This is a genomic window from Thermoanaerobaculia bacterium, assembly GCA_035593605.1.
GTDB lineage: Bacteria > Acidobacteriota > Thermoanaerobaculia > UBA2201 > DAOSWS01 > DAOSWS01.
Genome location: DAOSWS010000019.1, coordinates 1 through 57,671, shown reverse-complemented (window position 1 = coordinate 57,671; position 57,671 = coordinate 1). Strand labels below are relative to the sequence as shown.

Below are 57,671 nucleotides of genomic sequence, written 5' to 3'. Positions count from 1 at the left end.
ATCAAAGCCTTTTTGCGATTTGTTCCCGGCGAAAGCGGCATGCGTCTCCGCCTGTCGCAGATCCAGGAGCAACAGGGCCGATACCTGGACGCCGCAGAGACTGTTTATCCGATCCTCGAGAACCTTCCCAACCCGGAATCCCATCGATTTCGATGCGCAAGGCTTTTTCGCATGGGAGGGAGCTGTGATCGGGCGATTCCGCTCTTTGAATCTCTTATGGAAAGCTCGATTGACCCTTCCGATGTTCGGATGGAGCTCGGACGCTGTTATGTGGAAGCGGGACGGTGGGATGAAGCCCAGGCCCTCTTCTCCACCGTTCAGGCATCCCGGCCTGAAGATATCCTGGCCCAGCTTTACCTGATTCATCTCAAATACTTAAGCGGTTACTTGATCGAGTCCCTGACCATGCTTCAAGCTCTGGAAAGGACCGATCTCACCGAGGAAGCCAGTGATTTTCTTCTCAGTCAGAAGGCTGACATTTACACCTACCTCGGAAACTGGGAAGCCGCAGAGGCTTCCTACATGCACCTCTGGGAGAAGGATCCAAGTGAGGAACATGCGATCCAGCTTCTGGATCACTATGAACTGGTCCGGTGTTATAAAGACGCCCTGAGATTTCTCAAGGAGGCGGGATCGGCACTGTCCCGGGATCGAAAAGAAGCACGTGCGTTCCGGTTATACATGTTGATGGGAGATGAGGAAGCCGCACGAATTCTTCACGGATCTCTCGTTGATCGTATGGGGGAGGCCGGGATGTATCTGACTGTGCAGCTTGCCATGGATGCGGAGCGCTACGATCTGGCGCACGAATTTCTTGACGAAATGGTTGCATCGGTAAAGGATGAGATTTTTATCACCTTTTCCCGGGCCGCCATATATGAGAACCTGGGCAAGAGCAAGGAAGCCGGGGACCTCTTTCATTCTCTGCTCGCAGTCAATCCTGATGACGCCTCCACCCTTAACTACCTGGGGTATATGAAAGCTGAGAGCGGCGAGGACCTGGACCGGGCCAAGGCCTATCTCATTCGGGCAGTCGAAATTCAGCCTTCCAGTGGAGCCTACCTGGACTCGCTCGGGTGGGTTTACTTCAAACTGGATCAACTGAAAGAGGCCGAATATTACCTGATCCAGGCCTTCCATCGTTTACCCCATGACCCTGTCGTTATCGAACACCTTGGCGATCTTTACAATAAAAAGGGTAACCGTGAACTTGCATTATTCTATTATCGACATGCCATACGATGTTTTTCGACCGACGCCGATTCCATCATAAGCAAAATCCTCTCACTCCGCTGATCCTCGCGGTGTGTCTCCTGGCTTCATGCCGGACCTCCTCTCCTCTGATCCGGTTTGGTCCGGGGATGAGCCTTCTGGCCTCCTTCCAGGTAAAGCAGGGAGATACAACGCGTAAGGGAAAAGTAATCCTCTCCCTCTCCGATGTGCCCGAAATCACGATTCTGGGTCCCCTGAACCATCCCGTCGCCCGAGCTCACTGGGACGGGCAGGCCTGGGTACTGGATGATTCACCCGATGAAACTATCGACTCTGCATGGCAGATTGCTCCAGAAAGCCTTCCCGGGATTGTCAACGGCATGACCCCTCCATCGGGATGTGTTCCAGCTGCCGGCCCGGGAACCCGGCTCGAATGCAAGGATGGCTGGACAATCACCCTGCAGGGAAGAAATCCTGTGACCACCATCATCGCCATGCGACCATCCAGCTCAACGTCCCTGCTGATTCAAATCATGAAAATCCGGGAGATTCCATGAAATCATTTCTTGCCATGAGCTTTGTCATCCTGACCGGGTGCGCGACCGTTCAAAACCCACCCGTTTCCTTTTCCTATCCCTGCACACAGCAAAACCCCTGTGCGATTTCCACCGCCCATTCGATGGATGTACTTCTTCGGGGGCAAATGCACACCTGCGGAGGGACATTCAAGGCTGAATCCATCGAACCGATGAACGGTCAGTATCGTCTCCGTGCAAAATGTACCCAGTGTGGTAAAGAAGTCGATTTTTTCTTCACGGGAGAGAGAATCACCGAGGACGACGGCACTCTCCTGGCGGCCTTTCGACACGCCGCCCAGCTTATCCAGGATGGCATGGCCGTGGATGCCATTCCCTGGATCGAAGACTTGATCCAGCGGGAACCCCTCTTCGTGGGGGCCCGCCTTCTCCTGACCGAAGCACTCCTCTCGACGGGACAGATCGATCAAGCGAAGAGCGCCCTGGCAGGCCTCGAATCTGTTACGAAGAGCCATCCGGAGCTCTACCGGCTCCGCGCCGAACTGGAAATCGCCCTCGGCGACGCGGAGGCGTACCAGAAGGACATCGAACTTTACAGTCAGCTCTTCCAGCTGCAGATTGATGCCAACGCCCCCTGATTCAATGAATCATTACAGATGAGTCTGTTACAATGGAAAGGTGATGGTACCAGCTTCGATGGCCAGGAGACAGAGGATGACGTTCACTTTTCCCGCCGTTTCGGATAATTTATAATAGCCGAAATGTTTCTTAACATACATCTGGAGAACCTCGGCGGCCTGACTACCCTTACGCTACGCACGCTTTCCGCGTTGCGCCGACGGCCCTTCGAATGGGGCTCCATCGTCCGCCAAATGGAAGCGATCGGTGTCGCTTCCCTTTCCATCACCAACATCACCGCCCTCTTTACCGGAATGGTCCTGGCCCTCCAGACAGCTTATGCTCTGGCATTCTTTGGGGCCAAGCTCTTCATCGGAGAGGTCGTAGGACTCTCCCTGGTCCGCGAACTCGGCCCGGTTCTCACCGCTCTCATGGTGGGAGGACGCGTCGGAGCCGGCATTACCGCCGAGCTGGGGTCCATGGCAGTCACACAGCAGGTGGACGCGATCCGGGTCATGGCCGCGGACCCCGTCAAGAAACTTGTACTTCCCCGTGTCACCGCAACATTTATCGTCCTGCCCCTCCTGACGATCCTGGCGATCATGCTGGGAATTTTGGGCGGACTCCTTGTCGCGGTAGTCGAGCTTAATGTGTCCGCATCCTTTTACTTTACCCACGTCATGCGAACGGTGACGCTCCAGGACCTCTTTACCGGAGTGGGTAAGAGCTTTTTCTTTGCTCTTATCATTTCCGTCATTGCATGCTACAACGGTCTCAACACCCGGGGCGGTGCGACCGGCGTGGGCCGTGCCACGACAGAGACTGTCGTTATGGCCTCCATCGGTGTTCTGGTTTCAGACTTCTTCATCACCAAGATTTTCATGATCCTCTTATGAATCGGGCTTTCTTTGAACTTCGGCAGGTCTCAAAATCCTTCGGTCCCGTTCAGGTCTTGCAGAAGGCGGATATTGAAGTACGCAAGGGAGAAACCCTCGTGATCCTGGGACCGTCGGGTAGCGGGAAGAGCGTCAGCCTTCGTCTTCTTGTAGGGCTCGATCGGTGTGACGAGGGAGAGATACTGGTTGACGGGACCACGATCACGAACCTCGGCGAGAGCGAGCTGTGGGAGTTCCGGAAGAGGATCGGTTTTCTCTTTCAGGGAGGTGCTCTCTTCGATTCTCTGACTGTCTTCGAAAATATTGCATTTCCCCTGCGGGAACATCGCGACCTGACGGAAGAAGAGATTGCCCGGATTGTCGAGGAAAAGCTGGACATGGTGGAACTTGAGGGAACGGGCCACCTCCATCCTTCTTCGCTCAGTGGAGGTATGCAGAAGAGGGCCGCCCTGGCGCGGGCGCTGGCCCTTGATCCGGAGGCCATTCTCTATGACGAACCCACGACAGGCCTCGACCCTCCCACCGCTGATACGATTAACGACCTGATCGTACATCTCAATGAACGGCTGAAGGTGACATCCATTGTTGTGACTCATGATATTCACTGTGCCCTGAAAGTCGCCCATCGAATTGCCATCCTGAACAATAAAAAATTTCCCGAGGTTCTGAATCGGGAGGATATGAAAACTACAACTCACGAAACGTTTCGAGAGTTTTTACATGCTTCGGAGGTGCACCTTGAATGAAGAACGTTCGGTCTATATGAAGGTAGGTCTCTTTGTCGGGGGTACACTTGCCGTCCTCGCTCTCCTGATCTTTTTTATCGGGGACGAACAGAATCTCTTTCTTAAGATGAATCGATACACCCTCCTCTTTACTTCCGCAGAAGGTCTGGATGTGGGAAATCCTGTCAAGTTAAACGGGGTTAAGGTGGGGCGAATCACCGCCATCAACCTGCCGCTCGAACCTGAAGAGTCAAAAATCACCATTGAGGTTGCCATTGATAAACGCTATAACAGCCTGATTCGAACCGATTCCCGTGCGCGAATCCGTTCCCTGGGCTTGCTTGGAGACAAGTACATAGAAATCACAGGGGGAAGCACGGACACGTCCTGCCTGATCCCCGGAGGCATGATTCCCTCCATCGAGCCGACAGATATGACCCAGCTCCTCAGCCGCGGGGAAGATACGATGGACAACCTGCTCGCCATATCCACCAGTCTGAAGGACATCCTTGACCATGTCTCCAGGGGCGATTCTCCCGTAACCTCCATCATGGAGCGTGCCAATTCCAGCCTGGGAAGGCTGGACCGCATCCTCGCCAGGCTGGAGAGAGGGACGGGAACTGCGGGCAAGCTGATCAGCGATCCCGATTTCGGAGCCGAAATCCTTGGGAATCTCCAGCAGGCCTCCCGTAACCTGAAAACGATCTCTGAGACGATGGCCCAGGATCTATCCACACCGGGAACCGTTTACGATCAGCTCATGCGAGACCAGGCGGCCGGAGAACGCACGGCTGAACTCATTGAGAATCTGAGTGAGATCAGTAGCGCGCTGGCTCGAATTAGTGATACACTGGAAGCCCGGGACAACGCCCTCCTCCCCCGCCTCATGAAGGACGAGGCCTTTGCCCGGGAATTTTTAAATGATCTCCAGAGGGCTGCCGATCACATCGCATCTATCGCCGAAAAGGTGGACAAGGGTGATGGAAGTGCCTCCCTTCTGATTAACGATCCTTCGATTTATGAGGGAATCCATCACGTGCTCTACGGGATCAATCAGTCAAAGTTTATTTCGTGGTACATAAGAAAAAAACGGGAGAAAGGAGAGAAAGCAGATGAACCATGATCCGATCCTGATCACAGGAGGTGCAGGATTCATCGGCTCTCATCTCACGGGACGCCTTCTCATGTCGGGGCACGAAGTTGTCGTGATCGACGATTTCAATGACTATTACGATCCCCGGATCAAGCGAACCAATGTAAAGGAACATTCCGCTTCCAGAAAGTTTACGCTTGTGGAAGAGGATATCTGCAATGCGGAAGCCGTGGACCGTCTCTTCGAGACCTACCGTTTCCCCATGGTGGTCCACCTTGCGGCCCGTGCCGGAGTCCGCCCCTCCCTGGAGGACCCTCTCCTTTACGAACGGGTGAACGGGATCGGAACCCTGAACATCCTGGAATCCTGCCGAAAATACGGCTGTTCCAATCTGATTTTCGGTTCTTCATCCTCGGTGTACGGAACCCAGAGCAAGGTTCCCTTTGCCGAAGATGACCCCATCACATGCCCGATTTCTCCCTACGCCACGACCAAGCGTGCCAATGAGCTGATGTGTTATTCCTACCATCATCTTTTCGACATCAACATTACGTGCCTCCGATTCTTTACCGTGTACGGCCCTCGTCAGAGACCTGAAATGGCCATCCACAAGTTCACCCGCCTCATCCACAGCGGGCAGGAGATCCCGGTCTTTGGAGATGGAAATGCCCAGAGGGATTACACCTACATCGACGACATCCTTCAGGGAATCCTGGCCTCCATGAGCCGATGCTACCCCTTCGAGATCATAAACCTGGGAGGGCATCGGACCACATCCCTGGCCACGCTGATCGAGCTGATCGAAAAAGCCGTGGGGAAAAAAGCCCGGATCAAGTCCTTTCCCGATCAGCCCGGCGACGTTCCGATCACCTATGCGGACATCTCCAGGGCACAGAAGCTCCTTGATTACGAACCGATGACACCCATTACGGACGGAATTGGTAAATTTGTGGACTGGTATATCTCAACCCAGGGGGGCAAAGCATGAAGATTGCAGTAGCTGGAACGGGGTATGTCGGACTCGTCACAGGCGCATGCCTGGCCGATTTCGGCACGAAGGTCACCTGTGTGGACAAGGTTCCGGAAAAGATCGAAGCCCTGAAGCGGGGAGAAATCCCCATTTACGAACCCGGGCTGGATCTTCTGGTGGCGAAAAATATGCGGGCTGACCGGCTCAGCTTTTCCACCGATCTCGATCAGGCAGTCCGGGAATCGGAAGTCATCTTCATTGCCGTGGGAACGCCTCCCCTCCCCGATGGTTCGGCCGACCTCACCTTTGTGAGGGAGGTGGCCCGGACGATCGGAAAAAACATGAAGGGATACACCGTCATCGTCAATAAGAGCACCGTTCCCATCGGAACAGGGAAGCTTGTCCGCGACATCGTTCTGGCAGAAAACCCCGAAGCCGAATTTTCCGTCGTTTCCAACCCGGAATTCCTCCGTGAGGGTTCGGCCATCAAGGATTTCATGGAGCCCGACCGCGTGGTTCTGGGGATTGACAATGACCGCGCCGAAAGTATCATGAAGGAGGTCTACAAACCCCTTTACCACCTTGAAATTCCCTTCCTCATCACCAACGTGGAGTCCGCCGAACTGATCAAATACGCCTCAAACGGATTTCTGGCGACGAAGATTTCCTTCATCAACGAAATCGCCGTCCTCTGTGAGCTTATGGGAGGAGATGTCCTGGATGTGGCCCGTGGTATGGGCCTGGACGAGAGAATCGGGCCCCGGTTTCTCCAGCCTGGTCCCGGGTTCGGGGGTTCCTGCTTCCCCAAGGACAGCTCGGCGCTGGTGGACATTTCCAGAAAGGCCGGCTATTCATTCCAGATCATGGAATCGGTGATTGAGGTCAATCGGGCCATCAAGGATCGCATGGTGGATAAAGTTCGAAAGGCTCTCGGGGGTGAGTTTCAGGGGAAAACGGTGGGTCTCCTTGGACTGGCCTTCAAGCCGGAGACCGATGATATCCGGGACACGCCGGCCCTTCCGATCCTGGAGGGCCTTCAAAGGGAAGGAGCAACGGTTCGGGCCTTCGATCCGGCCGCCATGGAGAACATGAAGGAAGTCTTCCCCGATATCACTTACTGTACCAATGCCTACGAAACAGCTACAGGCGTCGACTGCCTCGTCCTGGTTACCGAATGGAACCAGTTCCGGTTCCTGCAGTTTGAACGGCTGATTCCGCTGATGCGGCAGCCCCTGATCGTCGACCTCCGCAACATCTACGAAGCCGATATGATGCGCCGGATCGGGGTTACCTATCACTGCGTGGGGCGTCCTACATGCCGCTGACCGATCGTCATGCAGTAATCACCGGAGGCGCCGGATTCATCGGATCCCACCTTTGTGAAGCCTTTCTGGAGCGTGGGGGCCGGGTAACATGTATCGACAACCTGATCACGGGGAACCTGGCCAACATCGAACATCTGGTCGGAAAAGACGGCTTTCGATTCATTCGCCATGATGTCACCGACTACATTCACATCCCCGGGGAAGTTCACTTTATTCTGCACTTTGCCTCGCCGGCCTCTCCCGTCGATTACCTCCAGTTCCCGATTCAGACGCTCAAGGTCGGCGCCCTGGGTACCCACAAGGCACTGGGTCTCGCAAAAGCGAAAAACGCCACCTTTCTCCTGGCCTCAACTTCGGAAGTCTACGGCGATCCCCAGGTTCCGGTGCAGCCGGAAACTTACTGGGGTCATGTCAACCCGATCGGCCCCCGGGGCGTCTACGACGAAGCAAAGCGGTTCGCCGAAGCCATCACGATGGCCTACCACCGATACCACGGCCTGGCCACTCGAATTGTCCGAATCTTCAACACCTACGGTCCCAGAATGCGTCCCGACGACGGACGGGTGGTCCCCACCTTCATCCACCAGGCACTCCGGGGCGAAGACCTCACCGTATTCGGTCAGGGGAACCAGACCCGGTCCTTCTGCTTTATCAGTGATTTAGTCGACGGTTTGATCCGCCTTCTTCTTTCCGATCATTCCGAACCGGTCAATCTGGGGAATCCCCATGAAATGACGGTCCTCGATCTGGCTTCCCTTATTGGAGAGCTGATCCCCGGATCGGGAAAGGTTGTCCACCGGGCCCTTCCCACAGACGACCCCAAGATCCGGAGACCCGACATCACGAAGGCACGGGAGATCCTGGGATGGGAACCTCGAGTCGATGTCCGAACCGGCCTGGCGAAAACCATCGAATACTTCCAATCCCTGGCCTGAGGCCGTGCAGCCCACTGTTCTTCTTGTCTCTCCCAAATATTCAGGAAACATCGGAGCGGTGGCACGATGTATGAAAAATTTCGGATTGAGAGACCTGGTTCTTATCGACCCGCGTGCGGATCGACTGGATGGGGACGCTTTCTCCATGGCCAGCGGTGCCGAAGATGTCCTGCATGAGTCACGAATCGAAGAGACCCTTTCCGAGGCCCTTGCGGACTATTCCAACGTAGCGGGAACGACAAGTCTGCGAAGACGGACCTTTAAACAGCCGATCCTTCCTCTTCGTGAGGCAGCATCGAAAGGTTTCCCTCCCACAGACTCTCCCTGGTGCCTGGTCTTTGGACCGGAGGATCGTGGGCTTTCGAACGAAGAACTTGCCTGTTGTTCCCACCTGATCACCATTCCCTCCGATCCTGATTTCCCTACACTGAATCTGGCTCAGTCCGTCGCCATCACCCTTTACGAGTTCTCAATGATTTCGGGGTCCGAACTTGAGGCTCGAAGGGCGGCATCCCATGAAGAACGGGAATTGGGATTGGATCATCTTCGAAACGCCCTGTTACGCATCGGCTTTCTGGATCGAAATGATCCTGACCGCATCATCAGAGACCTGCGCTCTCTTGTGGGGCGAGCCGGTGCTACTTCTCGGGAGATGAAGATTCTTCGAGGGATTGCAAGGAAGATCGAACGTCTGTCCCGACACCTTCCAGAAAACAGAGATCGGTAAGCTTCGAAAGGCGGTAATCGCCATCAATCCCCAGCCCGGCAAATTCAATTCCTGCTGCGGAAGCCGCGGCTTTGTCATAGGGGGAATCCCCTACAAAGAGTACCTGCTCGGCCGACAGGTTCATTCTTCGCAGGACTTCAAGAAGAATGTCCGGGTCGGGTTTGGGCCGGAGTACCTCTTCGGAGGAGAGTATCACCTCAAAGTAGGGAATCAACCCCCCGTTTTCCAGAATGGTCCGCAAGATTCCGGCCGGAGAGTTACTTGCCACACCGCAACGAATTCCTGAACGACGTAATGCTTGCAGGGCATCCTGGCTTCCCGGAAACCACTTCACCCTGGGTACAACTTCAGGGAAGTGGTCCTCATAATATTTCTTTAGTGTTTCCACGGGCAAACCGGGGAAAAACATGTCCCGGTCGGCTTCCATACCCTGACCCCACAGGGGTTGAAACTCCTCTTTTGTCAGGGGTCCCTTTGCCGCAAAATGGAAGAGTGCCAGGTTCAGCAGGTGATACCATGCATCCCAGGAATCCACAAGGACCCCGTCCAGGTCAAAAATAATCCCTGCAAATTTGTGTTTTGATCCGGTGTCCGTCAATTCAGTCGGGAAGCCTTACAGCTGCCACTGTCCCTTCCATTCCTCACAATCGTCACCCTTGAAGGAACAGCGCACATGGGTCATGGCGACATTTTTCCCGCCGGAAAGTTCCATGGTGCGGGCCATCCATCCTTCAATCCGACCGCAGATGGCAGGATGCGGTAGATCTCCGTCGACAATTCGAACCGTCGCAGTGACCGGGGAGGACTGCAGGACTTCAAAATTTCCCTGGCTGTAATAGGAACGCCAGACCAGCGGAGCCTTCTTGATGATGTACTCGGGAGAACCAAGCTTGAGAAAGATGCGGTACACGGTGTTCAGTCCGAAATCCGCAGAGGCCTGACCGCATTCAAGATAGAATTTTCCAGTAGGGACTCCCAGAAAATTAGCACATCGCTCCATGATTTCCCCTACACCGAGAGCCTCATAATAACCGCTGACGAGAATGGATTGTGTCATCAGGGGTCGAAATTCTTCCGGTAAGGTCGCCAGAAATTCGCTTTCCCGATTCCCAAGCCTTTCCCTGATGTAGGAGAGTGTCGATTTGACAGCCGTACCCTTGATCATGAGCATGATCCCAGTGTATCACACCCCTTCCGGATGGTGTTATCAGCGAGGGGTAGCAGCTGGCTTTGAATCGTTCATGCGGTCGAAGCAGGAAAAGGTCCGGGGATAAAATCCCGGATCGGGATTGGCCACGGATAGAACCGTTGCCGCCATGGCTGTTCCAATGGCCGTGGCATAGTCCAGATGCATGGCGGAAATTTTGTCACCGGAACGATGGTAGGCCGGGTTGCTGTCGTAAAAAAAATCCTCACCGATTTCGATGGCGGGGATCCCGTAAATCCAAAAGGAGCTGTGATCCGATGCGGCGATCGCGTTATGGGTCAGTACTTCCACGTCCAGAGGAAGACCGAGGTTAACGGCGGCATCCGCAAAGATCTGCCCCAGATCCCGACTTCCGGACATAAGGCCCGCGTGAATGGGCACATAGCCGTCACCATTCCCATCATACCCAAACATATCCCCATTAATATCGGCAACGATGTTGGAACGACGCGTTGTATCCATGCTTTCCAGAAGGCCCCGGGAACCACACAGACCGACTTCCTCTGCGCTGACCCAGACGAGCCGGATCGTTCGCTGAGGAGGCAGGCATCGAAGCATTTCTGAAATTACCAGCATGGAGGCTGTCCCGGTTCCGTTATCATCCGCTCCCGGTGCCCGTCCCGAAAAGGGACGGTCATCGAAATGGGCGGTGACGTAAACTTCCTCATCGGGATAGAGCCACCCGGGGACGGTAACGGCTACGTTAAAGTGGGCCCCGCAGTAGGGGACGGCAAAGGGGAGAACTTCCGGAGCATATCCCTGGGACTGAAGGGTGATGTACAGATATTCCACAGCCATGGCCTCGGTGTGATCCGCCCGGGTCATAAGGTCGTAACTTCGGCTGTACAGAGCGATCTCCTGACCCTGAAAGAGGAAGGGATCTTCCCCCGAAACCTGGCGAAGGTACGACTCAAAACGTTCAGATGGAAAGAACGATGCCCCTCGGAAAGGAATGTCTGCAGGAGAGGACGCACGAAGCGGCCGCTCAGGGAATGGAGGCACACCCCTCATAGGAAGAACGGCAATATGGCCGCGGGGGGGAGGCTGGTCCCTGTCCCACCGGATCAGATATCGGCCGTTCTGAGTCGCGATTGGATCCTCTACATTCGTGTACCCGGACAGATGAGTCGAAATAACTGCGGCGGGATAGAGATCTCTCCAGAGCCCGAGATCGCGGTGCGGAACATCATGGTCCTTCAAGGACTGAAGTTCATCCGGATTTGCAAGAACAAGATAAAAACCGGGATCCGGATGGATGACATCCAGACCGGCGGGAAGACCTCCGGCTGGCTGGGTAAGAAGGATAAGATGGAGAGAAAGCTGGGCAATGGTTGATAGCATAATCATTTTCCTAACATCGGTTCAGGACGGACTATTCCATCCTTACAGGGGATCAGCGGAAACAGTTCCCGTACATGACTCGAAACTGTTCGTTCTCCGTAAGAGTCTGTGAAATATTAAAGAAAGATGCCAGATTTTCATTCGTTCTCAACAGGCGGTGTTTCAGTTCAAGAGCCAGCACATGCCAGATCCTTGCCGCCAGAACCGGACGTTCTTCAGAAATACGATCCATGGCGGCGCGATCGAACCGGAGCAATGCCACATCCGTAAGGGCTCTGCAGGTCGCCGATGATTTTCCCGATTCAATGAAGGAAAGCTCTCCTAACGTCTGGCCTTCTCCCAGGCTGGCCAGGATGAGTTCCCGGCCGCTGACAACATGGAGGACCCGTACGGTTCCCTTCAGAATGACATAGAGGCTGGAGTGAACCACACCGGGTTCGATGACTACATCGCCTTTCGCAAGGGTAAGATGTTCGGCAAAACCTTCTAAATAGGTTTTCTCTTCGTCCGAAAAGTGCATCCAGAGCGATGAAGAGCGCTGTTCTTCAACCATGGGGTTACCTCCTGGACCATTATTGTAACCCATGAATCAAAATGTCAGCAACGTTGACTCCACACCGTTGAACATATTACAATGTGGCCATGGCTCTTCGTCTAGGTGAACTGCTGGTTAAATCCAAACTGATATCAGAACAGCAATTGCAGGAGGCCCTGAACTTTCAGAAGGAAAAGGGCGGGAAACTCGGTGAAGCCCTTGTAGGACTCGGGCTGATTACTGAACAGGATATAACCGAAGTGCTCTCCCAGCAGTTCGGTGTTCCAGCCATCGATCTGGAGCACTTTGAGATTGATGAAAACGTCGTCAAAATTATCCCGGCGGATGTCGCACGAAAGTATCATGTCATGCCCGTCAGCCGTACGGGAGCGACACTGACCCTTGCCATGGGAGATCCCACCAATGTCTTCGCCATTGATGACATCAAGTTCCTCACGGGGTACAATGTCGAACCGGTCATAGCATCGGAAAGCGCCATCCACAGAGCCATCGACAATTATTACGGCACAACGCATGCGGTGGAGCTCAAGAAAGTCATGGACGACATCGCCAGTGCCGAAGATGCGGCCCTGGAAGTCATGGAAGAAGACGAAGAGATGGACCTGGCCGAACTTGAAGCCGAGTCGGAACAGGCTCCTGTGGTACGTCTGGTCAACCTGATCCTTACCGATGCTGTCAAACGGGGTGCAAGCGATATCCACATCGAACCCTACGAAAAGATTTTTCGAGTGCGGTTCCGAATCGACGGTGTCCTTTACGAAGTAATGAACCCCCCCATGAAGTTGAGGGATGCGATCATCTCACGCGTAAAAATTCTCTCCAAACTTGACATTGCAGAAAAACGTCTTCCCCAGGACGGACGCATCAAGCTCAAGATGAAACTTCAGGACAAGAGCAAGGATCTGGACCTTCGCGTATCGGTCCTGCCCACTCTGTTCGGGGAAAAGATCGTCATGCGTCTTTTGGACAAAGACAATCTCATGCTGGACATGACGCGTCTCGGTTTTGAGCCCGAATCACTGAAGTATTTTGAAGAGGCTATCTTCAGGCCCTGGGGAATGGTTCTGGTTACCGGACCCACAGGATCGGGAAAGACCAATACGCTTTATAGCGCTATTCAGAGAATCAACACACCGGAAGTCAACATCATGACCGCGGAAGACCCGGTTGAATTCAACCTGGCGGGCGTCAACCAGGTTCAAATGCACGAAGCCATTGGACTAAACTTTGCCGCCACCCTCCGTTCCTTTCTCCGACAGGATCCCAACATCATCCTGGTCGGAGAGATTCGAGACTTTGAAACCGCCGAAATCGCGGTCAAAGCCGCCCTCACGGGTCACCTCGTTCTCTCTACCCTCCATACGAATGATGCTCCCAGTTCGGTGACCCGCATGGTGAACATGGGGATCGAGCCCTTCCTGGTTGCAACCTCCGTCAACCTGATCGCCGCACAACGTCTAGTCCGCCGGGTATGTCAGAATTGCAAGGAGGAGGTCGATGTCCCTCCTCAGGCCCTGATCAACATAGGGTTCACACCGGAAGAAGCCAAGTCGATTAATATCGTCAAAGGTAAAGGTTGTGAAAAGTGTAACAATACCGGGCACAAGGGCCGCGTTGCCCTGTACGAGGTCATGGCCATGACCGATGATCTCCGGGAGTTGATCCTATCCGGAGCCAGCGCCATGGAACTGAAACAGCGGGCCGTGGAGGAGGGCATGCTGAGCCTTCGGAGAAGCGGCCTTGTCAAGATTATGAACGGCATCACCTCTATCGAAGAGGTGGTCCGTGAAACCGTAGCATAACGAGGAGGCGCGATGGCTATCAGTATCCAGGCGCTGCTGAAACAGATGGTCGAGCAGAATGGAACGGATTTACACGTCACGACGAACTCACCACCCGTCGTCCGCATCCACGGCAAGCTGCAACGGCTCGACTATCCGCCCCTGACAGCAGTGGAAACCAAGCAACTGATTTACAGTATCCTTACCGACGCACAGAAGCATCGGTTCGAGGAAGATCTGGAACTGGATTTTTCCTTCGGAATCAAGAATCTGGCCCGTTTCCGTGCCAACGTATATTCGCAAAGAGGTGCGGTGGCGGGGGCCTTCCGTCTCATTCCTTACGAAATCCGAACCTTTAAGGAACTGGGTCTTCCCGAAGTCATCGCCAAGATCTGCGACAAGCCCAGGGGACTCGTTCTGGTGACCGGGCCTACAGGCTCCGGGAAATCCACGACGCTGGCCGCCATGCTGGATAAGATCAACAAGGAACGATACGAACACATGGTGACGATTGAAGATCCCGTGGAGTATCTTCACCGTCATCAGAACTGTATTGTGAACCAGAGGGAACTTCACGCGGATACCCATTCCTTCAACAACGCCCTCCGCAGTGTTCTTCGACAGGACCCGGACATTGTACTGATCGGAGAAATGCGAGATCTAGAGACGATTGAAGCGGCACTCAGAATTGCAGAAACCGGTCACCTTACCTTTGCAACTCTCCACACCAACTCCGCGGTGGAAACCATCAACCGAATTATCGACGTTTTCCCCACCAACCAGCAGAGCCAGGTACGGACACAGCTTTCCTTCGTTCTGGAAGGCATCCTGTGCCAATCCCTCCTTCAGCGTAAGGATGGACGGGGACGGGCGCTCGCCATCGAAATTCTGATTCCGAATTCCGGTATCCGGAACCTGATACGTGAAGATAAAATTCACCAGCTGTACAGTATGATGCAGACCGGCCAATCGACCCACGGGATGCAGACCTTCAACCAGTGTCTCTCCAATCTCTATTTTCGTAATCAGATCACCCTTGAAACCGCTCTGGGCCGAAGTTCCAACCCGGACGAACTAATGGATATCATCTCTCGCGGCGCGGGAAATACGCCCCAACAGGCTCCCGGCCAGCGGCCTCCTCAACCCAGGCCGCGCTGAGAAAGGAGTAAACCATGCCTACCTTCGTATGGAAGGGAACAGGTCCCGATCGCAAGCCTCAGGAAGGGGTGATGGTAGCCGATTCCAAAGATACCGTCATTGCCAACCTGCGCCGACAGCGTATCATCGTGACCGCGGTCAAGGAAAAGGGAAAAGAAATTGCGCTTCCTAAATTCGGGGGAAGGGTCAAACCCAAAAGTCTCGCCGTTTTCACCCGGCAGTTCTCGGTCATGATCGATGCCGGCCTGCCCCTTGTCCAGTGCCTTGAAATTTTAGGAAACCAGGAAGATAACAAGCTCTTCGCCAAGATTATCCTTCAGGTCAGGCAGGATGTTGAAGCCGGTTCATCCCTGGCGGACTCAATGGGCAAGCACCCCCGGGCATTTGACGATCTCTACTGCAACATGGTCCGGGCAGGTGAGACCGGAGGTATTCTGGATACCATCCTCCATCGACTGGCCACCTACATTGAAAAATCGGTCAAGTTGAAGAGTCAGGTGAAATCAGCCCTGATCTATCCTGTGGCTGTTATCCTCATTGCAGCGATCGTCGTAGCGATCATTCTCTGGAAAGTCATCCCGACCTTTGCCGCTCTCTATCACGGACTGGGTGCCGAACTTCCCATGCCGACACGAATCACCATCGCCCTCAGTCACTTCCTCGTCAACTACGGCTTAATCATGATTGCATTCTTCATCGCGTGCACCATTGCGATCCGTCAGTACTATAAAACCTATACAGGACGGCGGAAACTGGATAAGTTCATCCTGAGCGTCCCTATTATCGGGCTTCTCATGCGTAAAATCGCCGTGGCCCGATTTTGCCGCACCCTTTCCACGCTGACTTCCTCCGGTGTTCCCATTATTGAAGGATTGGAGATCACCGCAAAAACTTCCGGAAACGCAATTATCGAGGATGCATTGATGGAAGTGCGGAGACGGGTGGAAGAGGGAAAGACCATCTCCGAACCCTTGAAGGAATCGGGAGTTTTCCCGCCTATGGTTGTGCAGATGATCTCGGTTGGCGAACAGACCGGTATGTTGGATACGATGCTGGAAAAAATCGCTATCTTTTATGAGGAAGAAGTGGATACTGCTGTTGCGGGTCTCATGAAGCTGCTGGAGCCTGTCATGATTTCCATCCTCGGCGTCGTCATCGGCGGCATCGTCGTCTCGATGTACATGCCGCTCTTCTCGCTTATCAGTAAAATCGGATAAACACATCGGGTGCAGCAGCGAACGGTTGTCTGGTTAATCATCCTGAGGGTGGTGGTCATCACCACCCTCTTGTTTACTGCGTTAATGTTTCAGTCGGTGACGGAGTTTACCCACACACTGAGCCCCTTCTTCTACCTGACAGCCCTGACCTACGCTCTTACGATCACCTATATCATCCTCCTGAAGCTGATTCCTTCCATTCTGAATGTCTATGCGCAGCTTTGTGGTGATGTCCTGATCATAACGACCATCGTTTACTACAGCGGCGGCCTGGAAAGTAGTTTTTCCTTCCTCTACATCATCATCATCATTATTGCCTCCACCCTGCTTTATCGCAGGGGAGGCATGGTAATCGCCTCGGCCTCCGCCATAGCCTACGGAGCCATGATTGACCTCCAGTACTATGGTTTTTTAACCTTCCTCCCCTTTTCCGAGGAAGCTCCGGTCTGGAGTCAGGGTAAAATTTATTACAATCTATTTATCAATATCATCGGTTTCTTTGGTGCCGCGCTCCTTACCAGCATCATTTCCGAAAAGCTGCGCAGAACCACGGAAGTATTGTCTGCGACCGCCAGTCACCTTCACGACCTCCAGGTCTTTCAGCATTCCGTGCTCTCCAGCATTACCTCCCCTCTGATTATCACCAATGAATTGGGAATCGTTCAGTACATGAACACCGGGGCCCGGGCGATGTTTCCGGACATGAGCGACATCACCTCACTCGGCCTCGTAACCCTGGAGCAGCTTCAGGAATATGTGCCCGATCAGATCCTCCCCGTCAATCAGGCCTTCCATCACCGCGGAAGAGTATATATTCCCGGAGTTTCAAGCTTCTCATCCTCCGATGAAAGTACCGCGGGCTTTATTTTCATTCTGGATGACATCACGGAACTGCAGAAGCTGGAAGCCGAGCTCCGCAGACAGGAGCACATTGCGGCAATCGGAACCATGGCAGCCGCCATTGCGCATGAAATTCGAAACCCCCTGGCCACCATCACGGGTTCCGTTCAGATGTTGGAGGGCGAATCCAGAGAAGAAGCCAACACCCATCTTTTCCGAATTATTCTGGATGAGTCCCGAAGGCTGAATCGTTTTATTGAAAATTTTATCCGCTTCGTGAAGAGTCCGGAACCCACCATAGAAATTCTTGATCTCAGACAGCAGATCATTGAATTGATCCAGCTTCTTGGAAGCAACCAGGACTGGAAAAAGATACAACTGAACCTGGAAGCCCCTGACCGTTCCATCTTCATCTATGGTGACCGGGACAGAATTCAGCAGATCTTCTGGAATCTTCTTACCAATGCTAGCAAAGCTCTGGGGCATGAAGGAGGAACCGTAAATATTTCCATCCAGCCGGATGGAAAAAAAGTTCGGATTACGGTACGAGATACCGGAAGCGGAATTCCTCCTGAAGAGCGGGAGCGCATCTTTGAGCCCTTTCACGGATCCTTTACAAAGGGGCTCGGGCTGGGTCTGACCCTGGTCAAACGTTACGTGGAAGAATCCAGAGGTTCAATCTCTCTCGGAGAATCTTCCGACTCCGGGACAAGTTTCATCCTCCAGTTTGAGAATGCGGAGCCACCCCATGCCTAAAATCCTCATCGTGGACGACGAACAGAACCTGCGGTCCATGCTTGCTATTTTCTTCGAAAAGCGTGGATATTCCACCGATCTTGCCAGTACGGGAGACGAAGCCCTCGACCTTCTGACCAGAAACAGCTACGACATCATTATTTCGGACGTACGCATGCCCGGAGTTGACGGCATCGAGCTTCTCCAGCACGTTCAGAAGGCTCCCGAATCCCCGCCGGTTCTTCTCATTACAGCGTATGGATCCGAAGATCAGTCTCTCTCCGCCATCCGAATGGGGGCGGCCGATTATATTAAGAAGCCCTTTGACATGGAGGAATTATACTTTCGTGTCACTAAAGCGTTGGACAAGGTAGACCTTCAGAGGAAAGTGTACGATCTGGAGGAAGTCCTGACCTCCCGCTATACATACGCCAATATCATTGGAAAGAGCTCATCCATCCAGAGAATTGTTTCCCTTGTGAAGCAGATTGCCCATCTCAATACCACAATTCTGATTACGGGGGAAAGCGGAACAGGAAAAGAGGTCATCGCTCGAGCCATCCATTTCAGCGGATCCAGGAAAGGGGCCCCTTTTGTGGGCGTCAATTGCGGAGCCCTGCCGGAGACACTTTTAGAAAGTGAACTCTTTGGTCACGCGAAAGGAGCCTTTACCGGAGCGGACCGGGACAAAAGCGGGCTTTTCCATGAGGCCAGCCACGGAACCATCTTCCTGGATGAAATCAGTGAAATGTCCCCCACAATGCAGGTTAAGCTTCTTCGGGTTCTCCAGGATAAACGGATTCGTCCGGTGGGCTCCACGAAAGAAATTGAAGTGGATGTTCGAATCATCGCGGCCACAAACAAGGATCTTTCCCGGGAAGTGGAGGAAAAGCGTTTCCGTGACGACCTCTACTATCGGATCAACGTGATCCATCTATCCATTCCCCCCTTGCGCAAACGCAAGGAAGACATTCCCATCCTCGTTCAGCACTTTATCCAGAAATTCTGCAAAGAGCTGGACATGCCGACAAAAAACATTACGGCCGAGGCTATGCGAATCCTTGAACAGTATCCGTGGCCGGGAAATGTTCGGGAACTTGAGAACATTCTGGAGCGAATCGTGGCCCTCGTGACGGAGCGTACCATTCAACCCTCGAGTCTGCCCGATCATCTTCGTGCAAAGTCCATCCCTGACACATTTGATTTCGAGATACCGGAAGACGGTCTCGACTTCAAGGATCTCATCGATTCCATCACAAAAAACATCATGCGCAAAGCCCTTCAGACCGCGGAGGGGAATCAGACCGAGGCCGCACGACTTTTGAAGATGACTCCAAGGTCTTTTCGATACCTTGTGGGGAAGTATGATATTCGATAGTGGACTGGCTGTACTGATGATCTGGACGGCCCTCTCCATCCCGGCACAGGGAGAACCGTCCGGTCCTCATGTCATTCTACCCTCCGGCCATATTCTGACTGTGGAACTCGCAATCACGGATGAAGAACGATCCTACGGTTTAATGTTCAGGGAATCCCTGGCCCCCGACACCGGAATGCTATTCCTCTTCAACCATTGTGAACCCCATTCCTTCTGGATGAAGAATTGTTTCTTTCCTCTCGATCTTCTCTGGCTGGACAGGGATGGAACCATTCTGGCCATAGAGGAAAACCTGCTTCCCTGTCGTCATGAGCCCTGTGAGCTGTACGAGCCGCAGGTTCCTGCCTGCATGGTGCTGGAAATCGACGGGGGAAAGGCACAGGATTGGAAGCTGAAACCGGGCAATAAAATTACAATCAAAGGAGTCCCCCGTGAAAAGACATACGGTCCATAAAGCGGTTTTTCCCGTCGCGGGTTGGGGAACTCGCTGGCTTCCGACAACGAAAACTATCCCAAAGGAACTTCTTCCGGTAGGTGACCTTCCCCTGATTCACCATGTCGTAGAGGAAGCGGTTTCCAGCGGGATGGAGGAACTCCTCTTTGTGATTTCGAAAGGAAAGGAAACAATCCCGGACTATTTCCGGGAGGATGCCGATCTGACAGCTTTTCTGCAGTCTCGTGGACGGATGGAAATTATGGATTCATGGCTGGCGCTCTGCAGAAAGCTGCAGGTGGGTCAGGTCATTCAAAAGGAAGCCCGGGGCCTGGGAGATGCCGTCTATCAGGCACGGAACTTTTCCGAATCTTCCCCCTTTGCCGTCCTCCTTCCCGATGACCTGGTCTTTTCCCAAACTCCCTGCATGGCTCAGATGGCTGCCATTCACAACGAATTTGGCGGAGCTGTCCTTGCATTGGAGCGCGTACCCATCGATCAGATTTCCCGCTACGGGGTAATCGATGGGGAAGAGGTGAAGCCGGGCATCTTTCGTGTCCGCTCCATGGTGGAAAAACCAAAACCCGAAGATGCGCCTTCGGATCTTGCCGTTATTGGACGATACATCCTTCCCCCGGAGATTTTTCCCGCCCTGGAAGATTTGCCGCCTGGCGCTGGAGGAGAGATTCAGCTGACCGACGCCATTGCAAGGTTAATTTCAGATACAGGAGTTGTGGGTGTGATCTTCGAGGGTACCAGATACGACGCCGGGTATCCCCTGGGATGGCTCTTTACGAATCTGAAGTACTTTTCGGAGGATCCGCGCTTTTTGGATCACTCTTTGCTTCAGTCGATTCGGAACTTGATTTTCCGGCAGGAGTAGATGATTTTCGAGCATAATCCGTGATATACCAGCCGCTACCCTTGAACTGGATAGCAGGCGCATTGATCTTTTTCACCAGTGTTCCGCCACAACGTTCGCAGGTATCGGGATAGGGATCGCTGATACTCAGCAGCACTTCAATTTCCGCCTGACAGGCCGTACATCGAAATTCATAGAGGGGCATGGCTTACCTCGTGATCAGGATTTAACCTGGATTTTAATGATGCCCTTTTCCTTTACCCTTTCAATCATCCTGAGGCAAAGAAAGGCATAGAGAACCTTGGCGTTTTCTTCCGGCTCCATGGGACCCTTGGTGACAAGAGTCACCAGAGGCCTTTTTCCATCAATAAGTCCCAGGAGTTCCAGTTCCTTAGGGGAAAGATCCAGGGATTTTTCGTCCTCTGGATGGTTCACTTTCGCAAAGAGGGTGGTTTTCATACCCAGGCGGGAGATCAGAAAACGGGCATCTTTTACCGTTTTAATCCCCTCAAGGATCGCCTTCCGTATGGAGATATTCAGTTTGATGAGCTCTTCATCCTTGTACAGCCCGACATAAAAGTTCAGTGTTCCCTCTTTCCAGGCAAATACGCTGAACACGATATCACGAACCTGTTCCCGTATGCGGACATAGAGATCCTTTGGCGTGATGGCACCCATGGAAACCAGAATGTTTCCCTGACGCCCCTTTCCCGCCTTGAGCTGCCGTACCGATTCGTCGTATTGATCCTGCGTAATAATTCCCCGATAGAGTAGATACTCGCCAAGCCGGTCGTCCTCGACATTGGAGGTGGCGAAATGAATCATTCCATTTTTGATGAAGATTTTCTTTTCGATTTCACCCTGCAACACGGAAACGACACCGGGGACCCTGTAGCGCTCAATCGTGGCCAGAGCCTCGGGAACGGGCATTGTCTGAAGAGAGCCGGTATACAGGTATTGTTCCGCCACGGATCAGGTTATCTTGATCTCCCAGGAATAGGGAATGGAAGGATCATCGTAGGGAACCCTGTATTCATCCGGTTCCTTATAGTTGTATAGACGGGTGGGAAAGTTGAGAAGAAAGGACGGCTTTACTCCGGATGTCTTATACCCGTGCAGGACACCGACAGGAATCTTTACCAGGATGGGGTTATCTTCTCCCATGAAAAATTCATTAATTTCTCCACAGGTGCCTGAATCTTCTCTTCCATCGTAGAGAACGACCTTACACATGCCGGAGAGAACACAAAAATGGTCATCCTGCAGGCGATGGTAGTGCCATGCCCGTATGACACCGGGATAGTTCATGGAGACATAGGTCATGGAAAAGTTTTGAAAGATCGGATCGTCGGAACGGAGGATTTCCATAAGGAAACCGCGTTCATCGCAATGTTTGGCCAGTTTCTTTATTTCGACACCTTGAATCATGAAACCTCCATCTGGGTCACCGCGATTTGAAGAACGGGTCAAAAACCACTGTAATGCAGTTAAAACCGGTCAGCCAGCTGGCTGAGCTGCGGAATCATCAGACGTTCCCCACGCAATGCTTTCAGGATACAGACAACATGGAGAGCGAGAACAGCAAACCAGACCAGGGTCCATATCAGGCAGCTGAAGACCCACATGACACTGGGAAGGATGATATTCAGAAGCGTCGTAAAGATCAGCAGAGCGATTAACGCAACAAGTTCGGCCCCGAAGAGGACAAGACCGTGCTTGGCATGCCACTGCACATCCTCATCCTTTTCCTCCACGAGAAGGGGAATAAGGGCAAAGATCCCGAGATAGGCCAGGACATACCATGCAATTGTCTTTTCCTGCTCTGTCATACAACCTCCGGAGTACTACACATCTAGTGTACTGAAGTTATCCCGCTCTTGCAAGGGTTACAGGCACCGTGACCTCAATTGAAAGGGAGCCTGAACCCGGTGATACAATAGGAAGTCATGAAGCGGATTGCGCTCTTTATTCCATGTCTGATCGATCTCAGCATGCCGGATACCGGTCTTCACATGGCGGACCTGCTTGAACACGCAGGTTTTACGGTGGTATGCCCGGAAAATCAGACCTGCTGCGGACAGCCGGCCTTTAACACCGGATTCAGGGAAGAAGGTCTGCCCTACGCTCGCCATTTTCTCGAAATATTCGAACGTGAAGCGGTTGACGCCATCGTCTCCCCTTCCGGTTCGTGCACCGCCATGGTGAAAATTCACTACGGTGAACTTTCCCTTACGCAATGCGAACGAGAGAGCTGGAACCGCCTGAGAGATCACATCTATGAATTTTGCGAATTTTTCTCCGAATTTGCCCCCCTGGAGCAATTTACCTTTCAGGGAGCGGAAAAAATACTTTTCCACGACCCCTGTCATCTGCTCCGTGAACTAGGCGTAGAGGAAGCGCCCCGCAGACTCCTGGCCCGGGTGGCCGGGATCGATCTTTTTCCATCCCCCCCGGCTCGATGCTGCGGATTCGGAGGGACCTTTTCGGTGAAATATCCCGACCTGTCCGTAAAAATGACCGATACCCGGCTCGATGAATTGCTTCAGAATCGAGACGTGGATACACTTCTGACCGCGGATCCATCCTGCCTGATCCAGATTCGGGGCAGAGCCAGAGAACGGGGTCTGTCGATTCAGTGTGAGCATATTATCGACTTTCTCCATCGGTGCTGGGTCCATGAATAAAACCAGACATGCACTGGAGAGGGCCCTTTGTGATCCTGACCTGGCAGGCAAGGTGGACCGGGCCACCGGCATCACCCTGAGAAAGCGGGAAACCCTCATCCGGGATTCCTACCCTGACTGGGAATCCCTCCGGGAGTCGGCATCGGAGATTCGATCCCGGAGTGTGGCGCTTCTGCCGGACCTGGTCAGGATCTTTACGGCGTCGGTCGAAGCAGGAGGGGGAAACATCACCATCGTAGAGGACTATGACGAGCTTTGCCGGGTGGTGGAGGAAATTCTTCGTCCCTATCGGGACCGTCCCATCGTAAAAGGAAAATCGATGCTCACCGAGGAGACCGGATTACGGGATTTTCTCGGAATGAGGGGGTACGAGGTCGTAGAAACCGACCTGGGCGAGTTCATCATTCAACTGCTGGACCAATCCCCTTCTCATATCACCGCTCCGGCTATCCATCTTTCACGGCATGACATTTCCCGGATCTTTCGGGAAAGGCTTGGAGGACCGGACACCACCGATCCGCAGATTCTGACCCGTTTTGCACGGACCGTACTCCGAAAAAAATTTTTGAAGGCACAGGCTGGAATTACGGGAGCAAATTTCCTGGTTGCTGAATCCGGGACGGTGGTCCTCCTGGAAAACGAGGCGAATATACGTCTTTCCTCCACTCTTCCCGATGTAGTGATCTCGATTGCCGGTGTGGAGAAGCTGATCGAACGGACAACCAACCTCTCCCCGCTTCTCAAGCTCCTCCCCGCTTCGGCAACGGCACAGATTCAGAATTGTTATACGTCTTTTCTTCCGCCCGATCCCAGAAGGCACATCGTGCTTCTGGCCGGGAAACGAATGTCACTTCGGGAAGATCCGGTGGGATCGGAGATTCTGAAGTGCATCCGATGCGGTGCCTGTCTCAACACCTGCCCGGTCTTTCGTCTGGTGGGAGGACATGGATATGGAACCGTCTATTCAGGCCCGATGGGGGCCATCCTCACTCCCCTTCTTTCACCGGAACATCGATCGCTACCCTATATGTCCAGCTTATGTGGTGCCTGTACCGACATCTGCCCCGTACACATCCCCCTTCACCGACTTCTTCTGGAATTACGTTCGAGATCCAGAAAGGATTTCCTCTCTTCTTCGCTCTTTACCCTCTTCCGTGCGGGTGCCAACCCCCGCGCCTATGGCATGGGAACGTCAATCTTTCGTAAGCTACCTAATACGATCCGGAGGCGACTGCTCGGCCCCTGGACGCGAAAACGGGGAACGTTTCCGGTATCCCCGGAGTCGTTCCGGGAAAAGTGGCGCAGGAGGAAAAGGGAGCGGAACCATGCGTGAAGCACTCGAACGTGTTCAGGCCGAGGTGTTTTCCTTTGCCGATATACCATCCATTGTAAATTTCCTTTCGTCCCTCCCCTCCCCCTACCTGATCGCGGAGGAATTGAAATCCATCCTGCCGTGGACGCACACCCTGCGGCCTCCGGCTCTCCATCCGCAGGAAGCTCGAACCGGCCTCTCCCTGGCCCGCCTGGGCGTAAAAACCACGGGGACTCTCCTGGTTCCCGGCACCGACACCGCCTCCCTCCTTCCGGAGACCAGCGTGATTCTCCTGCCGAAGGAGAGGATCGTGGATGCACTCGATGACCTTGTGCTCTATGTCGCTCAGCACGCCCGTGAGCATCTCGTGGCGATCAGCGGCCCTTCCCGGACTGCAGACATCGAAAAGACGCTTGTTCTCGGAGCACACGGGCCGGAACGTCTGATCGTCCTTCTCCTGGATCAGTACCCGTAAGAAACTCCTACTTCAGCTCGGTTACCATCTCCCGGACATCGGGCTGGTTTGGATCCAGATCGAGAGACTGAAGAAGAGCTGTTTTCGCCCCTGTTTTATCTCCCAGACGAAATCGAATCATCCCGAGAGCTTTATAGATGGAAGGGTTTTTCAAACCCATTTGCTCCGCCGACTCGATCTGCTGAATGGCTTCACGGTTTCGTCCCAGAGAGGCCAGAGCGGCTCCGTAGTTAAAACGGAGCATGGCATCCCGGGGCCGCACAGGCAGAGCCCGGGCAAAGTATTCCAGAGATTCTTCGTAGCGCCCCAGCATGGCCAGAGCCGCGGCCAGGTTTGCCCGGGCTTCTCCATTTCCGGGATCACTCTGAAGGACCTTCCGGGCCGCAATTTCCGCCGTACCCGGCTCCCCCTGGCGCAGAGCCACAGCCGAGATCTTTTCCAGGGATTCCAGCGAACCCTCACTGCGTTTCAGGATCGTTGCCAGAAGACGCTGCACCTGGTCCGTCTCCCCTCTTCTCTTATGGTAGGCAATCAGCTCTTCCACGGCTACGGGCTCTGTAGGATTAATTGCCAGTGCCTGCCGGAACAAATCGGCGGCATCTTCTTCACGATGCCCCTTGAGAAGAGCCATGCCCAGTGCGGAATACAGACCGGCTTCCCTACCGTATTTGGCTTCAAGAGAAAGAAGAAAGTCGAAGGAATCCTGCAGGTTTCCGGTCAGGGCTCCTTCCTCCACTAGATGGTAGAGTGCTTCATCCGGCAGCAGCTTGCCCACTTCAAAGGCCTTCTTCAACAGGTGGTAGGCTTCCAGGTGACGCCCATCCTGGGCTTCCATTCTCGCGAGTCCAAAGTATCCGAGGCCGAACCCGGGATTCAGTTCAACGGATTTTTTATACGAACTGCGGGCCACTTCACGATCACCCCGTTCCAGGGCCGCAGCGGCCTGATTATAGAGCTGTGTAAAACTTTCAGCCTCGGCCGGTTTTTCCGGACTTCCCTCTCCCCCCTGCATTCTCTGCCCCGGAGAGAGATAACCCAGGGCGGCAAGTTCCTTAATGCGGTCCTCGTCGGGAACTACCGGCCCCTGGTGCTCTTTCCAGGGGGCCGGCAGGGTTTCATAGGTCGGAATCATCGCGGCGGCAGGAATGCTTTCGGTAAAGATCTGGCTCATCGGTTTTCCCACGAACTCATCCGAACAGGGAAATCCCAGCAGGGTGAAGATCGAGGGAAGAATATCGTAAATATCGGCATCGGTGAAGTACTCCTTACGAATTCCGGGCCCCTTTATCATAAAGACCCCCGTCATCCGGTGCCAGCGGGGGGCCCCCAGGGCAAAATCATCCGGCGGTATGGACGGTCTGGCCTTTCCCGTGTAAAAACCATGGTCCGCCGTGATGATTACCGTTGTATCGTCCGGTAACTCTTTCAGCATACGGCCGACGAGTTCATCAACATAGATGTAGTATTCTTCCATGGCGCGATGGAATTTCAGGTGATCTTCCGTCTTTGTCCAGGAAAGCTTCGGATCCAGATAGTGCCCGAACCGATGTCCGATCGTATCCGTTCCTTCCAGGTACACCGCGGAAAGATCCCAGGGTCCGCGCTTCAGGACATCGGAAAAAATCTCAAATGTGGACCGGGTGGTGGCCAGGATATGACGAAGGTGGTTGATGCGGTTGGAATATCGATCCTCAGACTTCAACCCGACTTCCCATGCCCGGTCAAATTCCTCTCTGGATATGTCAATAAATCGATGCACCGTATCATAATCCACGTCTTCAGCTTTCCTGACCATATCAGCGTAATGACCTTCCAGGTTCCCGGGATAGACATTCCCCTCTACATCCCGGCCGCCCTCCATCCCGAAGAGCTGGTAAAAGAGACGTTCTGACACCATAATCCCATTGATTTTTTCAGCAGGGAACGTAGCCCACCAGCCGACAACATTTACTCTCAGCCCAAGGGCGCTGAGGATAGTCCAGAAGGTCTGCGTTTTCCGAAAGCTTGATGTAATGGGTACATCAGTCCCCGTGTTCGGGTCCTTCGTTACAAAATCGAGAATTCCGTGATCTTCCGGATATCGGGAAGACGCGATGGATGTCCAGATTAGAGGAGATAGAACCGGTTCAAAAGAACGGAGATCACACCAGGCGCTTCCCTGCTTGAACGACGAAAATGTCGGAAGTTTTCCTTCTGCGGCCAGTCGGTCCAGAAGGACCCAGTCCAATCCATCCAGTCCGATCAGGAGAATTTTTGTTCCCGTCGGATGGACAGCTTTTCGTATCCCCGGGGGAACTTCCTCGCTTCCGCTCACCTCAATCAGAAGCCCGTCAATGGGCAGGGCTGAAAGACGGCCGGAAAGGGCTGCATGCACGGTACTGGGAATCTCCGGGGCCGTTCGAGCCTGATTCAAAGAGTCCGGAAGAGCCACGATCACGCTTTCCACGCTATCGGGGAGTACTGGGATTTCCATCAGCCGGTCAATGTCCCATCGATATTCCACAAGAACGTGGACCCGGGTCTGGGCTCCCTCCTTCGAGAGTATTGAAAGATCCCGATCGATCGATTGAAGTTCGGAGGGAAAGAGACGGGGATTCGTCCACGGAGCATGAACGTGCAGTCCGGGATGGAAAATTCGATCTCCGCTGACCCCGACATGACCGTCGGGAATCCTGGAAACCGAAAGCCACCCGAGGACAGAAAGGACAACCACAGCCAATCCAATGATGAGAATACGCTTCACAGGTTTATTATCCCAGATTTATCCCCTCAGAGAAACTTAGATCCCCTGAGTGTCATGACTCGATCCGATTTTGTCGATCAGGAGGCTGAACAGTAGGTGTCGAGAAGATAGTGCCGCGTCTGTACAGAAGAGGATTCCAACAGGCGATCCGGGAGAGCTTTCAGGATTGCACAACCCTGGTTCAATTTTCCCTGGAGGAGAATGTAGTGTGCCTCCCTCAGGTGGAGCTCCGGATTCCCCGGATCGAGCTTCTTCATCGCGGCCAGAATCTCCCCGGCATCGCCCCAGGGCGGCTCTTCCAGGAGGAGGTCCACGAGGGCAAGCCCGGCGGGAAGAAATCCTCGATTCAATTCCCAGGATCTTCGGTAAGCCTGTAAGGCACGATCTCGATCTCCCCTGGCACGAGCCAGTTCTCCCAGGGAATACCAGGCCGGAAAATAGTCCGGCATATCCGCGACGAGTAGATCAAGAACTTCCTTCGCCTCTTCAACCTGATCGGAAGCATCCAGAGCGCGGGCCAGGCGCCATCGCACCTCGGGATCGTCGAACCCGCCGTCCAGTGCCTGTCGAAACCGAGCGACGGCGGCGAAAGGATCACCCTGTTCAAGAGCGATAATTCCAAGAGCATAGCAGGCAGGCGGATCCCCGGGGATTTTCTGAAGATAGGCTTCCAGGGTACTGCGGGCTTCCGGGTAACGTTTCAGGTGAAGCAGGCCCTGTCCAATTTTCAGAAGGAGGTCGATCTGGTCCGGGGATTGTTTCAGGGCGGCCTGGTATGCCGTCATGGCCTCAATCCATCGATTCTCGCGGCGGTAGAGATCACCGGACAGACGCATCAGGCTCGCATCCCCGGGATAGGAGGAACGCGCCCGGTTCAGGACGGCTTCCGCTTCCCTCCACCGCTCTTCGGAAAGGAGGAGCGTAATTTCCTCGATCGTTCGAAGGAGAACCAGACCATCCTTGGGATCGGGGAGATCCATTCCCGAGAGATCATTGATGCCTTCCGGAGAAGACACACCGGCCAGATATCCCAGAGACTGGACCTGGCGCCGATCTTCCTCCCGTACCATGAAACCTTTACCCGATTCGAGAAGGGGATTCGATGCCAGAATGGACTGCAGGGCACGTTCCAGGGAACGGCCTTCCTGATTCTCTTGACTCCAGAGGTTGGTGTGTTGAGCCGGATCTTCCTCCAGACGATAGAGCTCAGGCCGGGGAGCCCGGATATAAGACCACGATTCCTTGACCAGGCCTCTCAGGGGACTGAACCCATGGTGGAGAAAGGGAACCATCGACTCGAGCAGGACCGCACGGTCGGGGTGATCCTTCTCTGAAAGATCGAGCCCGGGTCCGGTGTACGGAACTTCCATACCGAGAACACCGAGAATCGTTGGGAAAACATCGACAAGGGAGACCGGCTCCCGGGTAACAATCGGGGCCTGGAGCCCCTCCATGGACGGGAGGTGCATAACCATCAGGACCCGCATCGTGTCGCCATAGATGAAGTAGCCATGGGTTTTTTCCCCGTGATCTCCCAGGGCTTCGCCGTGATCACTCACCAGGATGATCATAGTCTGATCAGGGCGGGGAAGATGATCCAGGATCCGGCCAAGGGACCGGTCGACGTTGGCTACTTCCCCGTCGTATGGATCCTCCACGACCGCTTTCAGATCCGCAGGGGGAGCATAAGGCATGTGGGGATCGTAATAATGGACAAAGGTAAAGAATGGAGAAGGGCTGTTTTTTCGTCCCCCCATCCAGTCCACAACCCGATCCGCGGTGCGGTCTGCCGTGGCTTCCGGGATCGTAAGGGAACGTTTCAGGTCCGAACTGTCCCACACGTGGATATAGGAGGAAAAACCCCGGTCCAGTCCAAAGGGTGCGGCGAGGACATAGGCGGAAACAAAGGCGGCCGTCTCATAGCCCTGCTTCCGGAGAATGTCGGGAAGAACCGGGACAGAGTCCGCCAGTCTTCCTCCCGCGTTATCGTAGAGGCCCAGCTCACGAGGGTACCGCCCGCTCAGGAGCGCCGCATGGGAAGGCAGGGTCATGGGGACAGGAGCCCAGGCATTGGAAAAGTGAATCCCCTCGTGCACCAGCCGGTCGATCGTGGGGGTCAGGGCCCCGGTATGGCCATAACAGCCCAGCCGATCCACACGAAGGGTATCGATGGAGACCAGGAGAATGTCCGGGAGTCCGGATGGTAAGGGTTTTGCCTGGACTTCCACCTTCCGTCGGCACGATCCGGCGGAAAGAATCAGAAGAACGAAGAAAAAAAGGACTGGAAGCCGGAGCTTCCAGTCCTTAGAGTGTTTCACCCTGAAAAACTTACCAGGACAGAATGAATCCGATGCGGAAGGACTGAGGATCCTGGAACAGCAGGGTCTGACCCCAGGTGGGGTTGAGGTAGTCGCAGTAGCCACTGCGGCCGGGATCGCCTTCGGGCAGATCGCAACCCTGCGGGTTGTCTTCAAATCCGTCGGCAATACCGTCGTCGTTGATGTCCCAGAGACCGGTCGTGTCGGTCCACTGCAGGGCAATGGAGTCCCAGGTCTGCTCGGCAACCAGAGGCTGCTGCCAGTCGAAGACATTGAAGATGTCCGCGATGAGCTTGAGGTCGACGCGGTCGGACAGCTTGACCGGGTAAGAGAGGTGCAGGTTGATGAAGTAGAGCGGATCGGTGCGGCCGTAGTCACCACGCTTACCGATGAAACGCTCGTCGTCACCGTAGTCAATGTGGGAACCCAGCTTGGACAGCGGGGTACCGCTCATCCAGCGGGCATCAAATCCCGTGACCAGGCCAAAGTCGAAGCGATAGGAACCGTACGCCTTGAACTGCCAGGTGCGGTCGTTGGGCATCAGACCGTTGGTTCCGTTCATGAGCTGGGGCAGGTCGAAGAGGGAGGTGATGAAGGGATCGAGCTGGCCGTTGTCCTGACGGAAGAGGCCGCCGTAGTTACCCTTGTTCCTGGACCACAGGACGGAGGTGTAGAGCTGCCAGTTGTCGGAGAAGCGCTTCTTGAGGGAGAGCTCGACGGCGCGATAGATACGGGACGCCTTCGGGATGCAGAATTCTCTCTCTTCGTAAGAAGAGCCGGCCAGGTCGTTGGAAACGGTAATGCAGGCAGAGCCGAGGTCGCCCACACCGGGGTTTCCAATGATGTAGGTGGATCCACCGTCAAAGGAGAAGTCTTCCATGACGTCGCCGATGGAGCGGTAGATTCCCTTGATGCCGAGGGCCCAGTTGGGCATGACTTCATAGTCGCCGCCGAGGATGATCTCTTCTTCGTACATCGGCTTGATGCCGTCGACGATCGTGGCGGGACCGCCGGAAAGGCGATAGCGCTGCAGGAGACCGGGGTTCGTGGCGGAGGGAAGCTCATAGTCGCCGTTCTCGTCGGTCGGATACTGGTAGTAGTAGAACATGTAGTTCTCGTTGCCGAAGGCCCGGACGTTGATCTGCAGGGGCACGGCGTTGTAGAACTTGCCATAGTGGCCATAGGCTTTGGAACGGCCGTTGTTCATGAAATCCCAGATGAAGCCGATGCGCGGGGAGACCATGTCGCCGAGGCCGAAGTCCAGGTTGGTTCCCGTGGCGCTGGAGACGTCACCGGTGGATTCGGAAGAATCCATGCGGACGCCGAGCTTCAGGGTGAAGTTGGGCGTGACCTTCCAGGCATCCTGGAGGAAGACAGCCATCTCGTCCGTGTTGCCGTGGGAGTTCTGCTGGTAGTTTCTGTCGTAGTAATCCATGTAGTAGATGTAGCCGGGATCATACAGATAGAAGCGCTGACCGTCACGGGCGGGCATAAGAAGGCCGTCATCGGCCACGCCGTCGCCGTTGAAGTCGCACTGCAGGCCGGTGATATCGGCATACTCGGCCATGGACAGGGCTGTCCAGCTGAAGTCGGGGTCGAGATAGTTCTCAACGCCGTCGCCGTCTTCGTCGCCGAAGTAGTCATAGGCGGCCGCTGCGCGGGCATCGCCGATGGGTACGCAGTGCTCACCGATGGAGCCGTTCACGCCGGCGTAATCGGTGAATTCGAGAGAACTGAAGCTCAGACCGATCTTGAATTCGTGGTCACCGATGAAGTAGGAGATAGCGCCCTTGTACTGGTCGCGGTTTCGGGAGGTGTCATACTCGGCAAAGCCGGCGCCGCCGAAGGAGATGCCGTTGCCGCAGTTGACGCCGTAGTCGGTGTGGGAGCCGTAGCAGGTCCACATACCGCTCCAGTCGACCCAGGTAGCCTGGTCGAGCATCGGGAGGCGGTCAACCTTCGTCTCGGTGTGGTTGGCCTTGAACTCGAAGAGCAGGTCGGGCGTGAGGATCGAGTTCCAGGAGAGGCCGTAGTTATCACCGCCCTCTTCGCGTGTCCGGTTGAAGTTTGTCACAATCGGGGCACCCGGATCCATCGGATTGGCCATGTCGTAATCGGAACGATCGGAGACGTCGATGAAGTAGTCGCCGTAGAAATCGTTTCCGGTCTTGGGGTCGCCGATGAGGTTCAGCGACACGCTGTTGGAAGGCGTGATCTGGTAGTTGAGCTTCAGGGCATAGTAGCCCGGATCACCTTCACGCTTTTCCGTGAAGGAACCCGCGCCTTCACCGGGGAGGCGGTTGGTTTCTTCGTAGTAGACCTCGTTGTAGGCCACGAAGTACCACAGCTTATCCTCGATGATCTTGCCGCCAACGTCCGCGCCGTAGTCGTAATCCTTGAATCCTTCGAGGGCGGAACCGCCGACGGGCTCGTCGCCTTCGGAGGTCATGGAGTCATCGGTGAAGTATCCGAAGACTTCGCCGTGGAGCTCGTTGGATCCGGACTTGGTCACGACGTTGACGATACCGCCCATGGCGCCGCCGTACTCAGCCTCGTAGCCGCCGGTCTTGACTTCGACTTCCTGAACGAAGTTGAAGGTGACGTTGGTGCCGATGGTACCGAATGTCGGGTCGGAGGTATCCATACCATCGACCAGGTAACGGTTCTCTGCGGATGATGCTCCGCCGAAGGACGGGTTGGAGCCCAGTTCACCATAGAGGGCGCCGGAAGCCAGGAAGGCGAGATCCTGATAGGAACGGCCCGTGGGCAGATCCTGGATGACTTCCTGGGTGAGGTTGGCGCCGGCCGTCGTCGTGGTAACGTCGATGACGGGAGCCTCGCCGGTAACCGTCACGGTCTCTTCAAAGGCAGCCTGCATGGTTACCTGCAGGGTGACCGTACGGTCCAGGCCGACCTGGATGTCAGCCTGCTTCAGGGTGGCGAATCCTTCCATGGACGCGGTGAGCGTATAGAGGCCAGGGGGGACAAGCTTGAAACGGAACGTGCCATTGACGTCCGTCTGAGCTACCCTGGTCCCCTGCATGTTCGGGGATTCTATTTCCACCGTGACGCCGGGAAGGGGCTGTCCGCCGTTATCAACGACGTTGCCCTGAATCGAGCCGGTCGTCTGCGCCAGTGCCAGTCCCGCAATCAGCAGGACACCAAGCACCAGCAGTGATGCTTTGGACCAAAACGAACTCATATAAAACCTCCTTAAAAAGTTTGGACTCTGTATTGGTTGTCCGTGTTACATGTATGCAATTTTGCTGCCAATTTGGAGGATCTCCGGCATAAAAAAGCACCGTTCCTGTATCTCTCGTTCACACAACAGGTTACTGGCATTTTTCCCGCACTGTTTTTATAGACCGGACGCGCAGGGTAAAACCACAGTCAAGAGGTTGAACGGGTGTTCATCCTGTTGAATCGACAGGGTCGGCCGTGACGAGAACTGCACCGGTTTCCACCGCCTTCCCTTCCTCGACCGGCACCGTACGGATGATACCCGGACGTTCGGCACGGATCTCATTTTCCATCTTCATCGCTTCCATGATCATCAGAGGCGTTCCTCCATCTACGGCATCACCGGGAGTCACAAGAATGCGTTTAATCTTCCCGGGAAGGCTCGCCTTCAATTCCCATCCCGACCGATCTTCTTCCCCTTCGCGGGCCTGGCGCGCCCTGTACTCCAGCTCGGTCATGGCGGTAACGATCATGCCTTCACTCCCCAGACCGATTCGAATATTCCCGTTCCCCTCTTCCCGCAGGGTCATCTCAAACTGGCGTCCCTGGTCATCAATCAGGCTCTGGGTGTACCCGTACCCTTCCCGTAATTCGGCTATAATTCGTTCTTCCGGAAACATGACCTCAAATCTTCCATCTGGGAGTTCGCAGACCTCGACGGCAACTTCCTGACCATCCACGGATAAACGGATAATCATCGTCCCCTCCAGGAACAGCTTTTCCATGGACTCCGGGGCTGTTCGGGAAGGATCTTTTCCCTGTGCTGGCGAAATCGATGGATGGCCGCAAGAGTCAATGCGGCCCGGGAAAAGAGCGGATCCGAATCCATTCGAAGGTTGGAAAGTATACGATCGACAAACCCCGTATCGTAGGATCCCTCAAGAAATTCCGGAAGTGAGATTACGTGGGCAAAGAAGGGGAGGTTCGTGTCAATACCCTCGACTCGATGCTCCCGCAGAGCACCCAGAAGCCTTCGAATCGCTTCGATCCGCGAGGATCCATGAGCAATCAGCTTGGCCAGCAGGGGATCGTAATCCAGGGGAACCGTATAACCTTCCGCCACGCCGCAATCATTGCGGATTCCCGGTCCTTCCGCCAGCCGAAGGTAGAGAATCTTTCCCGGGCAGGGGGCAAAGTTGTGGAAAGGGTCTTCGGCATAGACCCGACACTCAATGGCGTGGCCCCGCATGCGAACATCTTCCTGTCGGAGAGAGAGGTGCTCTCCCATGGCTACACGGATCTGTTCCTGAACAAGATCAACGCCTGTAACCATTTCGGTAATGGGATGTTCCACCTGGATCCGAGTGTTCATTTCAAGAAAGTAGATGTTCCTGGATGCATCCACGAGAAATTCGACGGTCCCGGCCGAATCGTATTCCGCCGCCCTCGCCACAGAACACGCAAGCGACCCGAGCCTTTCACGCATGGGCGGATCCACGATGGGAGAAGGACATTCCTCGACGATTTTCTGGTGGCGCCTCTGGAGGGAACACTCCCTTTCCCCGAGATGAATTACATTTCCATGGTGATCCGCCATCACCTGAACTTCAATATGTCTCGGTTTCTCCAGGAATTTTTCGACATAGACCCGTCCATCACCAAAGTAAGAACTTGCCTCGGAGCTCGCACGCTCGAAGGCGGGAAGGAGGTCCTCGGGACGGTCCACTCTCCGCATCCCCTTTCCCCCTCCTCCGGCGGATGCTTTGAGCAATACAGGAAACCCGATTCCGCTGCAGATTTCCGCGAGTTTCGCGGGATCGTCCACAGGCTCCTTTGTACCGGGGATAATCGGAACCCCGTGAGGAGCTACAGCCTGTCGGGACAGGACTTTGTCGCCCATCAGATTCATGCTCTTCGGGTTGGGGCCGATAAAAACGATTCCGGCTTCGGTGCAGGCCCTTGCAAACGCAGAGTTTTCGGCCAGAAATCCGTACCCGGGATGAATGGCATCGGCCCCGATTTTTCCTGCCAGTTCAATAATTTTTTCTGCCTGGAGGTAACTTTCGCTGGCAGGAGGAGGGCCAATCCTGTAAGCTTCATCCGCCTGCAGGACGTGCAGTGCATTTCGATCGGCGTCAGAGTAAATGGCCGCCGGGACCAGCCCCATCTGCCGACAGGCCCGTGTTATCCGGACCGCAATCTCTCCCCGGTTTGCAATCAATACCTTCTTCACAGCGGAATATTCCCATGTTTTTTGGGTGGATTCTCATCCCGCTTATTCCTCAGCGAACGCAGACCGGCAATCAGCCTGGGCCGGGTCTGCCTGGGGTAGATGACTTCATCGATATACCCTTTCTCCGCTGCAACGTATGGATTGGCAAACTTGGTCTCATATTCGGACACATAGGATGATCGAAGGTCTGCGGGTACGTCAGAGCTTCCCAACTCCCTGCGGTAAAGAATATTTACGGCACCTTCTGACCCCATGACAGCGATCTCTGCAGTTGGATAGGCAAAGTTCAGGTCCGTCCGGATATGTTTCGACCCCATGACACAGTAAGCACCACCGTAGGCTTTTCGCGTGATTACGGTAATTTTGGGGACGGTGGCTTCTGCCAGAGCATAGAGAAGCTTTGCCCCGTGTTTGATAATGCCGCCGAATTCCTGATCGGTTCCGGGAAGAAAACCGGGAACGTCTTCGAAGATAATCAGCGGAACGTTGAATGCATCACAGAATCTTACGAAACGGGCACCTTTCAGAGAGGCGTTAATATCAAGCGTTCCGGCGAGATGGGCCGGCTGATTGGCCACAATCCCCACGCTCCTTCCCCCCAGCCTGGCGAAGCCTACAACCAGATTTTTGGCATAGTCCCTGTGCACCTCCAGAAAAGTGTCCACATCCATCGATCTCAGAATGATTTCTCTGATGTCATAGGGCTGCTGCGGGTTGTCCGGAATAATCCTGTCGAGAGATGAATCTTCCGGGATGATGGTTTCCAGGAAGGGAAGGGCAGGAGGATCTTCCATGTTGTTGGAGGGGAGGTAGGACAGCAGCTTACGCATCAGCTGCAGGCAGGCTTCGTCACTGGGTACGGTGAAGTGGCATACCCCGGATACTTCAGCGTGCGTTCGAGCTCCTCCGAGCTTCTCCTTGGTCACCTCTTCATGCGTCACGGTCCGAATCACATCGGGACCGGTCACAAACATATAGGCACTTCCCTCTACCATCATGACAAAGTCCGTAATGGCAGGGGAATAGACCGCTCCACCCGCACACGGTCCCATAATGGCCGAAATCTGGGGGATTACACCGGAAGCCAGCGTGTTTCGAAGAAAGATATCGGCATAGCCGGCCAGAGATCCTACCCCTTCCTGGATCCGTGCGCCCCCGGAATCGTTCAGCCCCACGATCGGCGCACCGTTTCTCATGGCCAGATCCATCACCTTGCACACCTTGCGGGCGTTCGACTCAGACATGGTTCCGCCAAAGACGGTAAAATCCTGGGCAAATACATAGACCAGCCGTCCCTCCACGGTGCCATATCCCGTAACCATCCCGTCCCCCGGGACTTTTCTTTCGTTCATACCGAAATCAGTCGCCTGATGAACCACAAACCGATCCAGCTCTTCAAAACTTCCTTCATCCAGAAAAAGCGTGATACGCTCAAGAGCGGTCAGCTTCCCCTGTGTATGCTGGGTTTCGATTCTCTTTGCATCTCCTTCAAGGTACAGGCGCGATCGGCGCTCAAGCTCATCAAATTTCTCTTTTTTGGACATTTCATATATCTTAATCGGGAACCATGGTACGGTCAAGAAGATCCGTCTATCAGTCGTCCACAACACAGGTTACTCTCCTGTGGAGGAGGGGAAAAAATATCCAGCAGCGTACGGTCCGAAATGCTGGTTCAGCCCGCCGAACGTACCGCGGGGACGAGTGTCGGGTGGAGAGCTGGTCCACGACACCCTATCCAGGGGATCAATCCATAGACGAAATGAAGAGCCTTATCAGCACGATCACGGAAGACAGCCTCATTACAGGTCTTCGCTGGACCAGAACTCACTCCCGAATTCACCATGAATGGGAAGGCGAAACAACTCACTCGGACGAGCGTACACAGGATCACCTTATCCTTTCCCTTTCCCGGGCCCAGAGGGTCTGGAACGAGCCTGTTTACACAAAGCGGCTAACTCCGGAACGATGGTCCCAGGCACGGGCAGGTATGGACGATCCCCTTCAGGCTCTTCACTTCCCGCTGGTCAATCTGTCCCCCGGCCCGATTCCCGTCATCTTTACCCACGGGGCCGGGGCGGTCATGGCCCACGAACTTATCGGTCACCCGACCGAAGCTCAAGCCTGGGCCGAAAAGCTTTCCCCGTTCTCCCAGTCTCTGAATTCGACCATCGCCCCCCCCTTTCTGAGTGTCTATGACGACCCGACCCGGGATCATCTCGTCGGCTCATTTTCCATGGACGACGAAGGGTACCAGGCCCGTCGCGCTCCCATCTTACGGCAGGGAAAGCTCATTCACATCCTGGGGGATTACCTCCACAGCCATCTCTTTCCATGTGAGCCCGGAAACGGAAGAGTGGCAAATTACAGCCACTTTCCGACCGCACGAATGTCCAACACCGTCATTGGACCCGGGGAGGACATTGTGGATCCCTCACGGATCATGGGAGCAAAGCGACTCCAGATTCTCAGGCTCCAGGGTGGAAGCTATTCCCCGGATGGAATGGTGACCCTGGCTGTTCGCATGGGCGTGGTCTGGGAAGGGTCTCGTCCCCTGGGAAGGGTTGAAAATACGGTTCTGACGGGACGATTGGACCATCTTCTTGAGGGAATAATGGCAGTGGGAGCTGACCTGCACACTTGCTGGTCCTTCGGGGAGTGCACACGGGGAGGGCAGACACTCCTTGTGGGCGCAGAATCTCCCAATCTTCTTCTGGAAGGTATGGTGATCCTGTGAGCGAATGGGAGCGGACGATACGATCTGAAACAGTTCTGGCCTTTACCTTTCATCATTCCACCCGGCCCATGATACGACAGAGTCATCGGACCCTGGAGGCCTACCGGGTTTTTATAGGCCAGGACCAGGACTTTTCAACGGATGGCAGAGCCCACCCCCCTGATTCTGCCGTCAGTGAAACCGTCACAGAGCCCGCACTTCCCAACGGGCATTTTTCTTTTTTCAAACATTCCATCACACCCGACGTAACCCTATCGTATGCATCACGATACCTTTCCAGATTTCATGAAATCATACGACGGGGAAGTCGGGGCAACTTGAGGCTTAACGAATGGACCCTTCACGAACGGATTACTCATGATACGGTTGCCAACAGTGTCGGGCTTCTCATGCAGGTGGTTCAGAGGTTGAGATCCCTTGCATTCCAGATTTCCTCTCCTACCGGCCTGGTCGACATCTCCCACCCGATGTCCCCGGAAGGCGAAAGTGCAGCTCTGGCAAAACTGGATGCTCTCTGTGACGAACTCACTCGCCCCCCCCTGCCCCCACCCACAACGGGTCGATATCCCGCCATCCTCTCTTCCTATGTCATGTCTGCGATTCTGGAAACGCTTCTTCCTCTTCTGCGAAGCAACTCCCTCCTCTCCTTTTCCCTTCCCGAAGGGTGGGCCCTGGTGGATGATCCCTGCCATCCCCATTCCTTCCAATCGGTCCCCATAGACGCGGAAGGCCGGAGGACTCGCCGGCAGACGATCTGGAAGGGCGAGCGGATTTCGCCGATCACCGACACCGTAACGGCCCGGAGACGCGCCATTCCAGCAACAGCCCACGCGACTCGCCCCACCATGGATGCCCCTCCGATGCCTAACTATCATAACCTTGTACTGGAAGGTCCGGAACAATCCCCGGAAAACGTGCATGCTTCGTGGGGCAAGGGCCTGCACCTTCTCCGCCCCATCCATGTCCATTTCATCGAGAAACACACCCGGCTTCAGGTGATCGCAAGTGCGTACGGGATGGAGGGTGACAAAATTCATTCGTATTACCCTCTTGTCACCTGCAGGTTTACGCTGAGGGATTTCATGAGAAACCTGGTCTCAGCCGTGGGTCCCCTTTCGTTCACTCTGGACTCCTGTCCCCTTGGAGTCCCGCCCTGCTATATCCATAATCTGAATATTTTTTCGTAATTCAGTTTTTTCACATATCAGCCGTACCCCGCAGGACCCGGGCGGGTTCCTGGGCTGTCCGGGGCTCAGGGCTGAACTTGGCCTTTCCAACCTTTTATTTCATTCATGAGTTCGAGCTGTACCCTCTGGATCTCCACCAGCCGCTCCCATTGGTTGAGAAGTAGATGATCCAGTTTCTGGTGCAATTGCCGAATTTCAAGTTCCGCCTTCAGGTTAATCTGATAATCGTGCAGGGCCCGGGCTCGATCCTTGGATTCCTGCCGATTCTGACTCATCATGATGATCGGAGCCTGAATGGCAGCAAGACAGGAAAGGATCAGGTTCAGCAAAATGTAAGGGAAAGGATCAAAGGGCCGGGATAGGATCATGAGGGAATTGATGGCTATCCACAGGGCAAGCACGCATCCGAAGGAAATGATAAACGCCCATGAACCTCCGAAAAGAGCGATATGATCGGATAGACGCTGTCCAAAAGTCAGATTGGATTCATATTCCTGATCCACCCGGGTAGATAGAATTTCATGTTTCGCCACACTATCCAGAACATCCTGTTCAAGCTGTGTAACTTCTCCCTTCTCCTCCATGATCAGAGAACTGACATAGTCATAGCGAAATCGATCGATATCCTCGGAACAGATGTAGCCGTCCGACGACCAGGACGGGTAAGATGCCTTGATGATACTGGCGATTGCAGGACGAAGGATACCGGCATTCGTCAACTCCACTTCACTGCCGCTCCTCCCGCAAATTTGACAAACGTTTGTTTCATTTCCATTTTTTCGCATTCCTGCCTCCTGCCTGGACAATTCTCTTTACGCATGAACTGGTGATTTCTGGAGGCTATCACCCGCTATAGAGCCTGTCAAGAATCCTTGATTCCGGTAAGCAGAACATGGTAACTCCATGGTTCAGAATTTCTCATGATGGCCGCCCGCGCAGCGAGGACGGACGAGGCAGTATTGTTTTCATACGGTGAGGAGGGACGAGCGAGCAGGGAATGAGATGGCGTGAGATTTCAAGCCGCAGTAGATGTCGATCGCATCGTCTGGGATAATCCCGGATTTTGCGATCGGGATCGTTGCGAGGCGCAGAAAATTTCGCCCTATCAGGGACCGCGCAGCGAGGACGGACGAGGCAGTATTGTTTTCATACGGTGAGGAGTGACGAGCGAGCAGGCAATGAGATGGCGTGAGATTTCAAGCCGCAGTAGATGTCGATCGCATAATCTGGGATAATAGTCCCCCGATCGATTCTGCTATATCAGGAGGTCTCATGGGGGTTATTATCGCAGGTCGTTACGAAAAGGACGACTGTGAAGTTCGGATGAATCCATTGGAATCCGGGGTCGAGAGTTGTCTCAATCTCGAAAGTTCCGTCGACAATCTCTATGGTGAACATCTTCGTTCCCAGACATGGGCTGCGATCCAGAGCTTACAGCTGAAGGGAATCGAAGTCACCGTACGGGACCGGGGGGCCATGGACTGGGTACTTCAGGCCAGAATCGAGGCCGCTGCCCGCCGGCTGTTTCCGGACCTCAGCCATTCCATACTCCCGGAGAGGGATGGAGATCCTCCCGAATCCAGGAAAGAAAGGCTCCGTCGTTCCCGGCTTTATCTGCCCGGGAACAACCCGACTCTCATGCTTAATGCTTTTCTCTTTGCTCCGGACGGGATCATCCTCGACCTGGAGGATTCAGTCCACCCATCGGAAAAGGACGCCGCCCGGATTCTGGTCCGGAATGCCCTTCGTGCCATGGATTTTGCGGGAGCGGAGAGAATGGTCAGGATCAACCCTCTTCCTGGAGGCCTGGATGAGATCCTGACCCTCCTTCCCCACGGAATCGACATGATTCTGATACCCAAAGCTGAAGCCGCGGAGGATATAGGACAGGCCGGAGCCTTTATCGACGCTCTGAATCCTGGAAGACCCGTATTTCTCATGCCCATCATTGAAACAGCCCGTGGATTAATGCATGCGTACGACATTGCCCGAAGTCACCCGCGTGTCGCAGCCCTGGCCTTTGGGGCAGAAGACTATACAAGAGACATCGGGGCGGAACGGACACGGGAAGGAAGAGAAACCTTTACCGCTCGCTGCCATCTGGTCGCTGCAGCGAGGGCTGCCGGGATTCAGCCGATTGATACCGTATTTTCCGACGTTGAGGATGAAGAAGGTCTGTTTCTCTCGGTAACCGAAGCCCGCTCTCTTGGATTCGATGGAAAGGGATGCATCCACCCGAGGCAGATTGAGACCATCCACCGGGCACTCAGACCTGCCGAAGAAGAAATCCGTTACGCTATTAAGGTTAAACGAGCCATGGAAGATGCGGAAGCACGAGGGCTTGGTGTAATCTCGATCGGATCAAAAATGGTGGACCCGCCCGTGGTGGCCCGGGCCCTGAAAGTTCTATCCCTGGCCAAAGTCTATGGGATCGATGTAACGTCGATGGACGAGGAGGGTCGTTGATATGAGCGAATTTGTAACAAATAGAGCAGGACGGCGAGTTCCCACCGAAGTCAACGGTATTCCTCAGGTTCCCTATAAGGGAGTTGCTCAGCACATTCCCGATGGAAGGAAGTGGGGAGCACCGATCCCGACCTGTGCCCGAAGTCCCCTGGACAAGCGCGTGAAAGACCTCCGAACCGCGCTGGAAATGGCCGGTTTGAAAGACGGCATGACCATTGGTATTCACCATCATTTTCGAAATGGGGATCTTATTGTAAACCCTCTCTTTGACACGATTGCCGACATGGGGATCCGGGACATCGTCTTTGCGCCTTCAGCCCTCTTTCCATGCCATGAGCCCCTGATCCGCCACCTGGAAAGTGGAGTGATTCACCATATTGAGGGCAGTATGAACGGACCGATCGGCCGGTTCTGCTCCGAGGGAAAGATGCGGGGGATGGGAATTCTTAGATCCCATGGCGGCAGGTACCAGGCCATCCAGGATGGGGAGCTCAAAATTGATATCGGCATTATCCCTGCCCCATGTTCGGACATCATGGGGAATGCCAACGGAGTCAATGGTCCCAGCGCCTGCGGTCCTCTCGGATTTGGTCTGGCAGACAGTCTTTATGCCGACAAGGTGATTCTCATAACAGACCATATCGTCCCCTTCCCCTGTATTCCCTGGGAAATTCAGGGCCAGCATGTGGACTACGTGGTCGTGCTGGATCGAGTCGGGGACCCCTCCCAGATTGTCTCCGGTACCACGAGAATCACAAAAAGCCCCACCCGGCTCCTGATTGCAGAATACGTATCCCGGTTCATCGAAGCTGCAGGGTACCTGGGTCAATCCTTCCAGGCGGGAGCGGGTGGAATCTCCCTCGCATTCATCCAGTTCATGGCACAGCGGATGCGTGAAAAAGGCATCAAGGTGCCCTTCGCCCGCGGAGGGTCCACGCAATATCTGGTGGAGCTTCTTGAGGAAGGTTTGATCGGATCGATTCTGGACGGTCAAAGTTTCGACCTTGCAGGCGTTAAATCCCTGCGGGATCACCCAAACCATGTAGCGACAAGTCCCCTGACCAGCTATAACTACCACTCCAAGGGAAATTTTGCCCCTTACGTTGGCGTGGCAGTCCTTGGCGCAACGGAAGTGGATATCTCCTTCAACGCAAACGTCGTCACCCATTCCGACGGATATCTCCTCCATGGGATCGGCGGATGGCAAAACGCCCTCTTTGCGGACATGACAATCCTCGCCTTTCCCCTCTACCGGGGACGCATCCCGATCATTGTTGAGGAAGTCACCACCTTATGCGGACCCTCCGAGCTGGTCGACGTCATCGTGACCGAGCGCGGCATCGCCATCAACCCCGGAAGGAATGATCTGATTTCAGAGACCCGAAAAAAGGGGCTCCCTATTGTGTCCATTGAAGAACTTCACGATATTGCACTGAAAACCTGTGGGAAACCTCAGGCCCCGCGACTGGACAAAGATCATGCCACCGCAGTCATTAAATGGGTTGACGGAACGGTCATGGATTCCGCGTTCCGGGTACTGAGCCCGGGAGCCTGATCGTGGCCTTTCTCCAGGAAGGTGACGAACTCGTACTCCATAACGGAGAACGGGACCACCATTTTATGCGGTATCGTCCGGGCGGTTCATTTGGAACCCGGAAGGGGCAGATTTCTCTCCCTGAATCGCTGTCGTACGGGGATACACTCACAAGCAGCTCCGGCGTAGTTTTCCACGTGTTACGCCCCACCACAGCGGAGCGGACAATGAAGGTCCGGCGAACGACGACCATAACCTACCCGAAGGATGCAGGATGGATGATCCTCCATTCCAACGTGGTTTCGGGTTGTCGGGTCCTCGAGTGCGGAAGCGGTTCGGGATCCATGACGATCACCCTGGCTACACTGGTCGGCGAAGAAGGGAAGGTATACTCGATTGAACGAAGGGATGACCATCTGGAGAGGGCGCGAGAAAATGTCGAACGGGCTGGACTTTCATCCCGGGTTGAATTTCACCTCCTCGACGCGGCCATCCATGGATTCCCCGTGGAAGGAATGACAACATGCTTCATCGATGTACCTGAACCCTGGACTCTTGTCCGTGCTGCCTGGCAGGTTCTGGAGGGGGGAGCATCCTGGCTCTCCCTGTCTCCCAGTTACAACCAGACTGAACGTCTCGTATCGGTGCTTCAGGGTGAGGGGTTTGTCGATATCGAAACTGTGGAAATTCTGGAACGGAAGATTCTGGTCCGTCCGGGAAAAACTCGTCCTTCCGAACGGAATATCACCCACACCGCATTTCTGACCCGAGCCAGAAAAATCAACACCCCCGTCATGCAAGGTGCAGATCCTGACGTTTCAGAAGCAGATCCGGAGTCAGGGATGGAGGAACGGGAAGAACTCTGATTCAGGTAACGACGATCTGAAATTCTTCGATATGGAGACGGAGATCTTCCTTGTATGTGAAGTTCAGTCTCCCGATGAGAGGGTCTTTAGAACTCGGGAGCCATTCATTTCGGAACGTTTCGATCACAAGAGGGTGGGCTTTCACCATGACGTTGTCGACCATGGGGCCAGCTGCCTTTTTGATTTCATTGTAAAGTTCCAGGCAGACCATGGTCAGGTTTTTAATTCGACCGGATCCCGAGCAGTATTCACAGGAAGAAGTCAGCTGTGCAACGACATTTTCCTTGGTTCGTTTTCGTGTCATTTCCACAAGGCCGAAAGAGGAGATCGCCAGCAATTTTGAGTGCGCACGGTCTTTGATCAACTCCTCTTCCAGCTTCTCCAACACAGCTTTACGGTGATTCTCCCGTTCCATATCGATAAGATCCAGGACAAGAATCCCTCCGAGGTTACGGAGGCGGATCTGCCGCACAATTTCCGAGACAGCCTCCAGATTGGTTCGATAGGCAGTATCTTCCAGGTCACCCCTTGAAATAAATTTACCTGAATTCACATCGATAGCCACAAGGGCTTCCGTCTGGTTTATTACGAGATAACCTCCATGTTTAAGCCATACTTTGGGTTTCATGGCTTTCGATATCTCTTTTTCGATATCGTGCATCTCAAAGAGCGGAAGAGGAGCTTCGTGCAGGCGCACTTCAGGCGGCGAGTGAGATGGAACGAGTTTTAAAAAGGTATTGATTTCTTCAAAGGCGAGTCGGTCATCGACTACGATGCGAGCCAGATCTTCGGTCGCCATATCCCGGACCAGTTTGAGAGGTAATGGAAGTTCCTTGTGGAGAAGGGACGGGACCGGAGCCCGCGAACTCTTTTCATGGATGGATTGCCAGAGGTTCTTCAAATAGGCGGCGTCGGTCTCAAGGTTCTCCCTTGAAACCCGATCTGCTGCCGTTCTGATGATAATCCCTCCGTTGATCGAGTCCGCCAGTTCCTGGGCAATGGTCTTTAACCGCTTTCTCTCATCATGATCCTCGATCTTCTTGGATACACCGACGAAGGATCGGCCAGGAATGAAAACCATATATTTCCCTGGAAGGGCCAGCTGACTGGTGACTCTTGGCCCTTTGTTGGGCAGGGGGTCCCGAATGACCTGCACAACAATGGATTGTCCGGTTCTGAGAAGAGCTGATATGGACTGGCGGGATCGTGAACGGTGGTTCTCCTCGTCTGTTTTAAAGATCTCTTCCCAGGAATCAGCATCCTCAACAACGTCATCGACGTACAGGAACCCATCCCGCTCGTGGCCCATATTGACAAAAGCGCAGGAAATTCCCGGCACGATTTTTCGGACTGAGACCCTGTAGATATTTCCCACGATGGACCGCTGCTCTGGAAACTCGACAAAGAGCTCCACGAGCTTTCCCTCCTCCACCAGGGCCGCCCGGGTAAGGCCGGGCGTAATATTGAAGTAAAGTTCGCACCTCACTGGGCACCAAACCGATGAGCGGACACGTTCATCATGAGACCGAGCCCGATATAACAGGTGACGAGGAAACTTCCCCCATACGACATGAAGGGAAGAGGAATTCCCGTGATGGGAACCATAGCGGCGACCATGGCAATATTATAAACGACATGAAAAATAAAGAATGCAAGAATTAAACAGACAAGGAGGGCTCCTTCTGACTCCCCTGCCTGCAGAGACACAAGCAGACCCCGAAAAAGAATAAAAAAGTAGAGCAGGAGAAGAACAGCGATTCCGATAAAACCTCTTTGTTCGGCAAAGACCGCAACGATAAAGTCAGTGTACTGAGCGGGAAGAAATCGCAGCTGTCCCTGGGTGCTTGATTCAAAACCTCTGCCTGTTATCCGTCCCGATCCGATGGCAATCAGCGATTGCTGCACCTGATAACGGTAATTGGCAGGGGCCCGTTCAGGAAAGAAGAATGTCAGGACTCTCTGCTTCTGATACGGTTTGAGAAGAAAAAACCAGGAAAGCAGAACAATTCCGGCAAGCCCGGCCAGGGCATAAAATATCTTCCGAAGGGGCATGGGGCTTAAGAAATAAGCCATTAGAAGAATTGCCGACAGGGAGGCTGCAGAACCCAGGTCGGGTTGAAATATAATCAGGACAAGAGGGGGCAGTACAACCGCGAGGGGCATCCAGGAACGAAATCGTTCCCGACGGATCAGAATAGGGACCAGGATCAGACACAGCACAATCTTCAGCCCTTCTGAGGGCTGGAGGTTAACCGGCCCGAGATGAAACCATGATCTGGCTCCATGGATCTCTCTTCCCGCCATCAGGACAAGGAGAAGCAGGATAAGGTTCAGCCCATAGAAGAGATGGGAGATCCGAATCCAAACAAGATGATGGACGCTCGTCACGAGGATCATCAGGATCAGGCCTGCCACGGTAAAAAGGGCCTGACGGGTAAAGAGCTGGGGAGAACCGTGAAAAAAAATCCACAGAGACATGGCATTGATAAGAAGAGCCGGGATCAGGAGGTATAGATCAAGACGTTTCATGAGGGTGGTGATAATGCCATGCGGAGAAGCCTCGCAGCGATGGGAGCTGCCACTTCAGAACCATGGCCGGCGTTTTCCACTATAACGCAAACCGCGACTTCCGGATGATCGGATGGTGCAAACCCGGCGAACCATGAATGTTCTTTCAGATAGGGTTGTCCCTCAACTTCCCGCATGACCTGAGCGGTTCCCGTTTTTCCGCTTACCAGGGGGATACCGTAGATACCATGGGCCGTGCCCCTCGGTGATTCGACCACATCTTTCAGGGCCTTAAGGACGATTTTCAGGGACTCCGGATCAAGATTCATGTCCCGGTACTCTGTCTTCTTGTCCGGAAGAAATCTTGGTCTGGGCACATTTCCCTGATTGGCAAGGCCGGCATAGAGCGTTGCCATCTGGAGAGGTGTCACGAGAACCGGTCCCTGACCAATGCCTACGGAAATGGTCTCACCGGGAATCCATGGAATTTTTCGAACATCAAGGCTCCAGGCTTCATCCGGAACAAGACCCGATGATTCCTGAGGAAAATCGATCCCGGTGATCGTACCCAACCCGCAGGATCGCATCCAGGAAGCCAGAGTGTTGATGCCCGAATTTCTGGCAAGAACATAAAAATACGTATCACAGGAACGTTCAAGGGCCAGTTCCAGATTCACCACCCCATGCCCCCCCCTCTGCCAGCATCGGTAGAAATGGTCACCCAGACGATAGCCGCCCGCACACGTCACCGTCTGCTGGGGCGTAATCCGACCGGAACTCAAGGCATTGGCGGCGAGAAAGGGTTTGATAAGGGATCCAGGCGGGTAGAGACCCTTAACACAGCGATCCAGCAGCGGGTTTCCCGGGTCATTGATCAGGCCTTTCCATTGAGCTCGAGTCAATCCGGTCAGGAAGAGATTGGGATCATATTGAGGAAGTGAAAGGTAAACCAGTATTTCCCCATTCAACTTCATGAGGACAACACTTCCTGTCTTTCCCTCCATGAGTTTCGCCGCCTCTTCCTGGACTCGTGCATTAAGGGAAACTCTAAGAGTATCGCCGGTTCGATCGGGAGTCCGAAGAAAACGGTTGATCTCTTTTTCGGTAGCATCAACAACCACCAGCCATTCCCCTGCCTCGCCACGGAGCTGGCGATCGTAAAACTGCTCCAGTCCGGTTTTCCCGATCTGATCTCCGGCTGTTAAAGATTCGTTTTCAGACAGGTCTGACAGTGACACATCGCCCACATATCCAAGTGCGTGACAGAAGAGGTTTCCCTTAGGGTAGTGGCGGGAGAGTGCCTGTTGAATGAAAAACTGCGGGTAATAGAATCTTCTGGATTCGATGAGTCCCAGTTCCTCGATGGACAGGTTGCGGAGGAGGGTGACCGGGATGTAGGGGGATCGAGAATTCCACTCCCTGGATCTCCGATCAATCTCCTCCGATCGATGGGGAAGGAGAGCCCGCAGGACCTCTGCAAGATGTATCAGCGTCTGTCGATCGGCACCATAAACATCCAGATGAAAAGTCAGGATTCTCGATCCTATCGTAATCCCATCCGATCCGATGACCAGACCTCGTTGAGGCTGGATACGAACATACCGTGTCGTATTGTTTTCTGCCCGGATCTCATAATCACTTCCCCGGATCAGCTGCAGTTCGCCATAACGCACCAGGAGCAGACCGAAGACAATCCCCAGAAATACCTGCATGATCCTCAGACGGTCAGAGAAGGTTTCCACAATAATCCCGCAAGTATGGATCCGACTGCCAGGCTCGGAAGGCCGAAAGGAAAGGCAATATCTCCCGCCAGGGTTCCGGTGATCAGAAACCAGATACCCAGGGAAATCAGGAAAATAATCCCTGACGTAATGATGACGGTCCATCGAGACCGGATATTCATCTGATACCCGGCACGAACACCCAGATAGGCACAGGGAAGATAAAAGGCACACATGGAACCCACAGGCATTCCAAAGAGAATATCGATGAGAAAACTTGCGGCAAGACCGACATAGATAATGCCGGAACCCTTGCATGTCAGTCCTACTGTGACAATCGCAGGAGCCAGAAGTTCGATCCAGGCCCCCTGAGGCCATACCACGGAAAGCACAAGGCTTCCACAAAGCGCCAGAATTATCAGATAGAGAGGAGGAGCAATCATGTCTGCCCTTCTCCTTCGGATGAAAAGACAAACATGACATCAAGCAGGGGATAGACGACGGATGGTTCAAGGACCGCAGTCAGGGAAAACTCATCCCGCTGAACGGAAAGGACACGGCCAACGATCATTCCCTCCGGAAAGATACCGTCCCGACCGTCCGAAATCAGGAGATCCTCCGTCAGCACGGATGATGTCGCCGGGAGGTATTGAAGCTGGAGATATCCATTTCCCAACCCGCGCACAATACCGTGCTCTCCATTCCTGCTGTCCACAACAGACACGCTGGCCAGCGGATTTGTGATGGGGAGAACCTGACTGACCATCAGCCCGGGACGCACCACCATCCCCACAAGGCCCTGTCCCGAGACCACGACACTGTTTCTGCGAATTCCCGAGGTTGATCCCCGGTTGATGGTAATCATGGGACCGTTCGTGATGACACGAACCAGAATCCCTTCCCGATCCTTTCCCTGGAAGGTGACCAATTCCTGCTCCGAACGCACGGTAAGAAGCTGAAGAGTTAAAAGGTTGACCTGGTTTTGGAGATCGATCTTCTCCTTTTGAAGTTCTTCAATAATCTGTTGTCTCTCCCGGTCACGAAGATATTCGTTCCGAAAATCAGTATAAGAATGACTTACCCACGAAACAGCTCTCAGGGGAATACTGACAAGGTTCAGGGAGATCTCGGCAAGAAATTCACGTTGAACCCGGGTGGCAAGGATGAGAACACCCAGGAGAAGAGCGAGAAGAAAATGAAATTCTGGAGGTGCTTTACGGAATCGCAATTCGTCTCAAGAGTTGAAAATCCACCAGCATCTGACCGGTTCCCAGTGCAACACAGGCCAGGGGATTTTCTGCAACCGAGACAGGGAGGCCCGTTTCTTCCCGCAAACGCTGATCGAGATTTTTAAGAAGAGAACCCCCTCCACCGATAATGATACCCTTGTCCATAATATCGGCTGAAAGCTCAGGAGGCGTGCGTTCCAGGGTCACCTTTACGGTTTCAACAATGGTACCCACCACTTCAGCAAGTGCTTCCCGAATCTCCTCATCCGTAACCTGGATTGACTTGGGAATCCCTTCCACCAGGTCACGGCCCTTGATTTCCATTGTAAGAGGCTTGTCCAGGGGGAAGGCGCTCCCTATTTCCATCTTCACCTGTTCCGCTGTTCTCTCTCCAATCAGCAGATTGTACTTCTTCTTCAGGTACTGGATGATCGACTGATCCATTTCGTTTCCAGCAATACGGACGGAACGTGAGTACACGATCCCGGCAAGGGAAATCACGGCCACGTCGGTCGTTCCTCCACCAATGTCCACAATCATATTGCCGGAGGGTTCCACAATGGGCAGACCGGCCCCGATGGCGGCCGCCATAGCCTGCTCAATCAGATAGACTTCCGAAGCCCCTGCCTTCATGGCAGAATCCTTCACTGCCCGTTTTTCCACCTGCGTGATTTCCGCGGGCACGGAGATCACGATTCTGGGCCGCATGAGATAAGAACGGCCATGGGCTTTTCGAATAAAATACTGGAGCATCTGTTCTGTAACTTCAAAGTCGGCGATCACGCCATCTTTCATGGGACGGATGGCAATGATATTCCCGGGAGTGCGGCCAAGCATTTCCTTGGCCTCGATGCCCACAGCTTCGACTTTATTAGTGACTGTATTCTTTGCCACGATGGAGGGTTCCTCAACCACAATCCCTCTCCCCTTGGCAAAGACCAGCGTATTGGCCGTGCCCAGATCAATAGCCAGGTCGTTCGAAAAGAGCTTGAATAGGAAAGAAAGCATTTCAATATTCCTCGATTAATACCTGTTTTCGCACGACCGTCTCCCCTCCCGAAGCATTGGATGCCTTGATGCTGATTTCATTCATCCCCAGAGAATTAAAGGTAATGACGTGAGTAAAGGATCCATCCGGCTTGATTTCGACTTTTTCCCCGTTAATTTCCACGTGAGCCCCGGATTCCACTATTCCCTTGATCACACATACCCGGGCAATGACCTCGATCGAACCAATATCAATTTTGGGAGGTTCGGCTCTCCGTACTTCCAGATCGGAAGGTGGTACGAGACGGAATTTTTTCGGAACGGAGTAAACTCCATCCTGACCCTTCTCATCGACACCCGCCACACGCCAGTAATAGTCCCCGACCGCCGTAATTTTCAATTGAACGAAGGTCTTGGTACGGGTAAAATCACCATAGTCCAGAAGCTTTGTAAAGAATTGGGTTTTGGAGATCTGAACGTGATACTTCAAAGCCCCTTCTACCCTGCCCCACTCAAGGCGAACCCCTTCACGCGATGTACTGCTAAAGGACCGGTTATCCGCGGGCGACAGGATGGGCGGAGATGGCAAAACCCTGGTCCGGTTCACGACTCGATTTCCCGCGACCTGGAGACGTTCCCTCTCTCCGATATTGGTCGTCTCCTCACCAATTTGAACCGTACCCCCTTCACCACCCAGGATCGTCGCCGACCCTCCCTTCTGGCTGTCGGTCGTAATCTCGGCTACGGTCTGCTGGTTCAGGTTTGCGAAGAGAGCGGGGGTTTCGACTCCAGCTCCGGTGGATTGAGTGAAGATATTTATTTCACCCATTACCATCCTTATCTTGGGCTTTCCACCTTCTATTCCCTCCCGTTTGGACGTAACCTCGTAGAGCGTGTCCGAACCGAGCTTCAGGACAATATTTCCAACGGTAATTTCTGCTGCGCCATTTTTTCCTGTCTTTACAAAATCCCCTTCAAAGAGATCGTCTCGCGGTTTCGCCGACTCCCAGATTCCCTGGCCTCTTCGCTGAAGCTCCACCTTCCCTTCCAGTCGCATGATCTTTGCGTCCGGGTTTCTCTCCTCCCCTCTGGCCGCGTTCAATATCCTCGATGCAGCCGACGATGCTTCTTTGGATTTCGCCATGGCTTCAGGATACTGATTTGTATTATAGAAATTCTGGGCTTCCTGTATGTTTGTCTGGATCTCGACATATTCCGTTCGCAACTCAGCAAAATTCGTCAGCTGCGAAATTCTGTCCGCCATTTCCTGAGATTTTTTGATGGCGATTCTAGCCTTGGTTTTCGGTGACTGGAAATACGTTGTTCCTAAATAGACAGCGAGCGCTCCCACGGCGAGTAAAATGATAATAAGGACAAATTTTTTTACCTTTTCAATGGGAATAAGGTACCAGTCGAGGTCCTCGCCGAAAGTGTGCTTTCTTTTCTTAGCCATCTATCCCTTGACTTCCCCCCGAACAGGAACGGTCATTGTCCGATAATGCGCGTCGGGATAATCGCACTCAATGGTCATCGTTCCATTAAAGGGCCCGGACGGTGCATCGTCCAGCATCTTAACGTGAATACGGTACTGTTTATTCGGTGCCATCTCTTCGATTTCAAAGGAAAGGAAGGGAAGGTCGGAAGTGACGCTTTTCACTTTCAGGGAAGGCGTGTCCCCGGAATCGATGACCAGAACGCTGCGATGAAAATCTTTTCCGGCCGGGGTCGGACCTGATGTAAGAACCGGAGGTGAAACCATGACCGCGGGCCGAACCAGACCAAGCAGTCGCAGGGTTATCGTGGGTACCTTGGGTTCATTCGTCTTCATGGTCACGGTCGCATTAACCGTTCCCACAGGAGCCTCCGGACCCACATCGACCTGGACTTCATACTGTTTATTGGGATAGGTTGGATCCCTTTCACTGTCAGGAAGCTGCCGAATTTTGACCTTAATGTAGTCCTGGTCAGGTTTGGGATCACTGATGGTAAAGTCGTTGCCGGCCTGTTCCGTAACCACGGTAACCGTTTTCGTGATAGGTTCACGTTCCAGTTTGGTAAACCGGATACTGGATTTGGGGATAACAGAGACAATCGTTTTCACATTGGCCCGCAGATAGAGCTTCATATAAGGAATTTCAGCGTCGTTGCTCTCAATTGTGATCGTCCATGAATTAGGTCCGGAATAGTCCTTCGTATCGAGTTTGGCGTGGACTTTCCCTTCTTTTCCCGGTTCAATGATCTTGTCAAAGCTGGCAATCGTGCAGCCGCAGGACGGCCGGGCATCGGAAATGACAAGGTTTTCAGTTCCTGTATTCCTGATGATGAAATCGGCTTCAACAACCTCTCCACGGATCACTTCGCCGAAATCAGCGGTAGATTTTTCAATCGACAATTTAGGTGCTTTTTCGGCTGCGCAAAGCATGGTGGCGGCAATCAGAACAAGTATGGCTAGAACGGCAGTGCGACGCATGAATATACCTCCGCTGCAAGTGAAGTGAAATCCATTATACTAAAGGTGGCCCATCTTGACAATGTCGCGAGGGGCAAATTACTATGGTGCGATGAAGAAGAATCTGGGGTACATGCTTCTGGAGTCGAACCTGATCGATGAAATCCAGATGAAGATTGCGCTGGAAGACCAGAAGCGCACTGGAAAACGGTTCGGCAGCACCCTGGTGGATCTTAAATTCATCGATGAAAATGTGCTGGCTGCATTCTTAAGCAAGCAGATGGACATACCCTGCATCAACATCATGCATGTCGACGTATCCCCCAGGGCCAAAGACCTGGTTCCGTACAAAGTTGCAAAGGAGTGCGAAGCCGTACCCATCAAAATTGACCAGGGGCGACTCTATGTCGCCATGGTTGATCCTACCGACATCAACCTGATCTCAAAGCTGGAAGAGGCGGCAGAAAGGCCGGTTACCCCCTTTATTGCACCACAATCTTCAATCGACACCAAGCTGCAGCAGGTTTATTTCACCTCCCATGAAACCCTTGATGAGGATAATCCCATGTTCACGGACATTATTAATGAAGTGGAGGGATTATCTCACTTTCAGGAACGGCTTTCCTCCATTGAGGATGAGTTGAAAGATATCCGTAAACTCTTGAAGAAGGTGCTGGCCAGACTCTCCGGGGACAAGCTCTGATGTATGCGGTATCCAGAGAAATCGACTTTTCTTCTGCCCATGCCATCCGGGACCACCAGGGCGGATGTCAACACATGCATGGTCACAATTACCGTTTGACGGTTGTAGTAAAATCAGAGACCCTGAATTCCATGGGAATGGTGATTGACTTCAAGGATCTGAATGAAATATTAAAGTCTGTCGTCCGATCCTTCGATCATGCCGTTCTTAACGAGGTCCCGCCCTTTGATCATATGAATCCAACGGCGGAAAACATGGCCCGATACTTTTTTGAGCAGATCGAGTCAAAAGTTACACATTCGGGAATTCAGGTAGAGCGTGTGGAGCTCAGGGAAACTCCAACAGCCTGCGCCTATTACATGAGGACATAAGGCGGACGAAACGCCCGCTGTACGCTTGGGAAGAGGAGGGAGAGGAATGAGACGATCGAGGTCATCGAGGAGGAAGTCATGATTTTGAGGGCATTTTTTATCGCGCTTTCCCGAAGTAACGTCCTGAAGAAGTTTTTCACACATTCAAAGCTGGCCCAGCGAGCCTCCAAGCGGTTTATCGCCGGATTGACGATTGAGGATGCAATTCCGGCAGTCAAGGTACTGAATGAAAATGGAATAACTGCGACGATGGACTTTCTGGGTGAAAACGTGGAGACCGAGGCAGAGGCAAAAGAGGCCGCGGATGAAGTCATTCGAATCCTTAATGCCCAGGCGGAAGCGGGAATCGAAGGCAACGTCTCCATCAAATTGACTCAGATGGGTTTTGACCTGGGGGATGAATTCTGTACTTCCAATATTGAAAGAATCATTGCGCGCGCAAAAGAGCTGAAGAGTTTTGTGCGCATTGACATGGAAGGCTCGGACTGCACCCAGCGCACGCTGGACATCTTCTACAACCTTAGAAGCCGCTACGACAATGTCGGAATCGTAATCCAGTCCTATCTCTATCGAAGTGAAGAGGACATTCGCCAGATCATTTCCCGGGGCGGGGTTGTCCGGCTCTGCAAGGGTGCTTACCGGGAGCCAAAGACGGTCGCCTTCCAGAAAAAGAGTGATTCCGACGCAAACTTTGTCAAACTCACCAAACTTCTTCTCGACAGCGGCCTCTATCACGGAATTGCCACTCACGACGAAAAGATGATTCAGGCCACGATTGACTATGTTCGCGAAAAGAAGATCGATGTAAACACCTTCGAGTTTCAGATGCTCTATGGAATCCGAAGAGATCTTCAGAAAAAGCTCGTGGAAGACGGCTACCGCATGCGGGTTTATGTGCCCTACGGGCACCAGTGGTATCCCTACTTTATGAGGAGATTGGCGGAACGCCCCGCGAACCTGATCTTTCTGCTGAAAAACATTATCAGGCCATGATTCTGGTAGCCGCCGGCATTCTCTCGCGCGGCGACACAATTCTTCTGGGCCGTCGTCTTCCCGGCTCCCACCTGGCCGGATTGTGGGAATTTCCCGGCGGAAAAATCCATACGGGCGAAACACCCCGGGAAGCCCTGGATCGAGAACTGAAGGAAGAACTGGGAATCGACGTTGTGGATGCGGAGCCCGTTACCTTTTCTTATTACCGATACCCCGAAAAGGAAGTATTGATTCTATTCTTCCAGGTGACATTCAGGGGCGAACCCGCTTCGCTCCATTACGAAGAACTCTGCTGGGTTCCCATCCCCGAACTGCGGACGCTCCCCATGCCTCCCGCAGACAAACCGATTCTTTCTTTTCTTACGGGAGAAAAGACACGTTACCCCGGACCATGAAATTCACCTTTGTTCTTGAGTCCTGTGAAGTCAGCGGCGGGGTCCGCATTGTCCTCTCCCTGGCGGGAGAGCTGAACCGACGCGGCCACAGGGCCTGGATCGTATCCCGGACCCCACCGCCGGACTGGTACCCGATGGATATGATCCCCTTTCTCGAGGTTCACGACCTTGACCCGGAACGGTTCCCGGAGGCCGATGTCGGTATTGCCACGTTCTATACGACGATCGATCCTGTTTCACGATGCAGGAAATTTGCGAGGAAGGCGCACCTCTGCCAGGGGTATGAGGGAATCCAGGCCTTTCTCTCAAACCAGAAAGAGGCGATTGAGCGGGCCTACTCCACCCCGATGGAGCGGTGGGTGGTTGCCCCGCATCTTGCGGAGATTATACGATCCCGACATGGAATCGAGGCCCATACGATCGGCCAGTTTTTAAATCACAAGGATTTTCACCCCTCTCCTACACCTCTACTTCCGGCCCGCCTACTCCGAATGGCCGTAGTCGGGTACTTCGAGGCGGAATTCAAAGGTGTGTCCTTTATTCTCAAAACCCTGTCGGACTGGCAGGGGAACTTCCCGTTCGAGGTGTTCCGGGTATCCCTGACCCCCATCACGGAAGAGGAAAGAGATTTGAAGGTAACTGACACGTTTTTCCGCGGACTTTCGCATCGCGAAATGGGAAACCTCTATCGGTCCTGTCACCTGATGGTACACGCACCCGACACCACGGAAGGATTTGGACTCCCCCCCCTCGAGGCAGCCCTCTGCGGATGCATCCCGGTGGTCAGTGACATCCCCTCCTATAAGCCCTATCCCGCCCTGCCACGGTTTCCTGCCCGGGATCCGGACGCTCTGCGTGACCTGTTGACGGAAATTGTCAAAGACCCGGTTTGCTTCCGGGAGAGCCTGGCCCCCCTCCAGGAACAGTTGCAAACCATGACGGTGGAACGTGTCACGGATCGCCTGATGGAAAGGCTCTCTGTTCTTACTTGATTGCACCCTTTCGATCGACCAACTTCCCGGTTTTTGGATCGAGATAACGGGGACAAGAGGGGTAATCACCGATTTTCAGGTTCCTGGAGGGATCATCCAGAGGTTTCATGGGAAAATGAACACAGAAGAGATCGTTCGAAGTCGATGCCTCTATATAGATCCTCGCATAGGCGCGCTGAAATTCCTGATATTTTTTATTTGCTGCCATTCCACTGTAAAGGATCGCCACACATAGAGGTACCAGAGCCCACTTTCTTCCATGGAGAGAAAACAGAATCAGGGCAAGGACGAAGGGGACAATAAAAAACCTTCCGCTGAATTGCTCCGGTGTAATCAACAGTGATCCGTTGTATCCGAGCATTCCCCAATAAGAGAGAATGCAAAGAAAGATCATGAAGAGAAATATGCCCCGCACACGCCACGTTTTCAAGGAAAAGATCGAATAGAGAAATAGAAGAATGCCTGTTACCGTTGGGCCCGGACGCAATAAACTCTGGAACCAGAACGATTCAAGAAAGGTAAGGATGGATTGGACTGCGTACTGGAACTGGAATCCATGAAGGTCCGAAGATGATCCCAGCGGGACAAGGAACGTTCGGATAAGCCAGTATGTTCCTCCCAGGACAACAAAACCGCTTAGAGAAGCTACCATCGTCTTCTTTTGTATCCGATGCGTAGCATAAAGAAAGAAGGGTAAGATAATACCCAGAAGGGCAATTTCTTTGGAAAACCAGGCAATACCAAGCATAAAACCCGCTGATGCCCCCTTTCCCTTTATCATCAACAGGTAGGCCAACAAAATGAACAAAAGGACCAGGATATCGAACATGGTCGGGAACCACTGCGCTGACATCATCATCCCTGCTGAGAAGAAATAGATGACAGGCATGATCCACATGTTTATTTCCCGGTGAAGAAATCTGTTTTCCCTGGAGAATATCTTTTTCGTGGCAAGAAGTAAGAAAAAATAAGCCAGGATAATCAATCCGGTATTTAGGGTCTGCTGAAAAAGTCTACGATCGACCTTATCCCACTGGTAATTATAG

Annotated in this window: 54 protein-coding genes (1 of these 54 running past the window's edge); 30 read left to right on the top strand and 24 right to left on the bottom strand. The window is 53.7% G+C overall.

The window, feature by feature from the left end:
- The 10 genes from PLD04_10450 to PLD04_10405 form a co-directional block, all read left to right on the top strand.
- Positions 1 to 1,296 carry the 3' portion of a tetratricopeptide repeat protein gene (locus PLD04_10450; GenBank protein HXK68754.1) on the top strand. The gene continues 534 nt to the left of window position 1, outside the view, so the window shows 1,296 of its 1,830 coding nt (coding positions 535-1,830); the start codon falls outside the window, past its left edge; it ends in the stop codon at positions 1,294 to 1,296.
- A gap of 65 nt (positions 1,297 to 1,361) precedes the next feature.
- The gene (locus PLD04_10445) at positions 1,362 to 1,769 is read left to right on the top strand and encodes a hypothetical protein (GenBank protein HXK68753.1); all 408 of its coding nucleotides are present in this window, start codon (positions 1,362 to 1,364) and stop codon (positions 1,767 to 1,769) included.
- On the top strand, positions 1,766 to 2,386 hold the full coding sequence (locus PLD04_10440) for a tetratricopeptide repeat protein (GenBank protein HXK68752.1): 621 nt from the start codon (positions 1,766 to 1,768) through the stop codon (positions 2,384 to 2,386). Before PLD04_10445 ends, PLD04_10440 begins: the two co-directional genes overlap by 4 nt.
- A 123-nt stretch (positions 2,387 to 2,509) precedes the next feature.
- Entirely contained in the window at positions 2,510 to 3,262 is a 753-nt protein-coding gene (locus PLD04_10435) for an ABC transporter permease (GenBank protein HXK68751.1), read from the top strand.
- Positions 3,259 to 4,008, top strand: coding sequence for an ATP-binding cassette domain-containing protein (locus tag PLD04_10430; protein ID HXK68750.1), 750 nt, complete (start codon positions 3,259 to 3,261; stop codon positions 4,006 to 4,008). Before PLD04_10435 ends, PLD04_10430 begins: the two co-directional genes overlap by 4 nt.
- Entirely contained in the window at positions 4,001 to 5,110 is a 1,110-nt protein-coding gene (locus PLD04_10425) for an MlaD family protein (GenBank protein ID HXK68749.1), read from the top strand. The genes PLD04_10430 and PLD04_10425 overlap by 8 nt, the downstream gene beginning before the upstream one ends.
- On the top strand, positions 5,100 to 6,068 hold the full coding sequence (locus PLD04_10420; protein ID HXK68748.1) for a GDP-mannose 4,6-dehydratase: 969 nt from the start codon (positions 5,100 to 5,102) through the stop codon (positions 6,066 to 6,068). Before PLD04_10425 ends, PLD04_10420 begins: the two co-directional genes overlap by 11 nt.
- A complete protein-coding gene (locus tag PLD04_10415; protein HXK68747.1) occupies positions 6,065 to 7,375 on the top strand; it encodes a UDP-glucose/GDP-mannose dehydrogenase family protein in 1,311 nt (436 codons plus the stop codon). The genes PLD04_10420 and PLD04_10415 overlap by 4 nt, the downstream gene beginning before the upstream one ends.
- Positions 7,366 to 8,310, top strand: a complete 945-nt coding sequence (locus PLD04_10410; GenBank protein HXK68746.1) for an SDR family oxidoreductase — start codon at positions 7,366 to 7,368, stop codon at positions 8,308 to 8,310. The genes PLD04_10415 and PLD04_10410 overlap by 10 nt, the downstream gene beginning before the upstream one ends.
- Positions 8,258 to 9,037 carry an RNA methyltransferase gene (locus tag PLD04_10405; protein ID HXK68745.1) on the top strand — a complete coding sequence of 260 codons (780 nt, stop codon included), beginning with the start codon at positions 8,258 to 8,260 and terminating at the stop codon, positions 9,035 to 9,037. Before PLD04_10410 ends, PLD04_10405 begins: the two co-directional genes overlap by 53 nt.
- Here PLD04_10405 and PLD04_10400 read toward each other — a convergent pair.
- The 4 genes from PLD04_10400 to PLD04_10385 are packed head-to-tail and all read right to left on the bottom strand — an operon-like array spanning position 8,949 to position 12,138.
- The gene (locus PLD04_10400; GenBank protein HXK68744.1) at positions 8,949 to 9,635 is read right to left on the bottom strand and encodes an HAD family hydrolase; all 687 of its coding nucleotides are present in this window, start codon (positions 9,633 to 9,635) and stop codon (positions 8,949 to 8,951) included. The genes PLD04_10405 and PLD04_10400 overlap by 89 nt on opposite strands.
- Positions 9,636 to 9,650: 15 nt before the next feature.
- Positions 9,651 to 10,208, bottom strand: coding sequence for a hypothetical protein (locus tag PLD04_10395; GenBank protein HXK68743.1), 558 nt, complete (start codon positions 10,206 to 10,208; stop codon positions 9,651 to 9,653).
- A gap of 36 nt (positions 10,209 to 10,244) precedes the next feature.
- On the bottom strand, positions 10,245 to 11,585 hold the full coding sequence (locus PLD04_10390) for a M28 family metallopeptidase (protein ID HXK68742.1): 1,341 nt from the start codon (positions 11,583 to 11,585) through the stop codon (positions 10,245 to 10,247).
- A gap of 52 nt (positions 11,586 to 11,637) precedes the next feature.
- Positions 11,638 to 12,138: a cyclic nucleotide-binding domain-containing protein gene (locus PLD04_10385; GenBank protein ID HXK68741.1), complete on the bottom strand. Its 501-nt coding sequence runs from the start codon at positions 12,136 to 12,138 to the stop codon at positions 11,638 to 11,640.
- 89 nt (positions 12,139 to 12,227) lie between these two features.
- Here PLD04_10385 and pilB point away from each other — a divergent pair, with 89 nt between their 5' ends.
- From pilB to PLD04_10350, 7 genes are read left to right on the top strand one after another with little or no spacing between them, the layout of a single operon-like run.
- Positions 12,228 to 13,943 (top strand): type IV-A pilus assembly ATPase PilB, encoded by a 1,716-nt coding sequence (gene pilB, locus PLD04_10380; GenBank protein HXK68740.1) that lies wholly within the window; start codon positions 12,228 to 12,230, stop codon positions 13,941 to 13,943.
- Positions 13,944 to 13,955: 12 nt separating this feature from the next.
- Positions 13,956 to 15,080 (top strand): type IV pilus twitching motility protein PilT, encoded by a 1,125-nt coding sequence (locus PLD04_10375; GenBank protein HXK68739.1) that lies wholly within the window; start codon positions 13,956 to 13,958, stop codon positions 15,078 to 15,080.
- A gap of 14 nt (positions 15,081 to 15,094) precedes the next feature.
- The gene (locus PLD04_10370) at positions 15,095 to 16,297 is read left to right on the top strand and encodes a type II secretion system F family protein (GenBank protein ID HXK68738.1); all 1,203 of its coding nucleotides are present in this window, start codon (positions 15,095 to 15,097) and stop codon (positions 16,295 to 16,297) included.
- 9 nt (positions 16,298 to 16,306) lie between these two features.
- Entirely contained in the window at positions 16,307 to 17,893 is a 1,587-nt protein-coding gene (locus tag PLD04_10365; protein HXK68737.1) for an ATP-binding protein, read from the top strand.
- Positions 17,886 to 19,250: a sigma-54 dependent transcriptional regulator gene (locus PLD04_10360; protein HXK68736.1), complete on the top strand. Its 1,365-nt coding sequence runs from the start codon at positions 17,886 to 17,888 to the stop codon at positions 19,248 to 19,250. The genes PLD04_10365 and PLD04_10360 overlap by 8 nt, the downstream gene beginning before the upstream one ends.
- Positions 19,237 to 19,704, top strand: coding sequence for a DUF192 domain-containing protein (locus tag PLD04_10355; GenBank protein HXK68735.1), 468 nt, complete (start codon positions 19,237 to 19,239; stop codon positions 19,702 to 19,704). The genes PLD04_10360 and PLD04_10355 overlap by 14 nt, the downstream gene beginning before the upstream one ends.
- Positions 19,682 to 20,566: a UTP--glucose-1-phosphate uridylyltransferase gene (locus tag PLD04_10350; protein ID HXK68734.1), complete on the top strand. Its 885-nt coding sequence runs from the start codon at positions 19,682 to 19,684 to the stop codon at positions 20,564 to 20,566. Before PLD04_10355 ends, PLD04_10350 begins: the two co-directional genes overlap by 23 nt.
- Here PLD04_10350 and PLD04_10345 read toward each other — a convergent pair.
- The 4 genes from PLD04_10345 to PLD04_10330 are packed head-to-tail and all read right to left on the bottom strand — an operon-like array spanning position 20,475 to position 22,374.
- Positions 20,475 to 20,750, bottom strand: a complete 276-nt coding sequence (locus PLD04_10345; GenBank protein ID HXK68733.1) for a zinc ribbon domain-containing protein — start codon at positions 20,748 to 20,750, stop codon at positions 20,475 to 20,477. The genes PLD04_10350 and PLD04_10345 overlap by 92 nt on opposite strands.
- A gap of 14 nt (positions 20,751 to 20,764) precedes the next feature.
- A complete protein-coding gene (locus PLD04_10340; GenBank protein ID HXK68732.1) occupies positions 20,765 to 21,514 on the bottom strand; it encodes a DUF4388 domain-containing protein in 750 nt (249 codons plus the stop codon).
- A gap of 3 nt (positions 21,515 to 21,517) precedes the next feature.
- Complete coding sequence (locus PLD04_10335) at positions 21,518 to 21,973, bottom strand: dTDP-4-dehydrorhamnose 3,5-epimerase family protein (protein HXK68731.1); 456 nt, start codon at positions 21,971 to 21,973, stop codon at positions 21,518 to 21,520.
- 59 nt (positions 21,974 to 22,032) lie between these two features.
- Complete coding sequence (locus PLD04_10330) at positions 22,033 to 22,374, bottom strand: hypothetical protein (protein ID HXK68730.1); 342 nt, start codon at positions 22,372 to 22,374, stop codon at positions 22,033 to 22,035.
- Positions 22,375 to 22,491: 117 nt separating this feature from the next.
- On the opposite strand from PLD04_10330, the gene PLD04_10325 reads away from it, so the two are divergent.
- Genes PLD04_10325 through PLD04_10315 form a run of 3 tightly spaced genes read left to right on the top strand, consistent with a single transcriptional unit; the run spans position 22,492 to position 25,016 of the window.
- Complete coding sequence (locus PLD04_10325) at positions 22,492 to 23,229, top strand: (Fe-S)-binding protein (GenBank protein ID HXK68729.1); 738 nt, start codon at positions 22,492 to 22,494, stop codon at positions 23,227 to 23,229.
- Positions 23,222 to 24,562, top strand: coding sequence for a lactate utilization protein B (locus PLD04_10320; GenBank protein HXK68728.1), 1,341 nt, complete (start codon positions 23,222 to 23,224; stop codon positions 24,560 to 24,562). The genes PLD04_10325 and PLD04_10320 overlap by 8 nt, the downstream gene beginning before the upstream one ends.
- Positions 24,555 to 25,016, top strand: a complete 462-nt coding sequence (locus tag PLD04_10315; protein ID HXK68727.1) for an LUD domain-containing protein — start codon at positions 24,555 to 24,557, stop codon at positions 25,014 to 25,016. Before PLD04_10320 ends, PLD04_10315 begins: the two co-directional genes overlap by 8 nt.
- 7 nt (positions 25,017 to 25,023) lie before the next feature.
- On the opposite strand, the gene PLD04_10310 is transcribed toward PLD04_10315, so the two are convergent.
- The 6 genes from PLD04_10310 to PLD04_10285 form a co-directional block, all read right to left on the bottom strand.
- Complete coding sequence (locus PLD04_10310) at positions 25,024 to 27,759, bottom strand: alkaline phosphatase family protein (GenBank protein ID HXK68726.1); 2,736 nt, start codon at positions 27,757 to 27,759, stop codon at positions 25,024 to 25,026.
- Positions 27,760 to 27,836: 77 nt separating this feature from the next.
- Positions 27,837 to 30,077, bottom strand: coding sequence for a sulfatase-like hydrolase/transferase (locus PLD04_10305; protein ID HXK68725.1), 2,241 nt, complete (start codon positions 30,075 to 30,077; stop codon positions 27,837 to 27,839).
- A 10-nt stretch (positions 30,078 to 30,087) separates the two neighbouring features.
- Positions 30,088 to 33,279 (bottom strand): TonB-dependent receptor, encoded by a 3,192-nt coding sequence (locus tag PLD04_10300; protein ID HXK68724.1) that lies wholly within the window; start codon positions 33,277 to 33,279, stop codon positions 30,088 to 30,090.
- Between the two features lie 208 nt (positions 33,280 to 33,487).
- Positions 33,488 to 34,015 (bottom strand): hypothetical protein, encoded by a 528-nt coding sequence (locus tag PLD04_10295; protein ID HXK68723.1) that lies wholly within the window; start codon positions 34,013 to 34,015, stop codon positions 33,488 to 33,490.
- Positions 34,012 to 35,490: an acetyl-CoA carboxylase biotin carboxylase subunit gene (locus PLD04_10290; GenBank protein HXK68722.1), complete on the bottom strand. Its 1,479-nt coding sequence runs from the start codon at positions 35,488 to 35,490 to the stop codon at positions 34,012 to 34,014. Before PLD04_10290 ends, PLD04_10295 begins: the two co-directional genes overlap by 4 nt.
- Entirely contained in the window at positions 35,487 to 37,034 is a 1,548-nt protein-coding gene (locus PLD04_10285) for an acyl-CoA carboxylase subunit beta (GenBank protein HXK68721.1), read from the bottom strand. The genes PLD04_10290 and PLD04_10285 overlap by 4 nt, the downstream gene beginning before the upstream one ends.
- 23 nt (positions 37,035 to 37,057) lie before the next feature.
- Between PLD04_10285 and PLD04_10280 the strand changes: the two genes are divergently transcribed.
- Both PLD04_10280 and PLD04_10275 read left to right on the top strand, forming a co-directional pair.
- Complete coding sequence (locus PLD04_10280; GenBank protein HXK68720.1) at positions 37,058 to 38,224, top strand: metallopeptidase TldD-related protein; 1,167 nt, start codon at positions 37,058 to 37,060, stop codon at positions 38,222 to 38,224.
- Positions 38,221 to 39,411: a metallopeptidase TldD-related protein gene (locus PLD04_10275; protein ID HXK68719.1), complete on the top strand. Its 1,191-nt coding sequence runs from the start codon at positions 38,221 to 38,223 to the stop codon at positions 39,409 to 39,411. Before PLD04_10280 ends, PLD04_10275 begins: the two co-directional genes overlap by 4 nt.
- A 65-nt stretch (positions 39,412 to 39,476) precedes the next feature.
- Here the strand turns inward: PLD04_10275 and PLD04_10270 are convergent, their stop codons facing one another.
- On the bottom strand, positions 39,477 to 40,196 hold the full coding sequence (locus PLD04_10270; protein ID HXK68718.1) for a DUF1003 domain-containing protein: 720 nt from the start codon (positions 40,194 to 40,196) through the stop codon (positions 39,477 to 39,479).
- Between the two features lie 487 nt (positions 40,197 to 40,683).
- On the opposite strand from PLD04_10270, the gene PLD04_10265 reads away from it, so the two are divergent.
- The 3 genes from PLD04_10265 to PLD04_10255 are packed head-to-tail and all read left to right on the top strand — an operon-like array spanning position 40,684 to position 44,277.
- Positions 40,684 to 41,877, top strand: coding sequence for an aldolase/citrate lyase family protein (locus PLD04_10265; GenBank protein HXK68717.1), 1,194 nt, complete (start codon positions 40,684 to 40,686; stop codon positions 41,875 to 41,877).
- A 1-nt stretch (position 41,878) separates the two neighbouring features.
- Positions 41,879 to 43,432, top strand: coding sequence for a citrate lyase subunit alpha (locus PLD04_10260; protein ID HXK68716.1), 1,554 nt, complete (start codon positions 41,879 to 41,881; stop codon positions 43,430 to 43,432).
- Positions 43,433 to 43,434: 2 nt separating this feature from the next.
- Entirely contained in the window at positions 43,435 to 44,277 is an 843-nt protein-coding gene (locus PLD04_10255; GenBank protein ID HXK68715.1) for a methyltransferase domain-containing protein, read from the top strand.
- 1 nt (position 44,278) lies between these two features.
- Here the strand turns inward: PLD04_10255 and PLD04_10250 are convergent, their stop codons facing one another.
- From PLD04_10250 to PLD04_10215, 8 genes are read right to left on the bottom strand one after another with little or no spacing between them, the layout of a single operon-like run.
- Positions 44,279 to 45,763, bottom strand: coding sequence for an Rne/Rng family ribonuclease (locus PLD04_10250; GenBank protein ID HXK68714.1), 1,485 nt, complete (start codon positions 45,761 to 45,763; stop codon positions 44,279 to 44,281).
- Positions 45,760 to 46,806 (bottom strand): FtsW/RodA/SpoVE family cell cycle protein, encoded by a 1,047-nt coding sequence (locus PLD04_10245; protein ID HXK68713.1) that lies wholly within the window; start codon positions 46,804 to 46,806, stop codon positions 45,760 to 45,762. The genes PLD04_10250 and PLD04_10245 overlap by 4 nt, the downstream gene beginning before the upstream one ends.
- Positions 46,803 to 48,497, bottom strand: coding sequence for a penicillin-binding protein 2 (gene mrdA / locus PLD04_10240; GenBank protein HXK68712.1), 1,695 nt, complete (start codon positions 48,495 to 48,497; stop codon positions 46,803 to 46,805). The genes PLD04_10245 and mrdA overlap by 4 nt, the downstream gene beginning before the upstream one ends.
- Before the next feature lie 5 nt (positions 48,498 to 48,502).
- The gene (locus PLD04_10235; GenBank protein ID HXK68711.1) at positions 48,503 to 48,949 is read right to left on the bottom strand and encodes a hypothetical protein; all 447 of its coding nucleotides are present in this window, start codon (positions 48,947 to 48,949) and stop codon (positions 48,503 to 48,505) included.
- Positions 48,946 to 49,734 carry a rod shape-determining protein MreC gene (mreC, locus tag PLD04_10230; protein HXK68710.1) on the bottom strand — a complete coding sequence of 263 codons (789 nt, stop codon included), beginning with the start codon at positions 49,732 to 49,734 and terminating at the stop codon, positions 48,946 to 48,948. The genes PLD04_10235 and mreC overlap by 4 nt, the downstream gene beginning before the upstream one ends.
- Positions 49,721 to 50,743 carry a rod shape-determining protein gene (locus tag PLD04_10225; GenBank protein ID HXK68709.1) on the bottom strand — a complete coding sequence of 341 codons (1,023 nt, stop codon included), beginning with the start codon at positions 50,741 to 50,743 and terminating at the stop codon, positions 49,721 to 49,723. Before PLD04_10225 ends, mreC begins: the two co-directional genes overlap by 14 nt.
- A 1-nt stretch (position 50,744) precedes the next feature.
- Complete coding sequence (locus PLD04_10220; GenBank protein ID HXK68708.1) at positions 50,745 to 52,175, bottom strand: hypothetical protein; 1,431 nt, start codon at positions 52,173 to 52,175, stop codon at positions 50,745 to 50,747.
- The gene (locus PLD04_10215; protein ID HXK68707.1) at positions 52,176 to 53,192 is read right to left on the bottom strand and encodes a DUF1573 domain-containing protein; all 1,017 of its coding nucleotides are present in this window, start codon (positions 53,190 to 53,192) and stop codon (positions 52,176 to 52,178) included. It lies immediately after the preceding gene.
- Positions 53,193 to 53,283: 91 nt separating this feature from the next.
- Here PLD04_10215 and PLD04_10210 point away from each other — a divergent pair, with 91 nt between their 5' ends.
- From PLD04_10210 to PLD04_10190, 5 genes are all read left to right on the top strand, one after another.
- Entirely contained in the window at positions 53,284 to 53,874 is a 591-nt protein-coding gene (locus PLD04_10210) for a hypothetical protein (protein HXK68706.1), read from the top strand.
- Positions 53,874 to 54,245, top strand: coding sequence for a 6-carboxytetrahydropterin synthase QueD (queD, locus tag PLD04_10205; GenBank protein HXK68705.1), 372 nt, complete (start codon positions 53,874 to 53,876; stop codon positions 54,243 to 54,245). Before PLD04_10210 ends, queD begins: the two co-directional genes overlap by 1 nt.
- Positions 54,246 to 54,323: 78 nt before the next feature.
- The gene (locus tag PLD04_10200) at positions 54,324 to 55,238 is read left to right on the top strand and encodes a proline dehydrogenase family protein (protein ID HXK68704.1); all 915 of its coding nucleotides are present in this window, start codon (positions 54,324 to 54,326) and stop codon (positions 55,236 to 55,238) included.
- Positions 55,235 to 55,633, top strand: coding sequence for a (deoxy)nucleoside triphosphate pyrophosphohydrolase (locus tag PLD04_10195; GenBank protein HXK68703.1), 399 nt, complete (start codon positions 55,235 to 55,237; stop codon positions 55,631 to 55,633). The genes PLD04_10200 and PLD04_10195 overlap by 4 nt, the downstream gene beginning before the upstream one ends.
- Entirely contained in the window at positions 55,630 to 56,625 is a 996-nt protein-coding gene (locus PLD04_10190; protein HXK68702.1) for a glycosyltransferase, read from the top strand. The genes PLD04_10195 and PLD04_10190 overlap by 4 nt, the downstream gene beginning before the upstream one ends.
- Here PLD04_10190 and PLD04_10185 read toward each other — a convergent pair.
- Positions 56,618 to 57,671 (bottom strand): hypothetical protein (locus PLD04_10185; GenBank protein HXK68701.1); only part of this gene is annotated, 1,054 nt, incomplete at its 5' end. The genes PLD04_10190 and PLD04_10185 overlap by 8 nt on opposite strands.

Bases quoted from the DNA above. Each gene is read 5' to 3' on its own strand.
- PLD04_10445 (HXK68753.1), top strand. From the start codon at position 1,362: ATGAGCCTTCTGGCCTCCTTCCAGGTAAAGCAGGGAGATACAACGCGT.
- PLD04_10440 (HXK68752.1), top strand. From the start codon at position 1,766: ATGAAATCATTTCTTGCCATGAGCTTTGTCATCCTGACCGGGTGCGCG.
- PLD04_10435 (HXK68751.1), top strand. From the start codon at position 2,510: ATGTTTCTTAACATACATCTGGAGAACCTCGGCGGCCTGACTACCCTT.
- PLD04_10430 (HXK68750.1), top strand. From the start codon at position 3,259: ATGAATCGGGCTTTCTTTGAACTTCGGCAGGTCTCAAAATCCTTCGGT.
- PLD04_10420 (HXK68748.1), top strand. From the start codon at position 5,100: ATGAACCATGATCCGATCCTGATCACAGGAGGTGCAGGATTCATCGGC.
- PLD04_10415 (HXK68747.1), top strand. From the start codon at position 6,065: ATGAAGATTGCAGTAGCTGGAACGGGGTATGTCGGACTCGTCACAGGC.
- PLD04_10410 (HXK68746.1), top strand. From the start codon at position 7,366: ATGCCGCTGACCGATCGTCATGCAGTAATCACCGGAGGCGCCGGATTC.
- PLD04_10405 (HXK68745.1), top strand. From the start codon at position 8,258: ATGTCCGAACCGGCCTGGCGAAAACCATCGAATACTTCCAATCCCTGG.
- PLD04_10395 (HXK68743.1), bottom strand. From the start codon at position 10,208: ATGCTCATGATCAAGGGTACGGCTGTCAAATCGACACTCTCCTACATC.
- PLD04_10390 (HXK68742.1), bottom strand. From the start codon at position 11,585: ATGCTATCAACCATTGCCCAGCTTTCTCTCCATCTTATCCTTCTTACC.
- PLD04_10385 (HXK68741.1), bottom strand. From the start codon at position 12,138: ATGGTTGAAGAACAGCGCTCTTCATCGCTCTGGATGCACTTTTCGGAC.
- pilB (HXK68740.1), top strand. From the start codon at position 12,228: ATGGCTCTTCGTCTAGGTGAACTGCTGGTTAAATCCAAACTGATATCA.
- PLD04_10375 (HXK68739.1), top strand. From the start codon at position 13,956: ATGGCTATCAGTATCCAGGCGCTGCTGAAACAGATGGTCGAGCAGAAT.
- PLD04_10370 (HXK68738.1), top strand. From the start codon at position 15,095: ATGCCTACCTTCGTATGGAAGGGAACAGGTCCCGATCGCAAGCCTCAG.
- PLD04_10360 (HXK68736.1), top strand. From the start codon at position 17,886: ATGCCTAAAATCCTCATCGTGGACGACGAACAGAACCTGCGGTCCATG.
- PLD04_10355 (HXK68735.1), top strand. From the start codon at position 19,237: ATGATATTCGATAGTGGACTGGCTGTACTGATGATCTGGACGGCCCTC.
- PLD04_10345 (HXK68733.1), bottom strand. From the start codon at position 20,750: ATGCCCCTCTATGAATTTCGATGTACGGCCTGTCAGGCGGAAATTGAA.
- PLD04_10335 (HXK68731.1), bottom strand. From the start codon at position 21,973: ATGATTCAAGGTGTCGAAATAAAGAAACTGGCCAAACATTGCGATGAA.
- PLD04_10330 (HXK68730.1), bottom strand. From the start codon at position 22,374: ATGACAGAGCAGGAAAAGACAATTGCATGGTATGTCCTGGCCTATCTC.
- PLD04_10325 (HXK68729.1), top strand. From the start codon at position 22,492: ATGAAGCGGATTGCGCTCTTTATTCCATGTCTGATCGATCTCAGCATG.
- PLD04_10320 (HXK68728.1), top strand. From the start codon at position 23,222: ATGAATAAAACCAGACATGCACTGGAGAGGGCCCTTTGTGATCCTGAC.
- PLD04_10315 (HXK68727.1), top strand. From the start codon at position 24,555: ATGCGTGAAGCACTCGAACGTGTTCAGGCCGAGGTGTTTTCCTTTGCC.
- PLD04_10300 (HXK68724.1), bottom strand. From the start codon at position 33,279: ATGAGTTCGTTTTGGTCCAAAGCATCACTGCTGGTGCTTGGTGTCCTG.
- PLD04_10295 (HXK68723.1), bottom strand. From the start codon at position 34,015: ATGATTATCCGTTTATCCGTGGATGGTCAGGAAGTTGCCGTCGAGGTC.
- PLD04_10285 (HXK68721.1), bottom strand. From the start codon at position 37,034: ATGTCCAAAAAAGAGAAATTTGATGAGCTTGAGCGCCGATCGCGCCTG.
- PLD04_10280 (HXK68720.1), top strand. From the start codon at position 37,058: ATGGTACGGTCAAGAAGATCCGTCTATCAGTCGTCCACAACACAGGTT.
- PLD04_10270 (HXK68718.1), bottom strand. From the start codon at position 40,196: ATGCGAAAAAATGGAAATGAAACAAACGTTTGTCAAATTTGCGGGAGG.
- PLD04_10265 (HXK68717.1), top strand. From the start codon at position 40,684: ATGGGGGTTATTATCGCAGGTCGTTACGAAAAGGACGACTGTGAAGTT.
- PLD04_10260 (HXK68716.1), top strand. From the start codon at position 41,879: ATGAGCGAATTTGTAACAAATAGAGCAGGACGGCGAGTTCCCACCGAA.
- PLD04_10245 (HXK68713.1), bottom strand. From the start codon at position 46,806: ATGAAACGTCTTGATCTATACCTCCTGATCCCGGCTCTTCTTATCAAT.
- mrdA (HXK68712.1), bottom strand. From the start codon at position 48,497: ATGCAGGTATTTCTGGGGATTGTCTTCGGTCTGCTCCTGGTGCGTTAT.
- PLD04_10235 (HXK68711.1), bottom strand. From the start codon at position 48,949: ATGATTGCTCCTCCTCTCTATCTGATAATTCTGGCGCTTTGTGGAAGC.
- PLD04_10225 (HXK68709.1), bottom strand. From the start codon at position 50,743: ATGCTTTCTTTCCTATTCAAGCTCTTTTCGAACGACCTGGCTATTGAT.
- PLD04_10220 (HXK68708.1), bottom strand. From the start codon at position 52,175: ATGGCTAAGAAAAGAAAGCACACTTTCGGCGAGGACCTCGACTGGTAC.
- PLD04_10215 (HXK68707.1), bottom strand. From the start codon at position 53,192: ATGCGTCGCACTGCCGTTCTAGCCATACTTGTTCTGATTGCCGCCACC.
- PLD04_10210 (HXK68706.1), top strand. From the start codon at position 53,284: ATGAAGAAGAATCTGGGGTACATGCTTCTGGAGTCGAACCTGATCGAT.
- queD (HXK68705.1), top strand. From the start codon at position 53,874: ATGTATGCGGTATCCAGAGAAATCGACTTTTCTTCTGCCCATGCCATC.
- PLD04_10200 (HXK68704.1), top strand. From the start codon at position 54,324: ATGATTTTGAGGGCATTTTTTATCGCGCTTTCCCGAAGTAACGTCCTG.
- PLD04_10195 (HXK68703.1), top strand. From the start codon at position 55,235: ATGATTCTGGTAGCCGCCGGCATTCTCTCGCGCGGCGACACAATTCTT.
- PLD04_10190 (HXK68702.1), top strand. From the start codon at position 55,630: ATGAAATTCACCTTTGTTCTTGAGTCCTGTGAAGTCAGCGGCGGGGTC.